Here is a 57671-nt window from a genome sequence, read left to right as displayed (position 1 = left end):
TCTGAGTTTCGCCGTTACGCACATAGGTCAGATGAGAATCAATCCGGCTTTCCAGCGGGTCATATTCATTGTCAACCAGAAACAGAATATCGTCTCCAACAGGTCGCCAGTTGCGCATCTGATAATCAGGCAAAATTGACTCGGCCAACATCTCCGAATGCACTAAAAACCGCCCACCCGGCTTCAACAACGTAGCGATACGGGCCAGAAAAGCCTGCATATCGGCTCGCGGAAAGAAACTGAAACTATTGCCCAGGCAATAGGCGGCATCGAACGTACCACCTGCTCCCAGATCACCTGTCGGCATAGTCAGAAAATCATCGGCGATGGCTGTAATCGGTAACCTGGCGGCTTGGGCAGTTGACTGAAGTTCGGCAATGTATTCAGCCGAAATGTCGACGCCTGTCAGTCGGGCACCCATGCGGGCAAGCGGCAGCGCATGCCGACCGTATCCGCAGAACACATCCAGCAGGTGATCATCGGGACCAAAATCCAGCGTTTCGACCAGCAATTCAAGATCCAATTGCGTTTGTTCTTCGGTTTGCGCGGCTTTCCACGCATCCTGCGGCAAGCCATGAAAAAAGTTATGATACCAGGCCATTTTTTGAATGAGTGAAAGAGCGAATGAGTGCAAGAGTGTTTGCGTCTGATATTTCACACTTGCACTCATTCGCTCTTTCACCATTAATTAAGTGAAGCAAGTGTTTCCTGTACGGCCGTAAAATTTGGCACATCGCCAGCACTTTCGAGCACCTCGGCGTATTGAACAAGACCCTTTTGATCAATGACAAAAGCCGAACGTTTGCTGACACCTTTCAGATTGAGTACAAACGTCTCGTAATACGTATCATACGCCTGCGACACTTCTTTGTTGAAATCGGATAGCAAATTGAAGGGCAGTTGTTGCTCTTCCTTGAATTTTGCCAGTGTAAAGGGTGAATCAACGGAGATGCCTACGATGTCAGCATTTAAGCCAGCATACGTACTGATGTTGTCGCGCATCTCGCAAAGTTCGGCGGTGCAGGTACTGGTGAAAGCCATGGGAAAAAACAGGATAACTACGTTTTTTCCCTGAAAATCGGTTAACGAGACTTCCTGTCTATCGGTGTTATACAGCGTAAAATCGGGGGCTTTTTGACCGGGCGTAAGCATAATAGATTTTTGATTTTAAATTTATGAGTGTTGATTTGATGGCAAATCCGTTCTGGTGGCGAAATTCCGAAAAAGCAAAGGGAAAACAAGCTCTTTTCACTATTATGCCGTTTGTTGGTACATGGGTCCGTATGTTTTTTCGCCCATCTTCGTTAGGAATTAAGCGAGGTAAACGAGTATAAATGGTCAGCTGATTACTATAATCGTAATACGGACACTTATAGGCCTTTGGCTCAGAGCCGTGCCACGGTTCCATTAAACATTATCAGAAACCGTGGCACGGCTCTGAGCCAAAGGCCTAAGCTATTAGAATCATAGATTATTTCCTTACATGCAAAACTACTGGGGTATTGACCTGGGAGGCACTAAAATCGAAGGCGTTATCTTATCCGCTCCCTCACCCGACGCCGTCATTATTCGCAAACGTATCGACACCGAAGCGCATAAAGGCTACGACCATATTCTGAGCCAACAGGTTCGGTTGATCGATATGCTTAAAGCAGAAACCGGCTTACTGCCCGAACGTATTGGTTTTAGTACGCCAGGCACTTTCGATCCGGCCCGGCAAACCATGAAAAACTGCAATACGACGTCATTAAACGGCAAACCGATGAAAGATGATCTGGCTCGCCTGCTGGGTGTTCCCATCGAACTTGCCAATGATGCCAACTGTTTTGCGCTGGCCGAAGCCACGCTGGGTATTGTACCCGACGTAGCGCCTGACTATCAGAGTGTTTTCGGCGTCATCATGGGTACTGGCGTGGGTGGCGGGATCGTTATCCGTGGGAAAGACGGTCGGCCTTTTGTCCTGAATGGGTTGCAGGGCATCGGGGGCGAATGGGGCCACAATATCCTGGAAGAAAACGGGCATCCCTGCTACTGCGGCAAGCGAGGCTGCAATGAACAGGTTATTTCGGGACCGGCGCTTCAACGTTATTACCACCAGGTTAGTGGCGAAGAACGTACTATGAAAGAAATCATGGAGCGGTATTATGAAGGAAATGATTTGTTCGCCAGCCAGACCGTTAATCGGATGCTGGAGTATTTTGGCCGGGCCATTTCAGTTATTGTCAATATACTCGACCCCGACGTCATTGTGCTGGGGGGTGGCGTGGGTAATGTCGATTTACTTTATACCGAAGGGGTCGAGCGGGCGAAGAAGTACGTCTTCAATAGTGGTGAGCTAAGCACAAAATTCCTCAAACCTAAGTTAGGGGACAGCGCTGGTGTTTTCGGCGCTGCGATGTTATAGCATGGGGGCAAAGGGCGCGGGGCCGGGGTAAAAAAAGAGAACAGTAAATCAGTCTGTCATCTCTTTTTTTGCCCCCGGCCCCGCGTCCTTTGCCCCATGCCACTTACCTTGGCCGCCGTGCGCCACCTGCGGCTGGCGCGGCTTGCTGCTGTGGTTGATCTCCACCGCCTTCGCCATTTTTAACATCGTCGTTTTCGACGGAGCGGCCTTTCTTACGCTGCGGCTGATCGAAGCTCAGCTTACCAATTTTATAACTGAAGTTTACCCGAACACCCGCATTATATAAACTCGTCAGGCTGTTCTGGTTGAAGATGGTCGAACTCGACTCGGAACGAATCGTGAAGGGGTGACTGAGAAAGTTCTCAGCCGCAATGCCAAAGCTTCCCCGCTTGTCTTTCAGGTCTTTTTTCAGACCAACGCTATAGAAGGCAAATCCACCCTGATAGCCCTGCAACTGAATCTGTTTGCCGCGGATAAAACCGAAACCCTGCACGCCCCAGCCATTTTTAAGCGTCAGGTTTGTGAAGAAGCGCCCCGTTACAACCCAACCCGAATTGGTAGCGGTATAAGCCGCCAATGCGTTGTTGTTTGTCAGGTATGAATAATACAGATCGAACCCGCCCCCAACTTGCCACTTCGAGAAGAAAGTTGCATTTCCGAATACGTTCGTTCCATAGGCCGACTCTTTACCGATGTTGAGGTATGTTGTCTGAATGGCCTGCGCTAAAGTTGGGTTCGTCACTTGTCCCGCACCGGTCGTTACCGTGTCGCGAACGCTGGTGATGGAATTATTCGTTTGCCGGGCAAATAATGATACGTTCAGATAAACGCTTTTGATATAGGCACTGGTCGCCAGCTCAAAATTATCGGTCAACTCCGGCGACAGAAGCGGGTTCCCTTTGGTAATGTTGGTTGGGTTAGACGTGTTCACGTTTGGGTTCAGGAATTGAATACCCGGACGCTGCAACCGGCGGTTATAGGCCAGTTTAATCGTTTTTCCGCCTTTGAGCGCTTTCGAGATGTTGATGCTCGGCACTAGGTTACTATAGCTGGGAATGCCTAAATCCTGTCCGGCAGCGCCCCCCTGTTCACCCGGCTGATTCTGACTGTAGTTCGCATTGATGGTCGTATGCTCGTAGCGCGTACCAGCCTTAATGGTATATTTATTTTTGGTCGTGATCGTATAGGATACATAGCCAGCGCCAATGCTCTGGTCATAATTGAGGGTGTTCGCCGAGCGTGTTGGATCAGTGCCAAGTGGACCTGTGCCCACGCCAACATTGTAGCTAAACGCACTTTCTACCTGCCGGAAAATGCCTTTCCCCCCAAACTCAAGCAGTTGGTTTTTGCCAATTGGCGTCTGATAATCGCCCTGAATGGTCGACTCCTGGTTAAAGCTGTTGTTCAGGTTCTGCTGGCGCGACGCAATCGTCTGGAAGTCGGTATTGCTCAAAATATCGGCCGTAAAATCGTTGTTACGATTATTACGACTGAACTGCGCCGATACGCTTAGTTCCTGTTGGGGCTTGGCAAACGTGCGGGTATAATCAACGTTCGCATCAACCGTGCCCGACAAATCTTTGGTCAGTACGTTCCGATCGGTTACGATTGGGAAATAAGCCACTGGCGAAATAGTCCTCGTCAGGAAATTATCCTGATTCTGGTAGTTGTTCCGGGCACCGTAGCGCAGACTGGCCGTAATGGAACTGGTTTTGCTGATGTCGTAATCCCAGCCGAGGGTGTATTGACCAAAAATTCCGTGGTTTCTTGTATCGGCGGTCTGGTCGGTGGTGGTCGTACCGCGGCTGCCAAATGTCTGCTGCGTATTGGCAAATCGACCAATCACGTTGTAGTTAGCCCGGCCAAAACCGCTCAGGCTAAAGCCCATTTTACCCGTCCGCAGGTTGCCGTTTAAGCCAAGATTGCTTCCCCGGTTGCCCACGCCTGAGTCAATATTCAGCGTGAAGCCCTGCAAGGTTGTTTTCTTGGTCACGATGTTGATGATCCCCGCTGATCCTTCTGCATCGTATTTGGCCGAAGGCGACGTAATAACCTCCACCGTTTTGATCATGTCGGCCGGAATCTGTTTCAGGGCGTCCGCAACGCTGCTGGCGACAATCGTCGATGGTTTGTTGTTGATCAACACGCGAACGTTGCTGCTACCCCGCAGACTGACGTTACCATCCAGATCGACCGACAAAAGCGGCACTTTACGCATCACATCCGTTGCATCGCCCCCTTTTGCCGTAATGTCTTTGTCGGCGTTGTACACCAGTCGATCCACTTTTTCTTCAACCAGTGACGCCTGCCCCACCACTTCAACTTCCTTGAGCGTCCGAACGTCGTTACCCAGTTTAATGGTGCCCAGCGCTACGTCGCCTTTGCGGTCGAGTTTGACACTGGAAATCGTTTTGTTGCGATACCCAACAAACGAGATCATTACCTGAAAGTCGCCCTGGGGTAGTTTGTTAAGCGTAAACTTTCCTTTGTCGTCCGCAACGGTTCCGTCGATGGGCTTCTTGGTTTTGGAGTCAATAAGAGCGATACTGGCAAATTCAACTGGCTTGCCGCTCGTCGAGTCGACAACGACACCTGTTAGTTTGGCATTCCCCCGTGGCGAGTCATCGCTGGACGTACCGGGAATGGCTACTGGCTTCTGCCCTCCCCCACCCGGCATAGCTGGAAACTGAGCCCTGGCTACGTCTGGTGTGGTTAAAAAAGCAATGCCAATGATAAGAGAGAGTACTGTTTTTTTCATAGTCAGGTGATTCAACAATAAGCGTTGTTGATAGCAATCAATTGTTAGGCTAATAGTTTCAAAAAAGACAACTTAGTTGACCAAAATTCGTGACAAAACCATCTACGAACGTGGAATATACACAAACGGCCCGCAACGGGGACGAGCGGGCCGCATTACTTAAGCGAACAATTGAGGGTTTTTGCTTAGTTCCGGGTAATCGGTGGGTTTTAAAACGTCGGGAACGTCACTTGGTTCGCTTCTCGACGTGATACGTTTACTAATGCTATAGCTATGCATGTGATTGGCTGGATACTGTTTGTCCAGCAATTTCAGCGCATCGGCTTCGCTCAAATCGTCATGTAGCCAGGCATGTTCCGCGTCGGGCGTCAGCACGCAGGGCATCCGTTTTTTCGTATTGTGAATGGCTGCGAGTAACGGATTGGCATCCGTTGTCAGTAGCGTATATGTCGTGATCAGTTCGCCCGTTTCCGGATCAGGCCATTCGTCCCACAATCCGGCAATAGACGCAATTTTCTGGTCGCTCATGCTGATATAAAATGGAAACTTTTTGCTCCCTTTCGTAAACCATTCATAGAAACCCGTAACCGGAATCAGGCATCGCTTCCCACCCTGCGCCGACGACCGAAAAGACGGTTTTTCGTAGATGGTTTCTGAGCGGGCATTTAGCGTTTTTGCCCGAATCTCATCAGCGCTTTCCCGGCTTCTTGTCCAGTGTGGAACCAGCCCCCAATGCATCATCTGAAAACGATTCGGGTCCTGTAGGGTCACAATTGGCCAGGCCGGAAATTGATAGGCATTAGCGTGGTAAACAGGTTGAAAACTGGCGGCATCAGGCAGTTTTGCCTCATAACGATCTTCCAGTTCAGAGGCCTTGACGTTGAGTGATTTATGATAACACATAATGCTGATTAACAGGCTGTTTAACTAGTAATGGGTACGGTAATATAACCCATAAAATGGCCTTTGGGTTATATTTTTCAGCGTCTAAATCAGTGTTTTTTTCACCTTCATCGTCCAGCTCGTTAACCTGTTTATGCAACTCGCCGGGGTAACGATCGGCAATAAATCAATAATTTTTTATGAGTCAATTGCGCTACTGCAATCGTCGTCTTTGCTTTTATTTGACCGGTTAGCCGCAGGGTCGACGGAAAGCTTAGCGGTATAAACAAAAAAACTCCACCGCCCGTTAAAATGCCTTGACCAATTGTTTTTATGTCCATTCAAAAAGAATCCAGTTCGTTGTCGTCCGATGCGCCTGATCACTCAGATTCATTAACCGAACTCGAACAAACAAATTGGCAGCAGCTCGTGCGGGCTACTGAACGTAGTGAATCTCAGTCTGATAGTAAGGGATTTAAGACGATGACGGTTGCTACCTCTACGCCCAGAGGAGCTGACGCGCGCATGGTGATACTACGTCGGGTTGATGCTGACCGAAAATATGTTTGGTTTTACACCGATGTGCGAGCCGAGAAGGTAATCCAGATGGAAGCCTTCCCCAATGCTACGCTACTATTCTGGGACGATAAACAACAGGTTCAACTTCGATTAACGGTCGAAACCCAGTTGCACACCGACGATTATATTGCCGATGAGCACTGGCAGGCATTATGGGTTGGCGGTCGTAAAGCCTATCTTTCCGAGCAGATACCCGGCAGCGAGCAACCCGGCCCTTACCCTGGTTTCCCGGAACAGATGGGCGACAAGTTACCAACCACCGAAGAGAGTGAAGCCGGTCGCAAAAACTTCGCCGTAATCGAATGTCGGGTACTGGCGATGGAGTATTTACGGTTGAGTCCCGGCGGACAGACCAGGGCTCACTTTCAGTACGAACCCGAATCCCGACTGGTCTGGCTGGCTCCGTAAACGTAGCCCTCACGAAATATCCAGTACGGCAAATTGCTCGAATACTACGTCGAAACCTCGCCCGTCGGGAGCGGCTGCCATCATACCAATTTGCAGGGGTACATCGGGTGGAAAGTAGGCCAGTCTCAGCATCTGATACGTAAAATCATCGAACGAATAATCAATACGTACCGAATCGTTTTGACGCGTTAAGCGTAGGTAAATAGAGGGTGGATTATGATCCTGCGGGCAAACTGACCAATCCGAGAATTCGCGCGTCACGACGGCACTGACATTTTGCCGTTCGTCAACATATTCGATTCCCGTCTTGATCCAGTTCTGTTCGTCGAGTCGGATCATTAGCCCTGCCTGATCATACAAGTCGGTATATTGGCCGATGACCTTCACGCTGGCCACAAAATCGCCAGCCTGTTCGCGGTAATAAAAATGACCATTATCCCGCACAAAATCGTAATGCGTTACGCGCCAGAAGTCCGTATCGCCCGCTACGCGTACAAAAACGGTATCCTTCTCTTCCGACCAGATTGCCGGTTTATTATACCAAATCATAGAACTACATTTTGAGCGAAAGTATGAAAATTTCAAGCGACCATAAGCATCTAATTGGAACGCCTGTTTTGTACACAGCCAGTTCTCGATCTTTAGCTACGTTGGAAGTGCTGGTTCATAGCCCCTTGTCCTACGTACCGGACTATTACCAAATGCTCACCATCCGAGTACCCGAAGATTCGCTCTTAAGTGTGCCGCTGGAGCAATTACCTGACGGATGGAATGGTCTAACTCCTCCCGGTACGATTAAAGATATGACTGAAAAATGGGTGACAGATCGTAACTTCCTGTTGCTAAAAGTACCGTCGGCTGTGGTTGAGGGCGAATACAACTATCTCATCAATCCAATGCACCCGCGCGCTTCGGAGGTTGTGATTACCAGTAAACAACCTACCACTTCGACCCGCGCCTGCTACGTTAATAACCATTTGGCTAGCCTCTTTTGTTATAGGTAACACTAACAAACGAAGGATAACCCATGCCAACCAACGACCGTGCTTTCAACTACGACCTCGATTACCGGAATCTGAATCTTCGCGAACAGCCTGAGCTTTACCGCGTTGGTAAGGGCGAAATGGGAGTGTTGCTGGTACAACCCTACAAAGCTGAAATTCTCCCCTACTGGCGATTTAAAACACCAGAAATCGCTCGAGAGTCATCTGAAAAAATTTACCAGTTATTCCTGGACTATAAGGAGAAAGGCGATTTCATTGGCATGGACATGGCCAGGAAGTTTTTGCAAATGGGCTATACCAGAGCCAGGCGTTACGCCAATCACAAAACCGGCCAAAAATACGACGGGCCCGTTCCTAACGATCAGAAAGGTCGTTCGGGGGCGCACGGACGGGATCAGCTTCCCCGTGAAGAAGACCCGGTAAAAGCCGAGTCAGCCCGGATTTTCTATGGTAAGTACCTGGAAGCACGGGAGGACGAAGTGTATAAAAAATTGAAAAAGGAGTGGCAGCAGACATACGGGTAGTTTCCTAATCTTTACGACCTTTGCGGCCGATTGTTAGTCGCTGGTAAATTAACAGGAACACCTGCTAACCGCTGATGACTACCCACTGATGACTAATCACTAACATATGCAACTCCTTGACGGTAAGTTTCTTTCAGCACAAATCAAACAGGAAATTGCGGCCGAAGTCGCAGCGATTCGCGAACAGGGCGGCAAGATCCCGCATCTCGTCGCGATTCTGGTAGGCAGCAATGGCGCATCGGAAACCTACGTAGCGTCTAAAATGAAAAACTGCGAAGAAGTCGGTATGAAGTCCACGCTGATTCGCTTCGACCCCTCGGTTTCAGAAGCTGAACTACTGAATAAAGTGCGCGAGGTGAACGACAATGCCGACATGGATGGTCTGATCGTTCAGCTTCCTCTCCCCGACCACATTTCCGCCGATAAGGTCATGGAAACCATCAATCCAGCCAAAGATGTAGACGGTTTTCACCCAATCAACATCGGCCGCATGGCCAAAGGATTACCGGCCTATATTTCAGCAACCCCGCAGGGTGTTCTGGAAATGATAAAACGCTACGATATCAAAACAGCGGGTAAGCACTGTGTGGTTGTAGGCAGGAGTCAAATCGTAGGGCTGCCCATGTCCATCCTGATGCAGCGCAACACGTATCCAGGCAATTGTACGGTTACGATCACGCATAGCCGCACGCAAAACCTCGCCGAAATTTGTCGCTCGGCCGATATTCTGGTGGCGGCTCTTGGCAAATCTGAGTTTATCACCGGCGATATGGTAAAAGAAGGCGCCGTTGTAATCGACGTGGGTCTGGAGCGTGTACCAGATGCCAGCAAGAAAAGCGGCTTCTCCCTGAAAGGCGATGTAAAATTTGATGAAGTAGCCCCGAAAGCAAGTTTCATTACACCCGTTCCTGGTGGCGTTGGCCTGATGACGATCTGCTCACTGATGCAGAATACGCTGAAAGCTGCGCGGAGAGAAATTTATTGAGCCGCCTGATCACCAAGGGCTTCTGAAGGCAGATCAGCGAAAAACTCACGAAGAAGTACCGTGTGTTCCCCGGCGATACGTACCATTTCGTCGGGGTTTTCATAAATCGTTTCGGTCCAGGTATTTATCGTTTCGGTTCTGCGAAAAACGGTGACCGATATGTCAAAGCGATCGACAAATATTACTTCCTGTAAACTACTAATAGCCTGATATTTACGCAGCTTGTGATTAAAATCGTAAGCCGCCGTTGATTCAGATAGCACTTCAACGACGAAATAAGGATTTGTGATAATGGCGGTAGAATCTTTCTGAAAGTCAGGTTTACCTTTCACTACAGTAATATCAGGATTATAATATCCTTTGCCTTCCTCTTTTAAAACGCCGACATTACTGCCAGCGACAAAATAGCCCATTCCTCGTAGAAGTCGGCGAAGAATATCACCCACTGCCATAATCAGAACCTCGTGATAAAATGCGGCTAAGCCCATAATAATAATTCGTCCATTGTGATACTCAGCCCGATAGCGTGTTTCGTGCAGAAACTCCATAAAATCATCCCACGAAGCCGGAATAGCCACTACGCCACCTGCTTCTAGTTTGGCTACCTGTTTATTGTTCAACTGGACTTTACTAGCCGCTTCCATACCTGTCTCGTCTTGTGTAAATCTACAGAATTATGCTTAGCAATTCCGACAGATGATACGACAGCTACTACATTATCCTAACGGCTTAACAAACTTTAACAACTCGCTTAGGCCTTAACGGGCTTGTTTTTTGCGTATTTTTGGCCGCTACTTACACAAAAGCAGTTCGTTAATCTCCATTTGTATGCAGTCATTCAAACGCCTTAACACCCTTACGGGCTGGCTCGTTTTCGCCGTCGCACTCGTTACCTATGCGATGACCGTTGAACGTACCGCCAGTTTCTGGGACTGTGGCGAATTCATTGCGTGTTCATTTAAACTTCAAGTGCCCCACCCTCCCGGCGCACCGTTTTTCCTGTTGTTGGGACGGCTCTTCTCCATGATGTCGTTCGGTAACCTGACCAGTGTGGCCTATTGGGTCAACATGGCGTCGGTACTAGCCAGCGCCTTCACCATCGCGTTTTTGTTCTGGACCATCACCATGCTGGCTCAGAAACTCCTGGCCAAACCCGAGAGCGAGTACACCACCGCCGATACGTTGCTGGTTATCGGCACGGCGGCTGTTGGGGCCGTTGCGTACACGTTTTCTGATACGTTCTGGTTCTCGGCCGTGGAAGCTGAGGTGTATGGAATGTCCTCATTCTTTACGGCTATCGTTGTATGGGCTGCCTTCAAATGGGAACGTATTGAAGACGAAGCAGCCGCTAATCGCTGGCTCATTTTCATTGCCTATCTAACCGGTTTGTCCATCGGCGTTCACTTACTGAACCTGGTTACGTTGCCTGCGCTGGCACTTATTTATTATTTCAAAAAATACCCCAAACCAACCTTCTGGGGAGGTGCTACGGCTGCCGGTATTGGCCTGCTTATTCTGGCTATTATCAACGCCGGGATTATTCCAGGATTACCGGGCATGGCTTTCGCCGTTGAACGGTTCTTCGTGAATACCTTAGGCTTGCCGTTTAACTCAGGTGCCATGTTCTTTACCGTTGCTTTTATCGGGACAATAGTCTACGGCATTGTCTGGTCAGCACGGAAGAAGCGCGTTATCCTGAACACGTCACTACTGGCACTGGCGTTTGTCCTGATTGGTTATGCCTCCTATTTGCAGGTGTTGGTACGGGCTGATTTTAATCCGCCTATCAACGAAAATGACCCAAGCGACGAACTCAATTTCCTGTCGTATCTGCGTCGGGAACAATACGGTAGCCGCTCGCTGCTGTATGGGCCCGTCTTCACCGCCCGTCCAATTGACCAGAAACCAGGGGCTGCGATGTGGAAAAAAGAAGGCAATAAGTACGTTGTGTTCGATCATCAGCCAGAATACGTTTATGCACCGGGTGATGAGATGCTGTTTCCACGGGTGTATAGTAGTCAGCAGAATCACCCGCAACTTTACCGGCAAATGCTTGGTCTGGCCGAAGGCCAAAAGCCAACCATGGGCGACAACATAAAGTATTTGTTTAGTTATCAGTTGGGGCATATGTGGTGGCGCTATCTGATGTGGAATTTCGCCGGTCGTGAGAGCGACGAAGAAGGCGCAGGCTACCTGCTGCCCTGGTCGTCGGATCAGAACGCACCTGATTTACTGAAGACGAACAAAGCCCGTGACAACTTCTACATGCTGCCGTTCGCGCTTGCTCTGTTTGGCATTACGTTCCAGTATTTCCGTCGTCGGCGTGATTTCCTGATTGTTGGCCTGCTGTTTGTGTTCACCGGTATTGCGCTGCAGGTTTTCCTGAACTCACCCCCTTCCGAACCGCGTGAACGGGACTATATCTACGTCGGATCGTTCTATTTCTTTGCCATCTGGCTCGGCTTAGGCGTGATGGCGATTGCCGAAGGATTGCGAACGTACTTCAAATCGGACATTGCCCGGAATGGTTTGGTCGCTGGCGTTTGCCTCTTGGTCCCGCTGATGATGGGGGCCAAAAGCTGGGACAACCACAACCGCGACAACCGGTATCAGTCAGTCGATTTTGCCAAAAACCTGCTCAACTCCTGTGCACCAAACGCGGTGCTCTTCACCGGTGGTGATAATGATACGTTCCCTCTTTGGTATGTGCAGGAAGTGGAAGGTTTCCGCACGGATGTGCGCGTGTGCAACCTGAGTTTACTGGGTACTGAGTGGTATATTCAGCAAATGAAACGCAAGACGTATAAGTCTGACGCGTTGCCGATTTCACTGGAATTCGACAATTTCAATAAGGGTAAAAACGACATCGTGCCGTTTTATGAGGTGCCGGGCGTGAAAAATGGCATTGACTTAAAGCAGTACATTAGCCTGATCAAGACCAGCAATCCGGCGGTACAGGTGCCGCTCACCAATGGCGACATGACCAGTATTTTGCCCTCATCGGTCTTATTCTTACCTATCGACAAAGCCGCTGTAGACCAGGCGAATTTTGTACCCGCGTCGCTACGGCCGATGATGAAAGACACCTTGCAATGGACGATTGGCAAGAAGGATCTTTATAAGCCCGATCTCATCATGCTCGATATGATTGCGACCAACAACTGGAAGCGTCCCATTTATTTTTCCAGTACGTTAGCCAGCGATAATTACCTGAGTCTGAAGCCCTACATGCAACTCGAAGGATACGCCTATCGTCTGATGCCGGTAGCTGTGCCGGGTGCATCGGATGGGTACGTCAACGCGGACATCATGTATAACAACATGACCAAGAAGACATTCTGGCGGGAGTTCGATAACCCGAATGTGTATTATGACGAAACCTACAAAGGACCGCCCGTCATTTCGGCCCGGATTGCGTTCTTCCGTCTGGCTGATCAGCTTATCCGCGAAGGCAACAAGCCAAAAGCGCTGGAGGTGCTTAACTATTCGCTGAAAGTTATTCCGGACAAGAGCATTCCATACGACCAGATTTCGTCGAACTACGTCCGATTCCTGTTTGAAGTAGGTGACAGCAAAAAGGCGCTTGAAATTGCCGATACGATGGCGAACCGCGCAGACCAGAATTTAACGTACGATAAGAGTGGTAACGGAAACCGCTTTGGTAGTCCGGATTCAGATCTTTACATTCTGCAAACGATTGTTGAAGCCTGCAAGGAAGCCAAACAAACGGCCGCCGTTGCCAAATACGAAGCGATTTTCCAGAAGCACATCAACGCGTTTGGCTGATCGAAATAAGCGGTAAAAAAGCCCGAACTGCCTTGTGCAGTTCGGGCTTTTTTATGATTACCTACATGCCACCAGCGACGCGCTCAGCGAATTGGGTGATTAACCTTTTCCTCCTCCAAATCCATCCGGGCTTCTTCTTTTCGAATTACCTCATCGTCGAACTCCTGCACGCTCCGTAGTCGGTGCAGTTCTTCGCGTTTAACGTTGATGATATCGGTAATAATCTCATTGTAACGCGTTACATTGTCGCCGTCGCTCTCCAGGGAGTCCAGATGTCGTTTCGTCTGATGCAGATCGCTTTCCATCCGATTCTTCAGATTTTCCACTAATTCGTTCGTGCTCGATTCTTCGGCGTAGTTCTCATGAAGATGTTTCAAGGCCACTTTTAGGAGCTTCAACTGAATCCTTGTTTCCTGCTCATCTTCAGGTATGCGCACGTCAAGATCTTCAGGATTAATCCATCGAATAAGGAGAGGCAGGGTCAGTCCCTGAAAAACAAGCGTCACCAGAATGACCACAAACGTAATGAACAGAATCAGGTTCCGGTGCGGAAATGGCGTCCCGTTTTGCAGAGCGAGTGGAACCGACAACGCCGATGCCAGCGACACAACGCCACGCATACCGGCCCAGCCAATGATAACCGGGCCGCGCCAGCCGGGCCTCCGCTGTGCTACAGTGATGTATTTTCCGATAAACTGAGTGAAGTAGGAAGACGATACCGTAAATACCATACGTGTAACAATCACCACAGCCGTGATCAGCAGCGCAAATAAAACAGCCTCCGTTTTCGAATAGCCTTCCAGCCCGTTGATAATAACCGGTAATTCGAGCCCGATCAGAATAAAGACCAGGCCATTTAACGCGAAAACAACCGTAGCCCACATACCCGTCCCTTGAATGCGCGAACTGTGGTTGAGAATTACGTGACTCTGATTTGACAGAAACAGCCCTCCACTCACCACAGCCATGACGCCCGAAACCTCAAACTCTTCGGCCGTCATGTACATAATGTAGGGCGCGATGAACGTTAGCAGGATGCTGATTCGGGTTGTCGTTGGCATCCAGCGGTGGATTGCGTAAAACACCCCACCTACAGCCAGCCCGACGACTATTCCCATGATTGTTACCAGCAAAAAATCGACGGAAGCTTCCTGCCACGCAAACGATCCCGATAATACAGCGGCCAGGGCAAAGCGGAATACCACCAAACTTGCCGCATCGTTCACTAAACTCTCTCCCTCCAGAATGCTGATGGCCGCTTTCGAGATGTTAACTTCCTTCAGAACCGACGTAGCAGCCACGGCATCGGGTGGTGAAATGATGCCGCCCAGTAGAAATCCCAGCGCCAGTGTAAACCCGGGAATTACAGCACTCGACACATACGCAACAGCAAACGAGGTGAATAGTACCAGCCCAAAAGCCAGCACAACGATGATACGTCGCCAGCGCCAGAATTCCTTCCAGGACATAAACCAGGCGGCTTCGTAAAGTAAGGGGGGTAAGAATATCAGAAAGATTAGTTCGGGGTCAACTTCAATGGGAGGAATACCCGGAACCAGGCTAACGGCTAAACCACTCAACACGAGAAAGATGGGAACCGGAATCCGTAAACGCTGTCCGACCATGACCAGTAACGTAACGGCAAGCATTAACGCCAGACAAAGTAGCAATGTTTGGTGCATAGATTTATAAAATAGTGGGGAGAAGCGAAGATACTAAAACTCAGCCTCATTATTTAGATTGGCTAAACGTCTCTGTATAAACGTTGGATGTCGCTTTCCTTAAAAGCACACCGTTTCGTTCGATTAGCTATCAGGTCTTTTGACTATATTTCTTGTTTTTCTTCGATCCTCTACAAAGAATCCTGAAACTATGCATACCGCCCATTCACGTCTATCGGCGAAAATGGGGTATCTGTCGGTGTTCACCCTCCTGCGGTCGATTGTATTTTTATGCTTGAAGGAATTGCCGTTATTTTGATCACAACTTTTAGATTAAGAATTAGGAAAGCAGGCTCACTATGTCAGTCTGCTTTTTTGTTTACATCGACGATAAAGCAACTACTCGATTAGCCGGAATGTCCATCTCGGGTCGCTGACGGCTGTTATCATTATCGAGTAGCGTTCATCGTAAACGATTCTATCATCGTTGTGAACAATTCTATTACTGGCGTGACCTTTTACGATCTTGCCAGTCAATGATACAGAAATAAACTTCTGCTGGCCTCAACTTCCTGGTTGGGGCTTTTGTGTTTCTGGCTCACAACGTTCAACAATACGCCGTCTGTGGCTTTTCTGTGGCTTTCATTGTCACTCATTACAGCTGACGCCTGGCTCTGTCAGCCAATTTCCCTGTCAGATTGCCGCGCCAACTAATGGTAGACAATACATAAAATAACAGGGATTTGTAATGTTTCTTCTTCTCAATCGTCTTCGTACCAGTTACCAGCCACGTTGACCGAATCAGTTAACTTATTCCCCTGAAAAGTACAGATAATCAGTTGATTTAAGCATCTCCATCAGCGATGGAGGCATGTTTGATACAGGGTAAGGAGATGGCGGATTAACCTTTTTTAACTTATGATGCAACGTATTACAACATCCATCCATCCTTAACGCAACAAACGGGCAAGCATGAAACCGGGCCATTCTTTCCGTTCACGATCAACCTCTCAACTCCAACCCCACTAGCGACTCACCCCTACTAGGTCCGACGCCTACCCACTTTCATGAAACATCTTTTCACGCTGCTCCTGCTTGGCGTTGGGCTTTCCAGTGCCCTCTCTCAAGCCCTTCATCCAGGTAAACTAACCGGCTCCCTCACCGACTCAACGACGACAAAAGCCGTTCCTTTCGCCACAGTAGCCCTTATGGAGGGCGCTAAACTCGTTACCGGTACCACCACCGATGGCGCCGGTATGTTCGTCTTGCCGAATATTCCAATAGGTACGTATACACTCCTGCTGTCGTTTGTCGGTTACCGGACCAAATCCCTGCTCGTGACGTTGACAGCGGAGAAATTCACCCGCGAACTGGGAACGATCCTGATGAACACGGAAGGAAAAACGCTGGGCGAGGTAACTGTAGCGGGCCAAAAAGCGATGGTCGAAGATAAAGGGGATCGCTTGGTGTATAACGCCGAAAAAGACATTTCCAACGCGGGCGGCACGGCGGCTGACGTACTACGTAAAGTGCCCACGCTGAGCGTTGACCTGGATGGCAATGTTCAGATGCGGGGCAACGGTAATATCAAAGTACTCATCAACGGGAAGCCATCGGCTATGATGGCACGGAATCTGTCGGATGCGCTGCGACAAATGCCCGCCAATGTCATCAAATCCATCGAAGTGATCACAAGTCCCGGTGCGAAATACGATGCAGAAGGCTCGGCCGGGGTGATCAACATCATCACCAAAAAAGCACTTCAGGGATTCAACGGAACTGCTACGGTGACGGCTGGCACGATGAACCGGGGAGTCGGGACGAGCCTGAATCTGAAGAAAAAGAAATTTGGCCTTTCGCTCTCCGCCAACGGCTATCAGTTTCGTAACCAGCGAGAGAATCAATCGACGCGTACGGCACTGATGCCCAGTAGCGATGGGCCGAGTCAGCCACTTAGTATCCTGACACAGCAAAGTAGTGCTGATAATACCGGCACGGGTGGCTATGGAGAAATGAGTGTTGATTATGATCCCGACTCGACAAATCACGTCAATTTTGCCGCCAATGTCTGGGGTGGTTATTATCCCAACAACAGCAACGTAGTGAATCGGCTGACGAACCCCGCTGGGGAGGAATTGCAAGCCTTTCGGAATGACATCAGGTTTAGTAATCCTTATGGCAACGGCCAGCTCGATCTGGGCTACACCAAAACGTTTAAAAAACCAGGTCAGGAATTTTCAGTCCTGACTCAGTTTAGCCGCATGCCCGACAACTACGTTTACGATACAGACCGGTATTCAATGGCTGAACAATTGATCTATCGCCAGCATAGCAGCAACTACAGCAGCAATAAGGAATATACCTTTCAAACAGATTACACCCACCCCTTCACCATCAATGGCCGAAAAGACACCACCAATCTGAAACTTGAAATTGGGGTGAAAGGGATCTTGCGTGACATTGGCAGTGAATACCGGGTATCGCAGTCGCTCGATGGCCAGGGGGCTCTGGTGACTGATTCCACCCAGTCGAACGATTTCAATTATATCCAGAAGGTTTATTCGGCTTACACCGCCCTGCGAATTGACACGAAACGAAAATGGAATCTGAACGCCGGAGCCCGTATCGAACATACGGACATTCAGGGCGATTTCACGACAACCCAAACGAAACTGGCCAGTCAATATACTAACCTGATTCCCAGCGTTACGTTAGCCAAAACCCTTAAAACCCATACAGTCAAGGTTAGTTATACGCAACGCATTCAGCGGCCAATGGTCTGGTATCTGAATCCCTGGCTGAATCAGAGTGATCCAAAAAATATTCAGACGGGTAACCCCTACCTGAATCCTGAGCTAAGTCATGCTACCGAACTAGCCTACAGTGTCAGCACCAAAAATGGTTTATCGGTCAATACCGCTCTATACTGGCGGCTCACCAACAATGCCATTGACTATGTCTCGACCGTCGACGCAGCCGGGGTCTCGATTAACAAACCGCAGAATATTGCCCAGCGGAAAGCCTACGGACTGAACTTAAATTTAAGCAGTCAGCCGGTTAAAAACTGGAATCTCAACGGGGGCGGTGACATTCGCTACGTAGACCTGTTCAGTCCGGCACTCAATCAGGGAAATAATGGGCTGGTGTGGAACGTCAATCTAAACACCAGCTACAAACTACCCAATAATTTCACGCTACAGGCCAATGGCAATTTCAATTCAGGCTGGGTCAGTTTGCAAGGGACAAACACTGGCTTTTACTGGCATAGCATTTCGGCCAAACGGGAGTTTATGAACAAGCAGGCGAGTCTGACCTTAGGGCTGAACAACCCGTTCAATCGAGGAGTCGTGCAAACAAGCCAGCAATCGGCTCCAACCTTCGAATCGGAAGCCCGAAACTACTACATCCGCCGTTCTATAAGACTCTCGTTCGAATGGCGATTTGGGCAAATGAGCGCAGGTGGCGGTAAAAAAGGCAAGAAGATCAGCAATGACGACAAGGATGGTCGATAACTGATCGGTCTGATGTTGATTGAATCCATCGTGCGTCATATGTCGTATGTATGGGCTCAACGTCAACAACCCTGAATGAGCAAATTAAAGCTAACCCACAACAAAATAACCCCTCACAACCAGGCCGCCATTGTTCGCATATCTGGCCACAGCAACTACTCATATCTGCACATGAATGACGGAAAAGTCCATATATTCCCTTCCTCACTCGCTCAGTATGCCAGTCGATTACCTGATTTTATACGCATTCACAAACAGCATTTGGTCAACCCTAAATGCATCCAGACAGTGATCAAAATAGATTCCAGACAAGCCTACGTCACGTTGCTCTCGGGGGAGATATTGCCCATTGCCAAGCGAAGGATCAATCAGGTTCTGGATCAAATGATTCAGGAACTTGCCTACCGTAAAAATAATAGTACAGCTTGACGCAGCCAATTTGCTACCACGCTCGTATAGTGAGTATTAAGCACAGTTGGAGGTCAAAACGCCGGTTCTATGGACCGGCTGTTTTTTGTTACGACGGTAGAAAGAGGTGGTGAAAAATCAACCGTTTCACAAATGGTTGTAGCTTACCCGTAGCAAACACGTATCGTAATCACTTGACACCAAAAAAGCCCCGAAACGGGGCTTTTTTGATGGTTACTTTATATGGGCTACGTACACATTCAGAGCGTTTGCTCATCCATGAAAGAAATCTTTCATTTTATCGAAAAATCCTTTTTCGTTCTTATTGGGCTTAGGCTGGAAGTTGGGGGAGTTGCGTAACTTCTCCAGGATTGCCCGCTCTTCAGCCGACAATGCCTTGGGTGTCCAGACGTTCACGTGAACGAGTTCATCGCCCCGACCATAGCCATTTAGTTCTTTAATGCCTTTGCCTTTCAGGCGAAGAATTTTACCACTTTGCGTACCGGGATCGAGCGTGATACGTGCCTTGCCATCAATCGTAGGCACTTCGACACTGGTGCCAACGGCCGCATCGACAAAGTTGACATACAGATCAAACACTACGTTGTTGCCGTCACGTTTGAGGTCGGCATCTTCTTCTTCCTCGATCACAATCAGCAGATCACCCGCTACGCCCCCGCGCGGAGGTACGTTTCCTTTACTGCCAACCGACAATTGAATACCCTCGGCAACGCCAGCCGGAATTTTGATCGGAATAACATCTTCCTGCAAAACGCGCCCTTCGCCGAAACAGGCATCGCAACGATCGGTCACGATTTTACCTTCGCCATTACAGGTTGGGCAAGTGCTGGTCGACACCATCTGACCGAGCATCGTATTGACCACTTTGCGGGTTTGGCCAGTTCCCTGACACGTCGAGCAGGTCTGCACGGCGGTTCCATTTTTAGACCCATTGCCACCGCACGTATTACAGGTCACATGACGTTTAACCTTGATTTTCTTTTCAACGCCATTGGCCACTTCCTGCAAATTCAGTTTCAGTTTGATACGCAGATCGGAGCCACGACGAACGCGCTGCCGTCCACCGCCACCACCACCCTGACCCCGGAAGAAACTGCCAAATGGCGAATCGTCGCCAAAGACGTCGCCAAACTGACTGAAAATATCTTCCATCGACGGACCACCGGCCCCGTAGCCACCGCCTGCCGCACCAGCCATACCCGCATGACCGAACTGATCGTAGCGGGCCTTTTTCTGCGGGTCGTTCAGTACGTCATAAGCCTCGGCGGCTTCCTTAAATTTCTCTTCGGCGGTAGGATCGTCGGGGTTCTTATCCGGATGGTGTTTGATAGCCATCTTCCGATACGCCTTCTTTAAATCCTCCGCTGAGACGTTCTTGTCAACGCCCAGAATTTCGTAATAATCGCGCTTCGTTGCCATGTATAATGGTGTAGGATGTAGGGTATAGGATGTATGATTGGTGGTTACGTATCATACATCCTATACCCTACATCCTACATTTTTTTAGCTTCCTACAATCACTTTTGCGAACCGAATGACTTTGTCATTCAGATAATAACCTTTCTCAATTTCGTCGATGACCTTACCTTTCAGGTCATCGCTGGGGGCCGGAAACTGCGTAACAGATTCGTGCAGGTCAGCGTTAAACGGCTCGCCTTTCGACACCATTGGCTTAAGTCCTTTACCCTCCAGTGTTTTATATAACTTACTGTAGATCAATGAAACACCCTCTTTCAGAGCGACTACGTCGTCGGTTTGTTCGATGGACTGCATAGCCCGCTCGAAATCGTCGACAACCGGAATCAGCGCTTTCAACAAGCCTTCATTCGCATTGCTGATCAGATCAAGTTTTTCTTTGGCTGTACGCCGACGAAAATTGTCAAAATCAGCGTATAAACGGAGATATTTGTCTTTCAGTTCGGCCAGTTCGCTACCGATTTTTTCGGTTTCTGCCACAAAATCGTCGGCTTGAGGCACTTCTTCGGTTTCTTCAGCGGCTTCGCCACCATTTACCGTTACGGCCTCTTCGGTTGTCAGGTTGTCAGATTGTTGGGTATTCTCGGACGGCATTTCGTCTATGATGTCTTTATTTTCCATTGCTGAGCTTCTATTTCGCTTCCAGAAATTCATAGACAAAGATCGGCAAAAGACCGGCCAAAACCAGATTTCCTGACAAGTTGACACAATACCTGAACCCCGCTTGCCCTGGAGTTGGCAGTGTTTACCCGATTTACAGGATTTATATGCTGGAAAAATCTGTTATGTTCCTGTCATTCCGGCTTCCTATACCAACGTAAACATCACCTTTCGCATGCATGCCCCCGCCCGGCACTATACGCAACTCATTAAAGCCAAAGCTATTGAATTAGGCTTCGATTTTTGCGGTGTAGCCAAAGCCGATTTTCTGGAAGACGAAGCTCCTCGGTTGGAAACCTGGCTTAAAAACGGGATGCACGGCCAAATGAATTACATGGCCAACCATTTCGATAAACGTCTCGATCCGCGCTTATTGGTCGATGATGCCAAGTCGGTGATAACGGTTCTGCTGAATTATTACCCTGAACAAAAACTACCCGAAGGCGATGCCGATTACAAGCTATCGAAATACGCTTATGGTACAGATTATCACTTTGTTATCAAAGATAAACTGACCGATTTGCTGGCCTATATTCACGAAGAAATCGGCGAAGTTGGTGGACGGGCGTTTGTCGATTCCGCTCCTGTTATGGATAAAGCCTGGGCCAAACGGGCGGGTTTGGGCTGGGTTGGCAAGCATACGAACCTGATTAACCGCGAGATTGGCTCCTTCTTTTTTATTGGGGAGTTAATTCTTGATCTCGAACTGGAACCCGACGGTCCCATCACCGACTACTGCGGCACCTGTACGCGTTGCATCGATGCCTGCCCTACCGATGCCATTGTCGGACCCTACGTCGTGGATGGCAGCAAATGCATCTCTTACTTCACCATTGAACTGAAAGAGGCCATTCCCACGGAGGTTCAGGGAAAGTTTGACAACTGGATTTTCGGCTGCGACATCTGTCAGGATGTTTGTCCCTGGAATCGGTTTGCCCGCCCGCACCAAACGCCCGCCTTTGATCCACATCCTGAACTCACTACGTTAACGAACACGGATTGGGAAGAAATTACGGAAGATGTTTTCCGGGAAATCTTTCGGCGGTCGGCCGTGAAACGGACAAAGCTGGATGGTCTGAAACGGAACGTAGCGTTTGTAAAACCCAACGATTAGCTGTTGGCACTAAAAAACTTCCGTAATGCTTCACCGACTTGCCAAACGTCCTCAAAGGTATTGTATAAGGGCGTGGGAGCCAGCCGAATGCAGTCAGGCTCGCGCCAGTCACCAATAATTCCTTGCTCTGTCAGATAGGTAAATAAAGCCTTACCCTTTTTTCGTACTAGCAACGACAACTGGCAACCGCGTTGATTCGGATCGTCCGGCGTTAGCAGCTGAATCTCGTCAAAGGGCGTCAATACGTATTCCAGAAAGCCGGTTAGCTGTTCGCTTTTTTGCCGTAATGCCACAAGACCCGCTTCGACGGTTATAGAAATAGCCGCCCGGTGTAGCGCCAGGGCCAGAATGTTTGGTGTACTGACCTGCCAGCCATCAGCACCGGGAGCCGGTAAGAAACCGGGCGTCATGTCGAAACGTCGGTCTTCCCGATAGCCCCACCAGCCTGCCAGCCGGGGCAGGTTCTGATCGTGATGTTTCTGGTGCACAAACACCCCGGAAACTGCCCCAGGACCACCGTTCAGGTATTTATACGAACACCAGGTGGCAAAATCGACGTCCCAGTCATGAAGCCGTAGCGGTACATTGCCGATAGCATGGGCCAAGTCCAGACCAATGGGAATGCAATGCCGCTTAGCGGTTTCAGCGATGGCCGCCATGTTATAAACCTGTCCGGTGTAGTAATTCAGGCCGCTCATCCAGATCACGGCCAGCGAGTCAGCATGTTCAACGATAGCCTTCTGAATATCCGTTGTATGAATTAGCCCATCTTCCTGGGGAGCAATTTCAATAATTGTCGTTGCTACGTCCAGTCCATGCTGTTTAACCTGTGTTTCCAGCGCGTACTGATCCGATGGAAAATCGCCTTTGATGGTCAGAATCCTGAATTTTTTTTCGGTTGGTTTGTAGAAAGACGCTAACAGCAAATGAAGATTAACCGTCAGCGCATTCATCGGGCAAACCTCCGAGGGTTCTGATCCCACGATCTCAGCCAGGGCGTCTTTGCAGGTAGCGTGGTAGCTCAGCCAGGGTTGTTCTGCGGCTTCTGGCTGATCAAACCAGCCTTCTACGCCCAGATTCTGCCACGTATTGAGTTCCCGATTGATGGCATCCCGGGCTGTTTTGGGCTGCAATCCAAGGGAGTTCCCACATAGATAGATCAATGGTTGCCCATCCCGCTCAGGGATATGAAATCGGTCACGAAAATGACGTAGTGAATCTGTCTGGTCGAGTTGCTGAGCGAAGGCAAGGGAATTTTCGTAAATCATCGGAGGATGGGTCGTAATCGATAAATAGACTACGTTTTTGAGGTTGTTTTGTTTAAGACGTCGTAAGTCCTACTGTAAAGAAAAGGACTAATGATGGTGTATCATTAGTCCTTTAGAAGCTTTCGTTTGACCTCAACTTAACTATCTTTCAACGTAGCGAGGAAGCTGACTACGTCCCGAATTTCGCGTTTCGTCAACAGGTACCGCATTTCAGGCATACCCGATGGCGAATTGGTCCGTTTGGCAATCTGCGCTTTCGGAATAGCAATATCCGGCTTATCGCCCGCTTTGACTTTAACGTCGGTGGCCGTCTCGCCCTGCAAAATACCACTCACCGTTTTGCCATTTTTGAGCTTCAGCGTGACCGTGCCATATCCTGGTGCCAGTCGGGCACTTGGGTTAATCAAAGCCTCCAGCAGTTGTTCGCGGGTGAGTCGGCTAGCCACACCATTCAGTCGGGGACCGGCATCGCCACCCAGATCATCGTAGGAATGACACCGAATGCACTGTGCCGTCTGGTGACGGAAGAAAATGCGTCGGCCCAGGTCAGGTTCGCCCCCAATCAGACTCCCTTTAAATGAAGCCGCGACAGCATCGGGTGATAGTTTGGCCACCATCGCTTTGTAGCGACCGATCAATTGCGGAGAACGCGTACTATCAATGGCTTCTTCCAACTCCAGTTGAATTTCCGGGGCCAGACTGCCCGCCGACATTTTCGTCAGCAACTGATCGAAAACGGGCTGCGAATTTTTAACCGGCAATTTTCCCAGCGTAACCAGAGCCGCCTGCTTCTCTTCGGTAGTTCGTTTGGCGATTACATCCGACAGCAGCGACACCATCAGGTCTTTAGACATGTTCGTTTTGGCAACCAGATCAAGACCCGCTACGCGCACGCTTTTTTCGGAATCAGCCAGCGCCTTTTCAATCGCTTTGCTGATTTGCGGGTCGTTCATGGCAGCCAGGGAACGTAGTGCGGCTATTCGCACCGCTGGTTCTTTGTCCTCCGTCAAACGCGTAAACAGCGTCGCCGAACCCTCCGTCAGATTAAGTTTGCTGATGGCTTTAACGGCGCTCAATCGCAAAGGCAATTCGGAGCTTGACGCCATCTTTATATATAGATCGGCTGCTTTATTTTTCACCAGCATTGGATCGCGTTCAATGACGCCCCGATAGCGGCCATCCACCCGGTCCAGCACCGACGGTTTCGACCAGGTGCTGAGCGCTTCCAGTGCTTCGGCCCGCATCGCTACGGGGCTGCCCTCTTTCAGCGTGTAGTCGATCAGGTTTTGCATAGCTTCCGGCGTGCCAACCCGCAGATTGGCGTTGATGGCCCGACGAAGCAGGGGTTCGTTCGTAAACTTGGTCGTCTTCAATACGTTACCCAGCGCAGGCAACGCTTCGGGAATTGACAGGTCGTCGTTGATGCCACGAGCCGCTTCGGTGACGATAAATTCATCCTGATCGGCCAGAAATTTGGCGATGCCGGGGTTACTCATCCGCCGAAGGGCCACCACTGCCGCAATCCGAACCGCCCGCGACGGACTGGTCGACAAGGCTACGATTGGCTCTGCTTTTCCAATCCGCGCCAGGGCCAAACTTCCGGCGTGCCGCAGATACGCATCCGCATCTTTTTCGGCGTCCAGCATCTGGATAATCGGCTGAATGGCGGGTTCATAGGCAATACGTCCCAGGGCTTCGGCCGCAAAGAAACGAGTGCGGCTATTGGCATCTTTCAGCAATGGAATCAAAGCTGGACCAGCCTCTTTGTACCGTACGTCACCAATCCATTTGGCCGCCTGCGCCCGAATTTCCGGATCAGCGTCCTGCAACAGCGGCATCAGAAGCTGTGCGTGTTTCATATCCTGGCGAGCCAGTTGGCTGATGCCCCAGATACCATGCACCCGCGCTAACTGATTGTCGGTTTGTTTGATCGCTGCGGTAAATATGGGCATACTCGCTTCGCCCCGTTTCGCCAGTTCGAACTGCGCTTTCTGGCGAACGCGCATGTCCGGATTTTTCAATAACTCGCCCAAATCAGTTGGCTGGCGGCTACTGAAATTTTCGGCTAGCAGCGTTTTAGTACGTTGGCGATCCGCCCAGGCAGCGCCTTCTTTATCATCCAGTTTCCAGATGCGGCCATAATCTTTAGCGTCCCACCCGTTGATCCAGTCGGCAATGTACATGGACCCATCCGGGCCAAAATCAATGCCGGTAGCCAGTACGTTACCCAGAATCTTTTTCTGTTCGCCCAGCTCAAAAGACGCTCCTTTAGGTTTCAGCTTGAACGAATGAATGCCGGAGCGGGCGGGATTCCCCACAAACTCGGCAATGAAAAAAGTGTTTTTGTATTTAGGACTTAAGGCTGTGCCGGGGTTGTAGAGCATACCGGCGGGACCACTTACGAAGTTGGAAATGGTTGGTGTAATGTAGGCCGCCTGCCCGTCAAAGCGGGGCTTATACATCTGCTCGTCCATCCAGACTTTATATGTATTGTTGTTCGGATCGCGGTATTTCCCATACTGCCAGTTGCTGCGCCAGCCCGTATCCGAGCCATTCACAATGTATACCAGCCGCTCTTTCTCGCCCGGATGGTCGCCGTCGTTATCTTCGCTGATGAGGTTTCCGTACTCATCGAATACAAATTCGTGCGTGTTTCTGACACCCGAGGCAAACACTTCAAAATCACTGCCATCGGGATTGGATCGTACCACAACCCCACAGTTCGGGTATTCCCATTTCTTGCCATCGGGGCCTTTTCCATTGAATCCAATGTCGCCAATTTGCCAGTAGATTTTGCCGTCGGGGCCCATTTCTACGCCCGACATACCGTGCCCACCAAAGCCAACGTGAATACCGTAGCCGTGTGAGATCGACGTTTTTTCTTCGGCAATGCCATCGCCGTCCTTATCACGCATCCGCCACAGATCCGGGGCCACTGCTACGTACAGATCGTTACCGTTGATTAAAACACCGCCCGCTACGTCGGTCACTTCGTCATGAAAATCATCGACCACCAGCTGCGACAAATCAGCGACACCATCGCCGGAGGTATCTTCAATCCGGTAGATGTTTTCTTTCTCGACGGTCATATCTTTCCAATCGTGCGAGCCATCCCCATTGAGGTCTTTCAGCCACTCGTTTTTCTTGCTGTTTTCCGGCGAGAGCACATGGTGCAAAAAGGCCCGCTTGTCCTCAATGGTTTGTAGGCGATTCGATTCGATTTCCCAATCCTGATGACTGCGAATATCAAATTCAGAGTTTTTCTGCCGATTCGTGCGGGTGTAGTAGATACGTCCGTTGTCGTCGATATCGATGGCGATTGGATCAGCTACGAGGGAGTCTACGCCCCACAATTTAAGGGTAAGGCCTTCGGCTAGTTCCGGCGTTACGGTCGCTTCGATGGATTTCGCCAGAGCCGCGGCTTTTTCGGGAGCCATCCGTTTGATTCGCCGGTCGATGGGGTCTTTATCCGGCTGGTAAGCCACCAGGCACAGCATAGGAGCCAGCCCGCAGAGCCAGACGATCTTTTTGTTTATGGGCAATGATACACGCACTTTTTTCATGCAAAACGGCGATTAGGGCGTCAGTTTACTGAGTTACTACTTGATTGAGATGCCGACAAATAAGTCGTTAACGTAGCACATCGGCGTTGATACGTTAGTGGTAATGTAAGTAAGTTGGTAAGGCAATCCTACCTGCTTTTGTACAATATATTTTACAAAAATAGTCGATTGTGTCTTATGGACATATTCAATAACCACTAGATAAAAACATAGATGTATCTCTCAGCTAACGAATTGCATAACCTATTGATTAAAAGATATTTACCTACATTTATTATCATCCCAACAGCTACCAGCTATTTCGAGGCTACAAGCGGGTACTTGTTAATGTAAAATCAGTGGCTAAAAGGCATTTAACACGACGATGAAGACCTTTACAGTGATTCTATTGTTAGGAAGCTTACTGGCCAGTTGTCAGACCTTGGACGAGCTGACGACTAAGCCCATAGCTGCCTTTACGGTTTCTAACGATGGCTGCACAGCCGCCTGTACAATTTCCTTCATTAACAAGTCAACGGATGCGATCGCCTATCTGTGGGAGTTTAGCGACAATACGACATCTACCCTGGAAAATCCGACGAAGCAATTTACAGCGGCTGGTACATACACCGTTAAACTTACCGCCATCGGCAAAAATGCCAGCAACAGCACGCAACAGAAAATACTCATCAAAGCGACCCTCTCCTTTCCGGAACCAGAAACCGTTGCCGTGCCGGGAGGAACGTTTCAAATGGGCAGTATGAATGGGGATGACACCAAGCCGGTACAAAGCCAGCAGGTGACTGGTTTTCGAATCGGCAAGTACGAGATTACTGTTAAACAATTCCGGGACTTCTGCACGAATACAGGTCGAACTTTTCCGGCAACGCCACCTTCCTGGGATTGGGTCGATGACGCTCCCATCGTAAATGTAACCTGGTCTGACGCCAGCGCCTATTGTGAATGGTTGAGTCAAAAAACGGGAAAACAGTATCGACTGCCGACCGAAGTGGAATGGGAGTATGCGGCTCGGGGCGGTCAGGATTTTAAGTATTCTGGCAGTAATAATGCGGATGAAGTCGCCTGGAATTCGAATGGGTATTCGAGCAGTATGGCCACGGCACAGGTTGGCAAAAAGAAGCCGAACGCATACGGAGCCTACGATATGAGTGGCAATGTGGAGGAATGGTGTAGCAGTTATTATGGGGCTTATCCATTTAACGCACCGAATGGCCCGGCAACCGGGAGTACGCGTGTGTTACGTGGGGGATGGGGCATCTCCCTTGTTTCCTTTTGTGCCGTAATCAGCAGGCGCAATCTTCCCGAGACGAACAAATATTGGTGGACAGGTTTCCGGGTGGCTCAGAGTAACTAACAGGTTGTGTTCGATTATGGCTAATTCAATCACTGTTTTTTCCAGTTCACCAGGTTATCGCTGGTCAACGGATAGGCGACCCACTACTTTAGCAGTGTCCTTATCGGTAGCAATACCCCTCTTTAACCCAAACAACACATACTAATGAACACTAAACGTATTCTGTTCGCGACTATGCCCATGGATGGCCACCTCAACCCGCTAACGGGTCTGGCGGTTCATTTGAAAAATCAGGGACACGATGTTCGGTGGTATACCGGCCCGAGCTATGCCGACAAAATCCAGAAACTTGGCATTCCGTATTATCCGTATCAACAGGCGCAGGAAATCAATCAGTTGAATCTCGATACGGCCCTGCCCGAACGCCAGCACATTAAAGGCACCCTTGCCCGGCTACGGTTCGATATCAACAACCTATTTTTGCTACGTGCTCCAGAATTTACTGCCGATCTAACGGCCATCTACAAGGAGTGGTCGTACGATCTACTGGTTTGTGACCTGCTGTTTGTGGGTGGCCCTTTCATCAAGCAGTTGCTGAACGTACCGGTGGCGACTGTGGGCGTGGTGCCGTTAACCGAGACCTCCAAAGGATTGCCGCCGACCGGCTTAGGGCTGGTTCCCTCGAACAACATTTTCGGGCGGATGAAGCACAGCTTTTTGCGTTATCTAACCACTAACCACCTGTTCAAGTCCTGCACGGATTTGTATAATAAGCTCCTGGCCGATCACGGTTTACCACCAAGTCCCGATTCTGTATTCGATGCGTTCGTTCGCCAGCCCGACGTATTTCTACAAAGTGGCACACCCGGTTTTGAGTATAATCGCCCTAACAAAAGTGCCAATATTCGCTTCGTAGGGCCGATGTTGCCCTATAGCCAAAGCGTTCGAAATCCATTCAGGCAGGCAGTTTTAGCCAAGCAGTATAAACGGGTGGTACTCGTGACGCAGGGCACCGTTGAGCGCGATCCGGCCAAGATTATTCTGCCAACGCTGGAGGCCTTCAAAGACGACGAAAAAACGCTGGTGATTGCTACCACGGGCGGTTCACAGACGAAAGAACTACAGGCTCGCTATCCGCAGGCGAACATCATCATTGACGATTTTATTGACTTCAATTCGGTGATGCCTTATGCTGATGTCTACGTCACGAATGCGGGCTACGGCGGGGTTACGATGGCCATTCAAAACGGCCTGCCCATGGTAGCAGCGGGGGTTCATGAAGGCAAAAATGAGATTGCGGCCCGCGTCGGTTACTTTACCCTCGGCGTCAATCTGAAGACGGAAACCCCAACGGCAATTCAAATCCGGCAGGGTGTCGAACGGGTACTAACCGATCTACAATACAAGCGAAATGTGCAGAAGCTGGCAGATGAATTCCGTCAATATGACGCCAATACGTTGTGTGAGCAATACATTACGCCTTTACTGGAGAAATCAGAAGTGAATTTACAGCTAGCTTAGTAAAGACGCAAATATGCTTCTCCCTTCCCGGATGGTTATCTTTATTCGGAAATCAATACAAATTCCATTGTTTAGAATTTCACTTTAAACAATGGAATTTGCTATTTAGGGCAAGAGAAACGTAAGGCCAACAGCATGCTACTTGAATCCAAAGGAATAAAAATCAATAGATTCTATGTCCCGCCATTCACGCTGTCAGAAGGAGAATTGGTTGTCCTATTTCTGCCTAGTGGTGACCACTATTTTGATCTTCTAAAAAATCTTGCCTCTATTTTCAGTGGTCAAATAAAGCACAACAACGTAGTACTACACCAGCCCTTATCATTCGTGAAACACTATGAAGAAAGTGCGCTAAGGCGACTATTTTATCCTGTAACTGTTGGTGAGTATATAAAAAAGAACGCCAAACCTATCAACACTATCGCCAACCGTATATATGAGTTAGATTATATTACTCCTAAAACAAAAATCATTTCTTTAGCTGGGACACCTCGCAAACTCCTTTCGCTCTATTCAACTTTATCTTTTACCGACAATATTACATTTGATCTCCTTGGGATAGATCCCACAGGCGCAACCAAAGTCTATGAAGTGGTAAAGAATACTGTCCGAAAAAATGGAGCCGCAATCTTGCTTGATAACTTCGACGACATGAAAGATGACTGCACAAAGTTCATCACTCTTGAAGTTGAAGAAAACGACACCTATTCCAGCTCCGACATTCTCTAATCATGAGGTACGTAGTACAACAAATCCCCGCTCAGCGCTGAGCGGGGATTTGTTTTTATCAAAGCGACCGAATAGGCGATCTCTTGTATCGCTTTGGCCAATACGTTCTATCTTACAGCTCGGCACCTTCGAGCGTGTTACCTTTCAACCCATTACAATGCTGGCACATAGGCTGGTAATTCGTTAGGGAACTGGCTCCCCCTCTGGATTTTGGGATAATATGGTCAATCGTCATGAGGACGAAATTGGCTGTATACAGATCGACATGATACCCATCTCCCCGGTCGACGGACTTTAGCAGGTAAACACCGTCGACACCACAGCGCACGCAGGCCGTTCCTTTTTTGGCAAATACCTGTAAGCGCCGGTGATTGTTATACTTGGTATATAAAAGGTCGAAATCCAGTTTCTTTAGAATCCGGTTTCCATTTAATGTATGTGGTAAGTTCATAGAATGCGTTGGCTTAATAGCGCCAGCTTTTCAAATCAGCACCCTGAGGGGCCGACTCTTCGATGCGTTTCATGATTTTGTCTACGTACATGGTGTTGTAACGCAGGCGACTGATATAATTTGGTTGCGTAGGATCTCCGTTCCAGCAGTGTTCGGCACGGTCGCCGTAAGCTACTTCGCTATTGGCTGTTGGATTCTGCACGCTCTTCAGAAAATCCTCCATCAGATAAACCGCGTTGTTGAGATAATAGTTGTCCATATCACCGCAGTAAATATGAATCTTACCCGCCACTTTCGGACCAAGCGTTTTCCAGTCACGCCGAAGAATATGCATGAGATCGTAATGCTCACGCCAATAGTTCGCCACAGTGGTATCAATCTCGCCGGTGAGTTTATTCCAGATCCGTTTCGGATAGCCATCCGCCCCAACGGGTGAATATACAGCCTCCCAGATATCGAATTGATCCCCCGATCGGCTGTGTGTACCAAGGGCGAGTTCGCGGTGATTAGATTCCTCAACGGTACATTTCACCTGACCAAGGTAATTTCGCTGTCCAGGCCTTGGTGTCCGGCGGAATGGCCCTTCGGCGTAGTAGGCATTCCTGTCTTTATAGAGATTGAAATTCGTGTAGGCATCAAACGTAATAGGGTCGGGACAGGCGGCAAAACAGCCGTTGAACTCGTCGGGATACAACACCTGAACCGCCAGCGCTTCCCAGCCGCCCGTTGAACCACCATACGTAAAACGCGCCCAGCCCTGGCCAATCCCCCGGAACTGGTTTTCGATTTCGGGCAGGAGTTCATACATAATGGCGTCGCCATACGGACCGAGATTTTCGGAGTTGACGGCGTAGGAATCATCGTAATAGGGATTCGCGTGTTGAATTTCAACGATCAGCATGCGGGGAAAATCCTTGCTGGTCCATTTCTTGTAGAAATCATAGGCTTCCTGCGCCACAATCTTCTTGTAGCCGTGGAGTTTGAACCGCTCTATGTAGTCGGTCGTATCCATGTTGGCAGGTGGTGGTGTTTCGCTGAATCCACCGAAATCATCAGGAAAATGTCCGTGATAAATGCAGAGCGGAAAATGCGCGTCGGGGTGCTCATCAAACCCGGCAGGTAGCAGTACGTGTGCCCCAATGAACATCGGTCGCCCCCAGAATTCGGTCAGGCGTTTGCTCTGAATTCTGATGTGCTTGACAAACTTCGTGTCTTTCGGTATCGGAAGAACAGGATTTTCCTGATCCATCACGACCGCAAAGGATTGACCTCCGCCCGCTTTGATAGTGATTTTCTGTGGTTTGCTGAACAGATTACCCGGAGCCGTTCGCCAGTTCTGGCCTTCACCCCGATCCATTGGCAACTTAACCGTGTGCCCATCGCTCCGTTTAAAGGTTTCGTATTTGTGCAACACCGCCTGCACGTAGTAGTCGCCGGGAGCGATGTTTTTCAGGCTACGTTTTGGATAGCCAAAGGCATTGGCATCGACGGTTGCCGGCTGACCGGGCCTGAGTTCATTCACATCGACGCCAAACAGCTGGGCCGTTTCAACGGCATCGCTCACCTGCGAGCGTGGTTCCGGCCTATTGGTTTTTGCCAGAATCAGCAGCACGCGCCCATCAAGTGGTTTGACCGATTTAGCCGATGGGAACGTAACGGAGAAAGTAGGCGACTGCGAGTGGGCAGCCGTGGATAGCAACCCCAGCAAAATGAGTAGTTGGTATTTCATAGAGGAAGTCAGGTTGTTGAACAGCAGGTAATATACTGATTTTGACGATTCTCAACGCTTATCTGACCGATAAATAAGTAACCTGTCCATTGCCACAATTAAAGCCCAAACCAAGATTTTTTTTGAATAGGTATGTACTGATTTAGCAAAATAATCATCACTAATTTATTGATAATCAATCTATATCTAAAAAAGTATGATCATGAAAATCCGCTATCCTGTACGCATCCGGCAGGCCTGTCTGATGCTGGTTCTCTTCGCCATGCAGAGTTGTTATCATTACCGCATTACAACGTCGAAATTCGATCCATCGACAGGCTACCAAAGGAAAACAGCCCACTCGTTTTTTTGGGGCCTTGTTCAGCAGAATGTCGTCGCCACCAATTGCGATTCGCTCAATCTGAAAAGTATAGATGAAGTTCGGATAACGACCAATCTCGGCTATTCTGTACTCACCGTTGCTACGCTGGGCATCTGGAGCCCCGTGCAGGTTGAATGGAAATGTCCCAAACCATGTCCCCGCGAAGGCGAATTATAACAACACCCCGTTCCTCCCCCGACTATGATTATTCACCCTACCAATCAAAAAAAATGGTCGCCCCGGCATGAAACCTTCGTGCAGGACATTCACAATCTTTTCGATCTGGCCAACGACGAAACTGATAATATCGTCGACGATTATAACGCTACTACCGCTGGTGTTCAAAAACTTCTTCAGGAGGCTATCCAGAAAAATCTGCGCCTGCGGGTTGTTGGTGGCGAGTGGTCATTTACGGAAATTACAGCTACCGATGGCATTATTCTCAACACGAAACCGCTCAATATCACCCTGAAAATTACGGATGGCAACGTCCATTCAGCCTACGCTAAAACAGCCGATGATCTTTATTTTTCGCAGTGTGGTGTGTCTGTTCAGGAACTGACGGACAGGCTCCGGAAACGGAAGCGGTCACTCATGACATCGGGGGCCAGCAATGGGCAAACCATCGCCGGAGCTTTGTCGACCGGTACGCATGGATCGGCCTATAAGATCGGGGCCATTCCGGAGTTTGTCGTGGGGTTGCATCTTATAGTAAGTCCCACCCGACACGTATGGCTCGAACGAAAATCGTACCCCGTCGTTTCCAATTCGTTTCTCCAGAAAATAGGCGCTGAACCTGTCCGTGACGATGATTTGTTTAAAGCCGCTCTGGTGAGTTTTGGCAGTTTCGGTTTTATCCACGGCGTTATGATCGAAACGGTGCCGCTTTTTCTTTATGAAACGTACCGGCGACGGATGCCCATTGATGCCGTTCTTGAGGAGAGCATGAAAACGCTTGATTTCACCCATTTGCCGTTACCGTATACGGATGAAGATCCTTACCATTTTCAGGTGGTTATCAACCCATACGACCTCAGTGAAGGAGCTTATGTGACAACCATGTATAAGCGCGACTACACCAATGACTACCCACGCTCATCCATTAGCCCACCGGGTGTGGCACCCGGCGACGATGCGCCAAGCTTTATCGGGGGACTAACCCAGGTCATTCCGGCGGTTGTTCCGGTGGTTGTCAATGCGCTTACCAAACAACAATATCCCGTTTATGAAAAGGTTTTCGGCACGCATGGAGAAATCTTTTCGAGCACCAGTTTTCATGGTAAGTTACTCAGTGCTGCCGTTAGTATTCCATCGGATAAGGTGTCGGATGTGATCAGTTTATTACTGGCACATAACGACACAAATGGGCCATTTACCGGAGTTTTTGCATTTCGATACGTCAAAGGAACCGATGCAACTCTGGGTTTCACTAAATTTCCGAAGACCTGTGTGCTCGAATTAGACGGCATTTTTTCGGACAAAACGACTACCTTCTGCACTACGTTCTGGGACAAATTAGAAGCCGCCGGGATTCCGTTTGCATTTCATTGGGGCAAGATGCTTAGCTTAACTAAAGCCCGGTTATGGACTATGTATTCCTCTGCCAGCGTAGAGGCCTGGATAAGAGCCCGAAACACACTGATGAAGGATAAAAATTGCCTTGATCTGTTCACGAACGACGTCATGAAACAGTGGGGACTGGACACTATTTTGCCCACTACGTAACGCCGTTCGCATTTATTGATACACCCGCACGTAATCAACTTCCATGCGTTGCGGCCAGATGGTTTCGTCGACGCCTTTTTGTCCGCCCCAGTTTCCACCAACGGCTACGTTCAGGATCAGGTAAAACGGATGATCGAACGGCCACTCGGCTTCGGTGCTGCCCAGCGCTGACTTCTGAACGCTATAATATTTCTGATCGTCCACGAAGAAGTCGATCTGGTCAGCAGTCCACTCGATGGCGTAGAGATGGAAGGCCGTCGTTACGTCCTTAACAGTAACAGCCTTCCCCTTTTCGGTTTTCTTGCTGTGGTTGTAGGCTTCGGTATGAACGGTGCCATGAACAACGCCCTCATCAAAACCGACGTGCTCCATGATGTCGATTTCGCCAGCTTTAGGCCAGCCTGCCGTTGGTATGTTCTTGCCCAGCATCCAGACGGCTGGCCAGGTACCCACGCCTTTCGGCAGTTTGGCCATGGCTTCGATGCGCCCGTAGGTCCAGTCGTTTTTACCTTTCGTCAACAGGCGAGCCGAGGTATAGTTTTTGCCCTGATACGCTTCCTTTCGCGCTTCAATAATGAGTTTGCCATTTTCGACACGGGCGTTTTCACTACGTCGGGAGGTGTAGAATTGCAGCTCATTATTTCCCCAGCCATTTCCACCAACTTCATACCCCCACTTTGTTGAATCGGGCAGGCCAGCCTTATCAAACTCATCGGCCCAAACAAGTTTGCGAGGTGGTGGAACTATACTACGCTGATTTTGTAACGATACGTCAACATCGTTGCCAGCAAGGATGGCCAGAAGAGTCAGCAATTTTATGACAACAAAGCTTTTCATACGTTCAGAATATACTCGTCAACAGGTGGCGCAGAGCTGGTTTCAACGGCATTGATGCTCGTCTAAAAAACGATTCCGTTTACATTTAACCCCAATCGTTGTTTGTATCAGTTGTGGTCCTTCTTACAGGCTGGGAATAAAGATATCAAAATTGTTTTGATACATTAAGAAGTAGACTCTGTAGATCCTGAACGATGAGTCGAACTTCCGATTGGAGTTGATTAAGCATTTCAGCGCGCGTAAAGAGATTATCAGCTCTATAATCGCCTTCGGCCGCGAAATACAGCTGTACTTCCTGAGCTGATGTACCGTCTAAAGTATAGTCCACCCAGCGTTGACGGGTATTAAAACTGATCGAGTGCTGACCCCCATAGCTGAATGACTTTTCAGTAAGCATGTACCACACGAAAGGAGGATAAACCGTTGACCGTTGGTGCTGATTCCAAATGTCAGTCAATAAATTGCGCTGGTCCACCAGGTGAATGGTGCGCTTCGATGCAAACGCAGCTTTACCCGCCATGAAGGCACTTATAGCCCCTCCTCCAATACTTACTGTTTTACTGGGCGTATCCGATTGGATGAAAGCGGTGGCCACTGTCGTTAGGGCTCCGACAACCACAGAAAATACCGTTTGCTGCTGGATGCGTTTGCTATCCATTTGCTGTAAATAGGTGGCCAGACGGCTAGCCCGCTCGGCCTCACAATCAAGTTCAGCGGCTATGCTTGACATCTGCATGGAGGCTAACACAATTCGATTATTAATTTGTTGCCGTTTAGCCGAGAACTCTAGATCATTGCTTTCACGGTTTACCGTTTTAAGTATAATGAATTCATGCAGTGTAGGCAGAATACCGGCAGCATTAGCGACGAGCAAATCATGGCTCGAAAACCGATTCGTTAGACTTGTATCCTTTTGGATAACATCCTGAAAATCAGGAATAGGCAGATAAGTTGAATCGTAATCAAGCCTGAACGCTGGTTCGCAATATCTTTTTTGCTGGCTTATGGCCTTCAGGTTTGATTTGAGTGACTGGCATGATGTCAACAGCAGGCTGGCCAGTAAGAGTATGGTAGCCGTCGAACGCATGATGTATTCAGCGAATTAGGTGAATTTACGTATGGTTGCTGATACAAATCTATATTGGGTAAGGGGTTTATTGTGGTATAAATCAACGGTCTTCCAGTAAAAAGAGCGGGTTGCCTATCGCCATCATGATCACGAAAAAGCTTATTATCGTATCGACCAGTTAACTTAAACGTATTAAAAACGCTTTACTGATTTTATCCTGAAACAGCGTCATTTACCAAACGCCCAGGTCAGGAAATCGGGCATGATCTGGCTCCAGGTTTCCTGATTGTGCTTGCCGCCTTTGATTTCTACGTACCGGATGTTGTGCTGCTGACCGTTTTCGTCGCGCTGGTAGCCTTTCTTGACGAGTTCGCTAATCAGGTCGAGGGTATCGTCAATGGAATCGATGATGCCGTTGTTATTGCGGTCGCTGGTTTCGTCGTCGGTGCCCGTTTCAAACCAGAATTTGAGGTGTTTATGATACGTTCCTTTACGAACCTGATCGTGCATGATCCGGTCCGTTTCATCCTGGTAGCCAGCTTCCGTGCTTTTACTGCGCCACCAGAACGATCCCGAAAATACACCTGCCCGACTGAAGCGTTCGGGATGGTGAAATACGATATCGAAGGCCGACAGTCCGCCCAGTGAAAAACCGGCAAAAATCGATTGAGCTGGATCGGAACTGACGCGGTAATGCTTTTTGATGTATGGCAGGAGTTCGGTTAGCACAAAATCGGTGTACAGACCGGCCTTGCTGCCCCGGTTCATATAGTCGGCCTGGGCAGCCGTTCCGTACTCCTGAATCCGGTCGCCCGCGTGGATAGCCACCAGCACAAACGGCTTTACTGCCTTATTTTCGTACAAGGAATCCAGAACGGCGGTCATGTGTAAGCGACCCAAATCCTGGCCGTCATTCAGGTACAGAACGGGCAGGGTTCCCTGCGGATGAGTAGCACCCGACTTCTCATAACCGGGCGGTAGTATAATGTCTAAATGAACCGTTCGATTGAGTGGCACGGAGACTAATGAATCATCATGCCGAACCGTTACGGTGGGTGGGTCGGCGCTGGTAAGGGCCGGTAAATAGTCAGCCATAAGCGCAAAAGATAGAAAAAGTAGACAACGCATAAAGGTGCAAAATAGGCTTTTTTTTCGGGTTGGAACCGTCTCCGTTTTGTCGATACCAGCTATTTCTTCTATTTTCATCCAAAATTTACATCGTTCGCAGGGCTTTTGCAGTACGTAGTGTTATGGGTTCCAGGGTCGTTAATTCGATCGCAGCACGACTCGATAACAAAGCCCTGGCGCACTAAAACAAATACAACCTTGCAGGAAGACTATCGTAAATGGTATTCGCACCACCTTGGTCGCGACATCGAGATGCTGGTTTACGGCAACTGGGGTTATCCAGTTCTGCTGTTTCCCACCTCCATGGGACATTATTATGAATACAAAGACTTTGGTCTGACCGAAACGGCGCGCTGGTTCGTTGAGACGGGTAAAGTCAAACTGTATTGCATCGACAGCATTGACCGCGATAGCTGGTATGCCAAGCATCTTCACCCTGGCACGCGCATCTGGAACCATGTGCTTTACGACCGCTTTTTGCACGAGGAATTAGTACCCGGTATTCAGCGCGAGTGCAGTGTCCAGAAAATTGGCGTATCGGGCGCTTCCTTCGGTGGGTATCATGCGTTGAACTTCGCCTTCCGGCATCCCGAACAGGTTGGCCATCTGCTCACGATGGGCGCAGCCTTTAACATTCGGTCGTTTCTGGGTGATTACTACGACGATAATGTGTACTATAATAACCCGCCCGATTTCCTCCCGAATGCGCAGAACGACGAATTCTACCGGATGAATATCGTGCTGGGTACATCGCAGTATGATTTCTGCAAAGATGCTAACTATCAGATGTCCGGCATTTTGAGTCGCAAAGGCATCCCGCATAAACTCGACGTTACGCCCTGGGGTAATCATGACTGGCCCGTCTGGAAAGATCAGTTCCCACGGTATCTGAGTATGATTTAAGTAGAGCGGCCGGAAGGCCGCTTTTCATTCACTCTAGAATCGGCTTTCCAGCCGCTCTGTTTATGCAATCTACCAGTTCAGTTAGCGACGTTCTTACGCGTCTCCGCGCCCACATTGAGCAAGTTCCTGTCCGTCTAAGGGCACTCTCGGAAGCGGAGTTGACGCAGCAGGCTCCCGACAAGTGGTCACGTAAAGAAATAGTAGGGCATTTGATTGATTCGGCGATCAATAATTTGAAGCGCTTTACCGATGCGCAGTTTGCCAATGGCACGTACCAGCTACAGCCCTACAATCAGAATCAACTGGTTCGCGTGAATCACTATCAGGCTTTGCCCATGGACCATTTGTTGTCGCTCTGGACAAGCCTGAACACTCAGATCCTATACGTAGCAGAAGCCATTCCGGCTGATACGTTGACCCACCTGATTCAACTCGGCCAGCCTGCTTCTGAAACCAGAACGTTGGCCTGGCTCATTGAAGACTACGTTGTTCACCTGGAACATCATATAAAAACAGTAGTCTAACGGCCGGTTAATGCTGAACGTACTGGATCTGGTCGGCATCAGTATTGTTGCCGATATTGACCTCTCCCCCGCCCACAAGAATCGAACGTATCGTTAAAGTACCTTTTGTCGGACCGGGCGTTAATACGCCAATCAATCCGAAGGGAATTAGTTCTCCAGCGCTAAGGCCTGGAGTTGTCAGGCGATGAACAACTCATGAATCACTCCGCACTTAACTAGTTTGCCCTGCCGAATAGCCCAATCGAAACCCGTGCTTCACCAGTTCATTCAGTAGTTTTGCCTGTTGAAGACTCACTTAGTACAGTTGGGGCATAACACCATTCCCTCAGGCTGATTTACCCACCAATTTTGTCTCACTAAACCGGCAAAGACCGGGTAAACAACATCCTCTTTTTAAAACAACACATACTAACGACCATGAAATTGCTCAAAAAATTAGGCTTGTGGCTTTAGCTGCCATCCCCCTGTCAGGATCGTTGAGCAGTTGCGCTTCTGACGTCGCAGAAAGTACCGCAACCATCAGTATAAGAGCTGGTTACCTATAAATAAGTTTACGTGAATTCGAGTGGAATCTCCGGCGCAATTTTGTACCGGAGATTTTTGTTTTATCGATACGTCTTTTTGCAGCGCCCGTCTTCCAATACAACAAACTTGTCTTGGATATACCGTAAAGGTTCTTTATTTTGCTACTACGCAATACCTGGTAATTGCCGATCCGATGACTCTCTCCCGCGACGTTAAATTACGCCTGTTTGGACCGTTTGCCTTATTTGTTTTTGGCCGGATTTTTTTCCGGCTCAAAGTCTTTGTAGGCGTCCCCTTCCTCCAACAGCTACAAGCGTCTACCGTAGCGCTCGTGTGTGGTTACATCGGCTGGGAATTAGGGCGTGTGGCTGTTCAGGCGATTCAACGACACTATCCCGGCATTCCCCGAACGCGCCAGCGGCTTTACAGGCTGGTACTCGTTATTGTAGGGCTCGCCAATGTCAACAGCCTGTTACGTTCAGTCATCAACTACGTGCTGGACATTGGCGTATATAAGCTTAGTCTTATCGACCACATTGAAACAACGGGGATTCAGATTGTTTATGCGTGTGTGTATGTTGGTGTGTACGAAGGCATGTATCTGATTCAGCAGTGGCGGCAGATTTATCAGGAAAAGGAAGAGCTGATGAAAACGGAATGGCAGGCCCGGCTCGATTCACTCAAGAATCAGGTTAATCCGCATTTTCTGTTTAATGCGCTGAATGCGCTGTCGGCGCTGATTGATGAATCGCCTGCCCAGGCCAGCAAATTTGTGGACGAACTCTCGAAAGTATACCGGTATATGCTCCAGTCCAATGATCGCGAACTCACTACGTTAGAGGCCGAGTTAGGGTTCATTCGGGCGTATGCTCATTTGCTACAGACCCGGTATGGAACGGGTATCCTGGTTCAGATAAACGTACCCGATCAATACCTGACGTATTCAATTCCATCGCTCAGTTTGCAGTTGCTGGTCGAAAATGCGGTGAAGCACAATATAGTCGCATCGGGCAAGCCGCTCACGATCGAAATAACCACTACCTGCCTACCGGAAGCAATAGACCAATCCACGCGGTTACTCGTCCGGAATAACCTTCAGCGCAAGAATGGGCAAGTGATCAGCAACCGGGTCGGTCTCTCAAATATTTCGGCCAAATACCATATGCTGGCTAAAACAGATATTATGGTGCAGGACCAGAACGGTCATTTTTCGGTCGTCCTGCCATTACTTAGTCCGGGCAGTTTACCCACAACCCCCTGAAGGGGGCTTAAGTTGAGAATAGTCGAGCAAAGCCCCCTTCAGGGGGTTGGGGGTAAAGTAGTATAAGTGTCGGGCATCAATACGTATCATTCACTCCCCGGATTCATGAGCGGTATGATCACCGTAAAGTGGGTGTCATCCGACAGAACGGTTGGTTCTTCCTGAACCAGCAGCCGATATTTAGCCGCAATGTTCGACAACCCAACCTGGTTTGACATAACCCGACCACCTGTTTTCGGCTGACGATTATTCCGCACGAGCAATTGCCCGTAGTTGATCGTTTCGATTTCAATCAGCAAGGGCTTACCCGCGTGAATAACGTTGTGTTTAATGGCATTCTCGACCAGCATCTGCAGCGTCAGCGGGGGCAGTTGATACGTTCGACAACCGGGCGGCACCACTACGTCGAGATGAATGCCCGCGCCATAGCGCGTTTTCAGCAGGTGATAATAGGAGTCAATAAACGTCAGTTCTGTTTCTAACGTAGTGAGGGAGCCTTCGTTGGTTTGCAGTAAATAGCGATAGACCTTCGCCATCTCGTCCACGAATTTCCCGGCTTTTTCGGCATCATCGTCGATTAATGATGAGAGTGAATTCAGGCTGTTGAACAGAAAGTGCGGATTGACCTGATTTTTCAGGCTTTCGAGTTGGCTCTGTATATTGATCTTCTTTAACTGCTCTTTTTCCAGCGTATTCTCGCGCCATTTCTTGAGCGAATACGTACTTTCATCAATGCCTACCGAGAGTAAATTGGCCACTATATTGATCAGGGCAATTCGTCCAAAAGAGAACGGAGACTCCTCGTAGTTGTACCCAAACAGATGGAAATGGCTGTAGAGGTAGATGCCCGAAAAAACAAAAAAGGGCGTCACCGTCATAAATACCAGCAACAACCGCCATACTCGCTGCCAGGTCTGCCCTAGATTCGGGTACCGGCTAACCACCAGTTGCGTAAGCTGGTCCAGCGTTATCAGGCAGCAACCTCCAATGGTTAGGTTCAGCAACGTAGCCGACACAAACGTCCAGGCATCCGACCAGTAGCGGGGGCCAATCACCCAATATGTCAACAGGGGAATAAACCACGGAAACAATAGCAAAAAGTGCCATTGGGTCTGCGGCCGAACGGGGGGCAGTCGCCGAAAAAACTCAGGAACAAACCGCTTCATTATACAATCATCAACGCTTCTTTTTATAAATCGAAGGCAAATTGCGCATTGTATCCATCAGGCGCACCACAATATGTCTCGAAGTGCCTTTCTTGGCTGGTTTTTTGCCTAAAAACGTGCGGGAATTGTGTGGGTCAATTAGTAATACCTAATACGACCGGTAATCAAACGGCAAACCGATCGGGCTAGGACCTGATAATCTGGGGGCCAATAAGTAAGGGCAACCGTACACTAAAATGCGTTTCCGTTTCCTCAATATAGATGTCTGCGTTACCCAGCAACTGGTATTTGGACGTCAGTGTCGCCAGCTTTGCCTGCGACGTCTCAACCTTAATGACTTTACGCTGTAAGTTATTTTTCACTACGACAGCGCCGTCGGACGTAGTAGCAATGCTGATCAGCAGGGGTTTCCCGGCTAACATGGCATTGTGTTTCATGGCGCTGTCAATTAGTATCTGCAAACTTAAAGGCGGCAAACTGTAGTCCAGATAAACCGGGTCTACCGTGTGGGTTATGTGCAACGTAGCGCCGTAGCGGGTTTGCAATAAATTACTGTAGCTGTCAATGAAATTCAGCTCGGTTTGCAGGCTGACCAACTCACGCGAATTGGCCTGCAACATGTAGCGATACACTTTTGAAAGTTCGTCAACGAACCAGCCCGCCTGTTGCTTGTTTTCGCCAATCAGGGTCGACAGGGACGTTAAGCTATTGAACAGGAAATGCGGGTTGATCTGCATTTTCAGCGCATCGAGTTGATGCTGGTACGTTGCCTGCCGAAGTTGTTCATTCTCGGTCTGATCTTTATACCACTGGCGATAGGCGTAAAACAGGCTGAGTACGGTACAAAAGGCGAAATCAAAAAATAAGGTTGCCAGCAGGATTGGCCGAATAACGGGCCAGGTAAACGATGTTCCAAATTGCGGAATCAGACTATAGATAAAGGTATCGAACACAACGGCACCTGCCGATAGAACACTCAATACAACCAGCACAGCCAGCGTGCGATACGTAGACTGGTGAACACCCGGATACCGGCGAATAACCCAGCGAACCGCTACGGTTATCAAGCTTCCAACCACTACGTATAAACTCACAAGAAGCACAGTGGCCGAAAGAAATATCCGCCAGTCTGAAAAATAGGCAGGTCCAATAACGTAGCGATTACCAACCGGAATCAAAACCGGCATCAGGATAGCATGATACCAAAGCTCCCATTTAGAGAGGTACCTTCTCAGTGGTCGATAAGCAGTCTGGAGCATGGACAAACAGTGCCGAACGCAGGCATCCGGCGATTTAAGACCCCAAATTAACCGTTTTTGAAGATAATTCAGGCTATGTCACCCAGTTTTCGTCAGGTAACTAGATCAGCCGCACAGCAACGTATTGTGTGGCTATTTACAGTTCATACACTGTTTTTCTCAATTCATACAATCTATTTTCCAGTTAATGCAAGTCTGACCTAAAGAACACCCTGGCGTCGGCGAATTTTGACAATTCGATTCATGATCCCATTAAGCAACAACTGGTCTCCCCTACTCGCCGTAGATACCTATCGGCCTCGTCTCTTTTTCAAATACGAGTGGCGATGGCATGTCCTGATCATGCCGATACTTTTTCCGGTTGCTAACTATTACTTCATTGGTTCACCCTACTTCCATAATCTGCTACCGTTTGGCGTCGGGACGCTGGTCGCGCTGGGGCTTTACGGGCTCTCGGTTGTGGCGTTCAGGCTAACCGTACGGTGGACAATTCGGCATTATCCGGGCATGCAGCAAACGATTCTGCGCACCCTGGTGATGCTCATCACGGTAGGCACGATGACGGTGGGGCTGTGTATTTTTTACGTATGGGTATACAGCCTATTCCCGGCAACGGGCGTTCAGTTCAGTTGGAAGATCGTCTGGCCGGTTTGGGTAATAGGCTTGCTGTTCGACGCATTTTTATGCATCATTCTGGGCATGGTCTATACGTATGCGCAATGGAAGCAGGAATTAAAGGAAGATGAACAATTGCATCGGCAAGCGCTTCAAAATCAATATGATACGCTGAAAGGTCAATTGAATCCCCATTTTTTATTCAACGCGCTCAATTCGCTCTCGGTATTGATTGGTGAGGAGCCAAAGCAAGCCGAAGAGTTTGTCGATAAAATGTCGCGGGTATACCGGTATATGCTTACCCGCAACAGTTGTAATGCTACGTGTACCGATCAGACAAAGGGTGAATTGGTGTCGCTCCAAACCGAACTTGAGTTTGTGGATCTCTACGCCGATCTGCTACAGATCCGGTATAACAATAGCCTGAGCATAGTTCGGCCAACCACTGTTCGTCCGGATTATGTAACCCGTTGCATACTCCCCTTGAGTTTACTCACCCTAATTGACAATGCCGTTAAGCACAATGTTATGACGCCTGCAAAACCACTAGTTATTGCAATAGAAATTACTGAAGACGGCTGGCTTCGGGTGACCAACAACCGACAACAGAAAGCCATCCGGCTGGAAACCATTCGGGCCGGATTAACAAGTTTGATGGGCAGATACCAGTTACTGAACGAAGAACCCGTTTTAGTGGAAGCAACCGATACGTATTTTCGGGTGGCGCTCCCCTTGCTGGTCCAATAATTCGCTGGCTGAAACGCGTCGTTACCCCCTAACAAATCAGGTATATTTTCACCCAGTTCGCCAGCCCGTTTTTGCACTTGACTCAACCCAAACGCCTGTTTTTACACCATTCCCGCTATCTTTATCACGCGTAATTAACCGGCATTAAGAACCAACAATTACTCATGACCAGAATCGTATTTGATCATATCCGCCATTGGCTGCGCTTAACAACGCGCGGTGGCTGGTCGTACGTTCTGTTGATGCCCTGGTTTGTGCCGATGATCAGTTATCTGCTCATTGGGGAGCACTACGTGCAGGAATGGCATACTTTTCTGGGAGCAACGGCCTTCATTCTGCTGTTATCGACCCTTGCCTTCGTAACCCACGACTGGGCTGCCGACGCCATTGCCCGACGGTATCCCGAACTACGCCAAACGGTGCTCCGCGCTGGTCTGACGACACTAGCGTTCATTGGATTATCAGCGTCATTTTTAACGGTTTATACCTGGTTTATCATTCGCTATAAACCGTTCAGTTCGCGGCTCACCTACGACACGGTACCTGCCGTGTTCGGCTTTGATCTGATTGCCATACTGCTCCTAGTGGGTATTTATGAAACGTCTTATTCGCTGAGCCGGTGGCAGCAGCATCAGGTGAATAAGGAGAAGCTCAAGAAGGAAAATCTGAAAGGGAAACTACAGGGGCTGAAAAGTCAGGTGAACCCCCATTTTCTGTTTAACAGCCTCAATTCCCTTTCTTCGTTAATTGCCGATGAACCCCAACGGGCCGAACAGTTTGTAGATCAGATGGCGCGCGTCTATCGCTATATGCTCCAGTCCAACCGGCCTGCTGGTGACGAACCGACAACCGATGATGGCGATGAATTAACAACCCTCGACGCAGAGTTGAATTTTATTGACTCTTACTATCACCTGTTGAAAACCCGGCACGGTGCCGGGCTCCATCTCGATGTGCAGGTTCCCGAACCATGTCGACAGTATCGGCTGCCACCTCTGACCTTGCAATTGTTAGTCGAAAATGCGGTAAAGCATAACGTCATTCTTTCCAGCCGCCCTCTCTACATTAACATTCTGATCACGGCGGATGGGCATCTTCAGGTGAGTAATAATCTTCAAAAGAAAACGACCCGTCATGAGCTCAACCGGGTTGAGTCGACACAGGTTGGCCTGGCTAACATCCGGGCTAAGTATCAGCTGTTAGCACAAACGGAGCCAGTTATTGAACCTGGCCCCGACTATTTTAAAGTTACCTTACCTCTACTCCAAAAAAACCTTATTAACGCATGAACGCCCTAATCGTCGAAGATGAAGAATTAGCTGTACGTAAACTCCAGAAATTACTGCACGATGTCAGTCCTACACTTTCCGTTGTGGGCGTAACGGCCAGCATTGAAGATACAGTAAACTGGTTAGAGAGCCATCGGTCAACGGGCAAGCCCGATCCTGATCTGATTTTTCTGGACATCGAGCTGGCGGATGGACAGAGTTTCGAGATTTTCGAGCGGACGCCGGTACGTAGCACCGTTATTTTCACTACGTCCTACGATGAGTATGCTCTACAGGCGTTTAAAGTCAACAGCATCGACTATCTGCTAAAACCCGTACAACGGGAGGACTTGCAACGCAGTTTACAAAAGTATGAGGATCTGCGCGGACAATCCGTCGAACAGCCAGCGTTCAAAATTGAGAAATTGCTACAGCAGCTTCAGGGCAATACGCCCCGCACGTATCGGCAGCGCTTTCTGGTACGTCAGGGCCAGCGAATGCTATCCGTCGAAGTGGGTGACATTGCTTATTTCTTTACTGATGAGCGCTATAGTTTTTTCACGATGCACTCAGGCCAGAAGTTTCTGGTCGACTACACCCTCGATGAGCTCGCCGATGCCCTTGACCCAAGCCGTTTTTTTCGCATCAATCGGGGTGTGCTGGTTACTCACCAGGCAGTAGAACAGATGCAGCCCTACTTCGGTAATCGGTTGGCCCTGAGCCTGCGACCCGTTTTTGAAAAAGAAGCCCTGGTCAGCCGCGAGAAGGTAAGTGATTTTAAACAGTGGATGGGTAAGTAGTCTTTTTTTGAAAATACCCGCCGTCGGTGTACTTTTGCCTTATTATTGATTCCAGCGCCATTATTTTTCGCTGGCAAAAGGTACACAGTCGATCGTTTAAGTATTTCTTTTCACGACTAACTGCTTACCTATCTGGTCCCGTAGCTCAGCTGGATAGAGCATCTTCCTTCTAAGAAGGCGGTCATTGGTTCGAATCCAATCGGGATCACATTGAAAATCAGCTAGTTAACTATTTTCTTGGCTAGCTGATTTACTTTCAGTTACAACGGTAGGCACAACATTAAACATTGACCTTAAGCAGTATGTAACTATAAATCAGGCTAAAAATTAGATGTAAAGAAACCACGTATGTACAAGGAATAAAAAATACAAACTCGATTGAAAAAGTCGTAAATAACTATTATTATACTGATTAAGTAATAATAACCCTACTAATAGATACATGTAGTTTTATAAACATAAGATATGGAGAAAACGAGTATTTATCCATTTTGGAAAAATATATAAATTCAAAAAGGTCAGCTTATATGCTCATGAAATAATAATTGAAGAGTGGAATAAAAATAAGTATAAACAGAAAAGAAAACGAGAGGCTAAGCTGCTACATGACAGCAAACAAAATATAGAGAATAATATATTCCCAATGAGCTCCCGGCAAAAGACCTCGCTGGTCGCCGGTATACTTTACCTGCTTACGTTTGTCTCCATCCCAACCATCACTTTGTACGGCTCGATCCATGAACCGAACTACGTCGTAGGCCCTGGACCGGACACGGCTATCATCATCGGCGGTATCCTCGAAATAATTGTGGCCCTGGCTAGCATTGGCACGGCTGTAACATTGTATCCAGTACTCCGGAAGCAGAACGAAGGGTTCGCATTAGGGCTGGTTGCTGCGCGAATTCTGGAATCGGGCACCATCTTCGTGGGTGTGGCGTTCCTGCTGTCAATTGTGACGTTGCGGCAGGCCGGAGCGGGAGCCGATGCGTTAACCACTAGCCATGCCCTTGTTGCCCTTTATGACCGCATCTTCCTGCTCGGACAAAGCTTCATGTCGGCCGTATGCGACATGCTGCTGGGATTCCTGCTGTATAAATCACGCTTGGCGCCCCGAACCCTCTCACTGATCGGACTTGTGGGGGCACCCCTGCTAATCGCAGGTTACATGGCGGTGCTTTTCGGTGTCATTAGACGACATGCTCCACTGGCGGCACTGTCTGCCGTTCCTGTTGCCCTATTTGAGTTCTCGTTAGGTATCTACCTCATTGTTAAAGGATTCAGACCATCCTTCTAGTAAGCACTTATTTATGAAACTATCCAACCTGTTTACCTTCCTGGTATTGTCGGCCTGTGCCATTCCCTATTTCTGTACCGGGCAACCTGCACTGCGTCCGGCAATAAATATCCCTCAACTGATTGATTCGATCACGCTCAGTTTGAACCGACACTATATATTTCCGCAGGAAGCTCACCGCATGAGCGTATACTTACAAGCCCGATTACAGAAGAAGGCATACGCTACGCTGGCCAATTCCCCCAACGAGTTGGTAAAGCAATTACAGGTGGATCTGTCCGCCATTCATCATGATCCGCATCTGTTCATAGACTACAATCCAGCGTTTACCACCGCTACGCCGGGGAGTACTTCATCCGTTGAGGAAGAAATGAGGCAAGCCAAAAAGTACTGGCGAGCCAACAACTATCTTTTCCGGAAAGTCGAAGTGCTGCCCGGTAATATTGGCTACTTCCCGTTCACCGGATTTGTACCGGACCTGGCTGGCGCTCAACCGACTATTACGGCCTGGCTACAATTTGTCGCCAATACAAATGCGCTGATCATTGATTTGAGAGAAAACATGGGCGGCAGCCCGGAAATGGTCAGTCTATTGGAGAGTTATTTCTTCAAGACAAAAACCCATATGAATGACCTGATCAACCGGTCAACCAATGACACAACGGTTTTTTTGCCGATCCTGAGAAGGCCCGGCAGCTAGTGCTGTCCATGCCCATTTATATTTTGACCTATCACTGTACGTTTTCCGGTGCCGAAGATTTTGCCTATGGGATGCAAGTGGCTAAACGAGCGATCATAGTCGGTGAAAGGACGGGTGGGGGCGCTCATCCAACGAAGCCCGTTTCGATAGGGTAGGGCATTGTCATTTCGATCCCATTTGCCCGTTCACTAAATCCGGTTACACACACGGATTGGGAAGGAACTGGGGTCATTCCGACAGTGCCAATTGAGGCCAGCCAAGCCTTAGTTAAAGCGCAGGAGTTGGCATTGGTCGAGCAGTTACATATCGGTAACGACTGAACAGGAAAAACGCCAGGTAGCGTTTTTGCTTGACGAGCTGCCTGCCGTTGCGCAGGCAGCACCTTTGCCACTAGACGTACTCCGGGCGTATATGGGCACATACGGTCCACTAACCATCTACCTGAATAAAAATAAACTCTTCTGTAAGCATACGGAGGCTGGCGGTTTGCAAACGGAGCTAAAATACATTGCCAACAGGCGGTTTGTGCTGGACGATAATACGCACATTGAACTTGTTAAAGCAAGCAAGGGGAACTTTACTGGTATCAAACTATATGTCAGTGATGGGAATATAGTTGAGGAACGGCGAAAAGCCCACCTTAACGTACTACCCTGTGCCTATCTGGCGATGCTAAAGCACCACTACCATGAAAAAAATTCCCATTCGGCAAATTAGGGCTGCATATCCCGACGTACAAACGGCCGAACGATTTACGATTCGTCGGCTTCAGGATCTGGTGGGTGAAACTGATTTAATTCATGATCTACACCGGCATGATTTCTTTTTTATTCTTGCTCTAAAAAATGGTGAGGGAATTCACGAAATAGATTTCACATCCTATCAAGTGCTAAATAATTCTATTTTCTTTTTGCGCCCAGGACAGGTACATCGACTTGACTTAAAAGCAGGTTGCAGCGGATTCCTGGTAGAATACAATGCCGAATTTTACAACCCCAATACGAAGTTATCCATCCAGCGATTACGAAAAGCCAGCCGCAAAAACTATTGTAAACTGGAGATCAGCCGGTTTGACAAAATATTGGCTACGTTAAACGCCATGTATCTGGAATACACGGATAAAGAAGAAGGCTATAAGGATATGATTAAAGCCCATCTGGCTATATTCTTTATCGAATTTCTCCGGCAAAGCCCGAATCCGAATGGTCCGCCAGTAGCAATTAATCAATATACGCAGGAGCGTTTAGAGGAGTTTTTAGACTTGATGGAAATGCACATTACTACGCATAAGCTAGCCTCTCAATACGCAGGCTTTATGAACCTATCACTCTATCAGCTGAACGAGATTACGAAAACTTCCCTGGGCAAAATTACCTCTGAATTAATCAATGAACGGATTGTTCTGGAGGCAAAACGGTACCTGCTGGCTAGGCCTGATCAAATAAAAGAGATAGCCGACCATTTGGGCTACGAGGACGTTTCCTATTTCATCCGATTCTTCAAAAAACACGCGGGCTATACACCTGAAGCGTTCCGGCAAAACTTTGGGTAAGTACTATAAAACTCCATGTTTGTCCTATAAGCTAACCTACTGGTTACCATACCTTTGTGTAAATACTGACAACAAATTTACACAAATGAAAATCATCATCGTCGGTGCAACAGGCACCATGGGAAAGTACTTAAGTCGTGCATTTGAAGGAGAACATGAAGTAATTAAAGCAGCCTCCAAAGGGACTGATATTCAGGTAGATATTACATCAACGGAATCCATTGATGCTATGTACGGGCAAATCGGTGCGTTTGATGCGCTCATTTGTACCGCTGGCCCAACCTATGTTGGTCCCTGGAAAAAAATGACCGATAAAGAGTTCCGGCGAGGTATTGAAGGTAAACTAATGGGGCAAATTAACCTGGTGCTTATTGGCCAGCACTATATTAACCCTAAAGGCTCCTTCTCGCTGATCACTGGCGCGTTGACGCATGAACCGCAAGTAAACTTCGCCAATGCTTCAGCCGCCAATGGGGCCGTTGAAGCGTTTGTGCGAGCAGCCGCGATTGAACTGGAAAATGGTATTCGTATTAATGCCGTAAGCCCAACAGTTATTGAAGATTCGCCCCAGTATTTCCCCTTTTTCCCCGGAGATATTCCTGTAACCATGCAGCAACTGGAATATGGCTTTCGCAAAGCTGTATTGGGTGCGAACACGGGCCAAATTATAAAACCGTATTAACGTATAAAACGATAGTACCCACTTTTGCCATAAGCCAATGCAATACATTCAAATTCCGCACTTGAGTATGCTCAATGTTATGAATTACCTTTTTACTACTGCGTTTTGCACTTTTTCGACTTTATGCACAAGAGCCTAATCCGGACCAGATTTTAGCTTAGGTTATGCCGACGGTATACAGTCAACTGTACTTCAGGAGTAGCGACCATTGTTGATTTACACGCCTTAAGCTGGTAAAAAGACAAGGGTGACCACAAAAGAGACATATCCGGTGCTCTATGTGTTAGATGGCGAAACTAATTTTCGTTCTGTTGCTCTACTGGTTGAGCGGTTAGTGAGTATGGGGGGTGTCCCCCGTTGATTGTGGTTGGCATACCCAATACCAATCGAAGTAGAGACCTCACTCCTACAGCGGCAATGAATACGGATGGGATAAGGGAGTCGGGCGGGGGAGGAAAATTTCTCTCGTTTCTGGAAAAGGAGTTATTTCCGTATATCGACTCAACCTATCCAACCGCACTCTACAAACTACTGATGGGGCATTCCCTCGGCGGGCTACTGATGATACATACGTTAGTTCATCATAACGACTTATTTAATGCCTATGTAGCGATTGATGCCTCCCTTTGGTGGGATAGCCACAAGCTACTCACCGAGAGCAAACCAGTTCTTGAAACCAATACGTATGAAAACAAAACTCTTTTTATGGCCATCGCTAACCACATGGAGAAAGGGGTCAATACAACGGCTGTTCAAGCCGTTACCTCAGCCGCCGTCAGAACCGATGCGCCACTGTTAAAGCCAAAAAACTAGATCTGGTCATAGTCGGACAACGTAATCTGATCCAGCCGCTTCGAGCGGAATTCTGCCGTGGCCGAAGGGTCATTGACCCGACTGGCCTTGGTAACCTGGAAGCGGACCCAATAAAATGGATCATATTGTAACGTGCTGATTACATGGTCCAGTCCCCCGAACGGTCCACCAGAAAATGCATTGCTAAAATCAGCGTATATAAGAATTCGAACCGTAACTGGCAGGTAATATAATGGATGAAATCGGTGATCAATGACACCCCAGCGTAGACTCAGATCGGAAAGATTTCGATTTTTGATCATGATACAATTGGTTAAACGGTGAAGAACGTGGCAGTTTACAGGCTTAGTCGAGTAGGGGGATAAAACAGGAAACAAGCGGCAGACATACTGACCACATTGCACCCGTTGCGAACGGGTTGTGGCAGGGTGCAGTTCGGTAGAATATGAGCGGTGGTAAACGCCAGGTACGTGTAGAGCTAACGTTCAGGACGGCCCAGGGTGAAGGGGTTTGCCTCAGCTTAGTTCAGCCCTTGCTCTGGATTCCATACGAAATCCCTGGACAGGTAGAAAGCCCGGCCGTAAAACAGCCGGGCTTTTATAAACACCTGAAAATATAAGCTGATACTTATAAATTTTTGCGCTTCGCCGATCGGAAAAAATACCGGGCAAACATCATCACCAGCATGATACAGGCACCAATAAATTGAAGATCTTTTTCCCCTGTCTCCTTACCGATATACCGCAGCAGCACAAAGCCGCCCAGTATCAACAGCAGAATTATACTGAAATCAAACTCTTCAGTCTGACGCCCCAGGTACGCGTCGGCGACTTCAGTAGCGGCTTCCAGATTCACGAACGGTTCTCTACGTAGCCGATCGCACAATTCCCGAATCTTGCGCGGGTTGCCATCCGATGTTTCATAAATCTTCGTCATTACGGCGTAGAGGTCTGTCACCTGCACATCACTGATCAACCGATAAATCATTTTCAGGCTGTCAGGCCGACCTAGCGGTTTCAGTTCCACCTTTTCAAATGACCAGGCGAAACTAGCCGCTTCCATCTTGATGCTACGGGCCGTGGTGATGATACAAAAGTGATTTTTCAACTCCTCCAGTATTTTCACCACTTTGGGTGTAATTCCGTCGAGGTTGCCAATTTTCAAAAGATACTCGCCGGGTTTCGTTACGTCCTTCAGCGTCTGGACCAGATTAGGCAGACTCGCTGTCGATAGTTTCACCTCAACCGACTTTACATCGCTGGTCTGGAACAGCATGGCTGCGGCTGTTTCCTTGTCTCCGCAAACATGTAAGATGGCGGCTTTAATACTCATCTTGAAATCGCTGGTATCGTCGATAACCAGTGTCCGTTTCTCGAAATTCAGGCTTTGCAGCAGATGCGTCTTGCCAATGCCGATTGGCCCCGTGATTAACACGCTGATTCCCCGGCTGACGAGTCCCTGAATCTGTTTCTGTTCCCTGTCCCGGCCTACCAGAAAATCAGTATCGGGTGTTAACAGATTGATGATGCTACGTTTAGGAGGAAACAACTGCGCTTTCCATTTCTGTAAAAATGTCGGTTTGGGGGCTGATGCATCGATCTGGGCCCGTAGCCGGTTCGGATCAGCATGGGCGTAGATCAGCGTTGTTTGGGCATTCTCATGGCCTAATAAATCCCGAATGTCGCCCAGCTCAGTACCCGTTGCGCGAAGATTGGTCGCAAATGTATGTCGAAGCTTATGAGGTTTGGTCTTACCAATGGCCGGGTTTTTCTCCCCGGTTCGCTTCAGCATCATGTAAACCGCTGATCGCGACAAATGCCCCTCATCATCGCCGGGAAAGATGAAACCTTTCGGTGATACACCTTCTTTCAACAGCGTATCAAACGCATCGTATAATCGCTGTGACATGGGGATGATACGATGCTGATTCTTTGATATCTTACGCTTTTTCAAGCTGTCAATTTTCAACGTCCGGGCGCGAAAATCACAATCCTCCCATTTCCGCGTTCTGGCTTCAGTCGGTCTACAGCCGGCATCGAGCATCAACAGAATAAGGACTTTATGGTGAGGGTTCTTGGTGACTGCCAACATTAATTCCTGTTCATCGCGGGTGTGAAATTCGGGGGCTTGTGTGTCCATCAGCTCTATTGATACGTACCGGCTTGTCTGCTGTAACTCGCTCCACGTGGCGATGCCGGAGTCGGCTAATACAGAATTTTGTTGGGTAATTTGTCCCTATATTAGGGCCAGTTCTACTTGTCGAAGATAGTATAATTTGGAAACATTGTTGTCCAAACGGTGACAAAACGGTAGCTGGTTAACATAACGGCACTTATACAACAGATTTTTTAAGGATAATGACAACAACTCTATTCCGGCCTGTTAGCAAAATAGATCTAATTGAACAATCAAACTGGACTAAGTTTCCACCCCGGTTACCTGAACAGCCAATTTTCTATCCTGTAACTAACATTGAGTACGCTCGACAGATTACAGTGGAATGGAATGTACCTGCCTATGGAAATGGATACGTAACTCAATTTGAAGTCAATAGCGATTATTTAAAGAAGTATAATATTGAAAATGTAGGTGGCCCCATTCATAACGAATTGTGGGTGCTAGCCGAAGAATTAGAAGAGTTCAATAGTAACATTGTAGGGGTTATTCAGGTAATCGAGTCTTATGAGAAATAATTGAATCTTTCCCATATTGACATACTGGAGTAGCAGAGAGCTATTCTAACTAAAGTCGAATAACATAATCATAGTTATACAACGACTCTTATAAAAGTACAATACACTGCTACTTTAATTAATAGCTGGATATTGTACTTTTTCATTTTTATGTCCTTTTCCTTCTCCAACCATTTTAGATTTTAGAACTTATTGATCTGTGAGTAGGCTTCTAAAGATTTGTATTTGGTACAAATGGCAACATATAAACCATCTGACTACGAACTATTACGTCGACGCTGTGCTCAATTGAAAGATGCAGGCTGGAAACAAACCCAAATTGCTACAGCCTTGGGTCTGACGGAGGGCTGGGTAAGCCGAACTCTCAAAAAATACCAGCAGGATGGGCAAGCTGGTTTAGCTTGGCGCAAGCCTAAGGGACCCGATTGTCGGTTGACGGATGAGCAATTGACTCAATTAATTGAGGAGTTGAACAAAGGGGCCGAATGGCATGGCTTTCCTGGCCATATCTGGACCAGGCCCCGCGTCAATGAGGTTATCAAACGAGTGTTTGGAGTCAGTTATGATCCCTCTCAAGTAGGGCGTTTACTGAAGAAAGTAGGCTGGACCCGCCAAAAACCACAGACCAAAGCGCGTCAGCAGAATTTTCACCGAGTGCAACAATGGCGAGCCGAACGCTTACCCGAACTCAAAAAAAGCACAAACTGAACAACGGGTCATCTTATATGTCGATGAGTCGGCCGCAACGGCGGACCGTCTGTTATTTGTTGCCCATGCTGGGTTTAACTTGGGCACCACGCGGTCAAACGCCTGTGTTAGTAGAGCAAGCAGGACGGGATCATCTAAGTTTGATCGCGGCTATTGCACCCAATGGCCGCATTTATGTAGCCGGTCAGGACCACTCCTTCAGTGGAGAAGATATCGTCTGGTTTTTAGAAAAATTGTGTAGTCGTTACCGCAAGCGCGATTTGCTTATCATCTGGGATGGCGCTTCGATTCACCGTGGAGAAGCCGTTAAAGCGTTTTTAAAAGAGCGCCCTGGTCGAGTTCATTTAGAACGTTTACCAGCTTATAGTCCAGAGCTAAACCCGACTGAGTTAGTGTGGAACCAGATCAAACAGCGCCTGAAAACCAAGTCTATCTTTCCTTGGACGATCTTACGATAGCGGTTTTAGAACAGATTCGTTTATTAGAGACGAATCGAAAACTGATTCAGGTTTTCTTCCACAAGAAGGAAGTCGCCTTCTTTACGGATTAATTCACGGGTCAATAAGAATTGTGCTTTGTTAGTCAGTTATCGTCCAAACAAACCACTACCTCGTCAAAAACTGTGAACTACTAAACTGAACAGGTTTATTGTACTAAAAAAGGGCCGTTTCCAGCCCCTTCCCTCCTACCCGACTACCGTTCACGAAAACCTCCGATTCTTACTCAAAAATCAATTTATTGTATCGTCCGGGAAAAAGTTGACCGTTGTCTGATCCTGAAAATAAGTTGTCAGTTTTTCGGTCAGCAATTTTTGGTCAATAGTAATCCTGGTATAGCGTTGTCAAAATAGATGAAACAGATGGACTTACCCAAATTGGCCCTGGTCTCGGACAACCTTTGACCGTTTATATACCTTCGGTTTCCAGTGCTTTTTAAGCGGATGCTCACTCTGATGAGCCATCACCGGAGTCAGGTAACCACAGCTCATGTGCGGGCGCAGGTGATTATAATTGTATATACTTTTTTCAACCGCCTTCTCAGCCTCCTCAAAAGTAACGAACACTCGGTTCAGCCGGAAATCCGTCTTTAATATGCCATTCACCCGTTCAGCGATGGCGTTTTCATAAGGGTCGCCTTGCTGCGTCATGCTAATCAAAATGTTCGCTCCATTTAACTTGCGAACGTAGTCAAAACTACAATATTGGCTGCCTCGATCAGAATGATGAATCAGTTCTTCTTCCCTTTCCAAATGGGTAGCTAAAGCCATATCCAGGGCCTTTAAAATACCTTCTGCTGTTAAGAATGGATGCAGGCAGTACCCAACAATCAGTTTTGAATAAGCGTCCGTTATTAACGATAGATAGCCAAATCCTAACCCAATATACAAATAATTTATATCACTCACCCAAACCTGTCTGGGAGCATCTATAACCCTATCAATAAGCAGATTAGGATATCTCTGTAAGCGATGATTAGAATCAGTTGTCTGGGGTACCTGTCGACCCTGACGGATAACCATAGCATGATTGTATAAGATCTTGTGCAACTTGTCACGACCTAATTTGATGCCACTTTTGGCTAATGGTTCGGCCAACAAAAGATGTAATTTCTGAGTGCCCAGGCCAGGCACATCTCGTCTGAGGGCCGTCACCAGGTCCAGTACTAACATCGCATGGCTCACCGATCGCTGAGCACGTTGTTTTCTTGCATGAAATGCTTGTCGGCTCACACCAAACAGTCGGCAAAGGCTTCCGACGCTCACCTTTGCTATCTCGTTCTCACGAAGGTTAAAGACCGTTTGGTGCCAGACTTTTTTCTGATCGGCACATTTAGTTCTTTTTCAGCGGTCTCAATCATCGTGTTAAGTGCCAGGATTAACAGATTGGCCTGCTGCAGAGTCTGTTCCAGCTCCTCGTTGCGCTGTTTGAGAGCTGCCATGTCGCGTTTTTGTGCTTGCTTCATGGCGGGTAAAGTTAACAGGCCCGTCTTCATCTTCTGACGATAGAGTTGCACCCAGCTACGAATCGTGTAGCCACTATGAATGCCTAAATCTTCCATCACTTGGCTAACTTCTTCTCCGCCGAAGAGAATACGAAACACGGCCGTCTCCCGGAGTTGTTCGCTGTACTGAAAGCGACTCAGCAGGTCGCGAATGTGGTCTTCCATGGTTGTCAATTTTTGGTGAAAATTGACAACCTATATTAGGGTCTGTGGACAATCAAAGTAGTAAAATCATAGTTGAGGCTAAGTAGACAAAGCCAGCAAAGCTGATCGCCGTCTTTTCATAACGAGTCGCCACCCGGC

At 48.4% G+C, this 57671-nt stretch carries 52 protein-coding genes and 1 tRNA gene (1 of these 53 running past the window's edge); 31 read left to right on the top strand and 22 right to left on the bottom strand.

Features of this window, described 5'->3' with window-relative positions; all coding sequences use genetic code 11:
- Both ACYVEA_RS31385 and ACYVEA_RS31380 read right to left on the bottom strand, forming a co-directional pair.
- Positions 1-601, bottom strand: partial view of an SAM-dependent methyltransferase gene (locus ACYVEA_RS31385; RefSeq protein WP_461117324.1) — the 5' portion only. The gene continues 161 nt to the left of window position 1, outside the view; 601 of the gene's 762 nt are visible here — the first part of the coding sequence; the start codon lies at positions 599-601; its stop codon lies beyond the left edge, outside the window.
- An 83-nt stretch (positions 602-684) separates the two neighbouring features.
- Complete coding sequence (locus ACYVEA_RS31380; protein WP_461117323.1) at positions 685-1152, bottom strand: redoxin domain-containing protein; 468 nt, start codon at positions 1150-1152, stop codon at positions 685-687.
- Between the two features lie 331 nt (positions 1153-1483).
- Here ACYVEA_RS31380 and ACYVEA_RS31375 point away from each other — a divergent pair, with 331 nt between their 5' ends.
- Positions 1484-2404: an ROK family protein gene (locus ACYVEA_RS31375; RefSeq protein ID WP_461117322.1), complete on the top strand. Its 921-nt coding sequence runs from the start codon at positions 1484-1486 to the stop codon at positions 2402-2404.
- A gap of 103 nt (positions 2405-2507) precedes the next feature.
- On the opposite strand, the gene ACYVEA_RS31370 is transcribed toward ACYVEA_RS31375, so the two are convergent.
- Together ACYVEA_RS31370 and ACYVEA_RS31365 are read right to left on the bottom strand one after the other, a co-directional pair.
- Positions 2508-5162: a TonB-dependent receptor gene (locus ACYVEA_RS31370; RefSeq protein ID WP_461117321.1), complete on the bottom strand. Its 2655-nt coding sequence runs from the start codon at positions 5160-5162 to the stop codon at positions 2508-2510.
- Positions 5163-5321: 159 nt separating this feature from the next.
- Positions 5322-6065 carry an SOS response-associated peptidase gene (locus ACYVEA_RS31365; RefSeq protein WP_461117320.1) on the bottom strand — a complete coding sequence of 248 codons (744 nt, stop codon included), beginning with the start codon at positions 6063-6065 and terminating at the stop codon, positions 5322-5324.
- 312 nt (positions 6066-6377) lie between these two features.
- On the opposite strand from ACYVEA_RS31365, the gene ACYVEA_RS31360 reads away from it, so the two are divergent.
- Positions 6378-7031 carry a pyridoxamine 5'-phosphate oxidase family protein gene (locus tag ACYVEA_RS31360; protein WP_461117319.1) on the top strand — a complete coding sequence of 218 codons (654 nt, stop codon included), beginning with the start codon at positions 6378-6380 and terminating at the stop codon, positions 7029-7031.
- 9 nt (positions 7032-7040) lie between these two features.
- On the opposite strand, the gene ACYVEA_RS31355 is transcribed toward ACYVEA_RS31360, so the two are convergent.
- Entirely contained in the window at positions 7041-7580 is a 540-nt protein-coding gene (locus ACYVEA_RS31355; protein ID WP_461117318.1) for a DUF1349 domain-containing protein, read from the bottom strand.
- A gap of 23 nt (positions 7581-7603) precedes the next feature.
- Between ACYVEA_RS31355 and ACYVEA_RS31350 the strand changes: the two genes are divergently transcribed.
- From ACYVEA_RS31350 to ACYVEA_RS31340, 3 genes are all read left to right on the top strand, one after another.
- On the top strand, positions 7604-8035 hold the full coding sequence (locus ACYVEA_RS31350) for an RES family NAD+ phosphorylase (RefSeq protein WP_461117317.1): 432 nt from the start codon (positions 7604-7606) through the stop codon (positions 8033-8035).
- 23 nt (positions 8036-8058) lie between these two features.
- Positions 8059-8559, top strand: coding sequence for a DUF4385 domain-containing protein (locus tag ACYVEA_RS31345; RefSeq protein WP_461117316.1), 501 nt, complete (start codon positions 8059-8061; stop codon positions 8557-8559).
- A 106-nt stretch (positions 8560-8665) separates the two neighbouring features.
- Complete coding sequence (locus ACYVEA_RS31340; RefSeq protein ID WP_461117315.1) at positions 8666-9544, top strand: bifunctional 5,10-methylenetetrahydrofolate dehydrogenase/5,10-methenyltetrahydrofolate cyclohydrolase; 879 nt, start codon at positions 8666-8668, stop codon at positions 9542-9544.
- Here ACYVEA_RS31340 and ACYVEA_RS31335 read toward each other — a convergent pair.
- On the bottom strand, positions 9538-10188 hold the full coding sequence (locus ACYVEA_RS31335; protein WP_461117314.1) for a Uma2 family endonuclease: 651 nt from the start codon (positions 10186-10188) through the stop codon (positions 9538-9540). The genes ACYVEA_RS31340 and ACYVEA_RS31335 overlap by 7 nt on opposite strands.
- A 184-nt stretch (positions 10189-10372) precedes the next feature.
- On the opposite strand from ACYVEA_RS31335, the gene ACYVEA_RS31330 reads away from it, so the two are divergent.
- Positions 10373-13330, top strand: coding sequence for a glycosyltransferase family 117 protein (locus ACYVEA_RS31330; protein WP_461117313.1), 2958 nt, complete (start codon positions 10373-10375; stop codon positions 13328-13330).
- An 83-nt stretch (positions 13331-13413) separates the two neighbouring features.
- On the opposite strand, the gene ACYVEA_RS31325 is transcribed toward ACYVEA_RS31330, so the two are convergent.
- Positions 13414-15012 carry a Na+/H+ antiporter gene (locus tag ACYVEA_RS31325; protein ID WP_461117312.1) on the bottom strand — a complete coding sequence of 533 codons (1599 nt, stop codon included), beginning with the start codon at positions 15010-15012 and terminating at the stop codon, positions 13414-13416.
- Positions 15013-16058: 1046 nt separating this feature from the next.
- Here ACYVEA_RS31325 and ACYVEA_RS31320 point away from each other — a divergent pair.
- A complete protein-coding gene (locus tag ACYVEA_RS31320; protein WP_461117311.1) occupies positions 16059-18503 on the top strand; it encodes a TonB-dependent receptor in 2445 nt (814 codons plus the stop codon).
- Between the two features lie 75 nt (positions 18504-18578).
- Entirely contained in the window at positions 18579-18932 is a 354-nt protein-coding gene (locus tag ACYVEA_RS31315) for a LytR/AlgR family response regulator transcription factor (protein ID WP_461117310.1), read from the top strand.
- A gap of 252 nt (positions 18933-19184) precedes the next feature.
- Here the strand turns inward: ACYVEA_RS31315 and dnaJ are convergent, their stop codons facing one another.
- Positions 19185-20351 (bottom strand): molecular chaperone DnaJ, encoded by a 1167-nt coding sequence (dnaJ, locus tag ACYVEA_RS31310; RefSeq protein ID WP_461117309.1) that lies wholly within the window; start codon positions 20349-20351, stop codon positions 19185-19187.
- An 84-nt stretch (positions 20352-20435) separates the two neighbouring features.
- Positions 20436-21029: a nucleotide exchange factor GrpE gene (locus ACYVEA_RS31305; protein ID WP_461117308.1), complete on the bottom strand. Its 594-nt coding sequence runs from the start codon at positions 21027-21029 to the stop codon at positions 20436-20438.
- A 214-nt stretch (positions 21030-21243) separates the two neighbouring features.
- Here ACYVEA_RS31305 and queG point away from each other — a divergent pair, with 214 nt between their 5' ends.
- Positions 21244-22182, top strand: a complete 939-nt coding sequence (gene queG, locus ACYVEA_RS31300; RefSeq protein ID WP_461117397.1) for a tRNA epoxyqueuosine(34) reductase QueG — start codon at positions 21244-21246, stop codon at positions 22180-22182.
- On the opposite strand, the gene kynU is transcribed toward queG, so the two are convergent.
- Entirely contained in the window at positions 22179-23450 is a 1272-nt protein-coding gene (kynU, locus tag ACYVEA_RS31295; RefSeq protein ID WP_461117307.1) for a kynureninase, read from the bottom strand. The genes queG and kynU overlap by 4 nt on opposite strands.
- A gap of 137 nt (positions 23451-23587) precedes the next feature.
- A complete protein-coding gene (locus tag ACYVEA_RS31290; RefSeq protein ID WP_461117306.1) occupies positions 23588-27013 on the bottom strand; it encodes a HEAT repeat domain-containing protein in 3426 nt (1141 codons plus the stop codon).
- 364 nt (positions 27014-27377) lie between these two features.
- On the opposite strand from ACYVEA_RS31290, the gene ACYVEA_RS31285 reads away from it, so the two are divergent.
- The 3 genes from ACYVEA_RS31285 (at position 27378) to ACYVEA_RS31275 (ending at position 30557) form a co-directional block, all read left to right on the top strand.
- Positions 27378-28367, top strand: coding sequence for an SUMF1/EgtB/PvdO family nonheme iron enzyme (locus ACYVEA_RS31285; RefSeq protein ID WP_461117305.1), 990 nt, complete (start codon positions 27378-27380; stop codon positions 28365-28367).
- A 144-nt stretch (positions 28368-28511) separates the two neighbouring features.
- On the top strand, positions 28512-29828 hold the full coding sequence (locus ACYVEA_RS31280; protein WP_461117304.1) for a glycosyltransferase: 1317 nt from the start codon (positions 28512-28514) through the stop codon (positions 29826-29828).
- 135 nt (positions 29829-29963) lie between these two features.
- Entirely contained in the window at positions 29964-30557 is a 594-nt protein-coding gene (locus ACYVEA_RS31275) for a hypothetical protein (RefSeq protein WP_461117303.1), read from the top strand.
- A 112-nt stretch (positions 30558-30669) separates the two neighbouring features.
- Here the strand turns inward: ACYVEA_RS31275 and ACYVEA_RS31270 are convergent, their stop codons facing one another.
- Together ACYVEA_RS31270 and ACYVEA_RS31265 are read right to left on the bottom strand one after the other, a co-directional pair.
- A complete protein-coding gene (locus tag ACYVEA_RS31270; RefSeq protein ID WP_461117302.1) occupies positions 30670-31008 on the bottom strand; it encodes an HNH endonuclease in 339 nt (112 codons plus the stop codon).
- Positions 31009-31021: 13 nt separating this feature from the next.
- Entirely contained in the window at positions 31022-32737 is a 1716-nt protein-coding gene (locus ACYVEA_RS31265) for an alpha/beta hydrolase (RefSeq protein ID WP_461117301.1), read from the bottom strand.
- Positions 32738-32939: 202 nt separating this feature from the next.
- Between ACYVEA_RS31265 and ACYVEA_RS31260 the strand changes: the two genes are divergently transcribed.
- Together ACYVEA_RS31260 and ACYVEA_RS31255 are read left to right on the top strand one after the other, a co-directional pair.
- Positions 32940-33275 (top strand): Bor/Iss family lipoprotein, encoded by a 336-nt coding sequence (locus ACYVEA_RS31260; RefSeq protein ID WP_461117300.1) that lies wholly within the window; start codon positions 32940-32942, stop codon positions 33273-33275.
- A 24-nt stretch (positions 33276-33299) separates the two neighbouring features.
- Positions 33300-34823 carry an FAD-binding protein gene (locus ACYVEA_RS31255; protein WP_461117299.1) on the top strand — a complete coding sequence of 508 codons (1524 nt, stop codon included), beginning with the start codon at positions 33300-33302 and terminating at the stop codon, positions 34821-34823.
- Between the two features lie 12 nt (positions 34824-34835).
- On the opposite strand, the gene ACYVEA_RS31250 is transcribed toward ACYVEA_RS31255, so the two are convergent.
- The 3 genes from ACYVEA_RS31250 to ACYVEA_RS31240 form a co-directional block, all read right to left on the bottom strand.
- Positions 34836-35660, bottom strand: coding sequence for a glycoside hydrolase family 16 protein (locus ACYVEA_RS31250; protein WP_461117298.1), 825 nt, complete (start codon positions 35658-35660; stop codon positions 34836-34838).
- A gap of 145 nt (positions 35661-35805) precedes the next feature.
- A complete protein-coding gene (locus ACYVEA_RS31245) occupies positions 35806-36747 on the bottom strand; it encodes a hypothetical protein (RefSeq protein ID WP_461117297.1) in 942 nt (313 codons plus the stop codon).
- Between the two features lie 210 nt (positions 36748-36957).
- Positions 36958-37824 carry an alpha/beta hydrolase gene (locus ACYVEA_RS31240; RefSeq protein ID WP_461117296.1) on the bottom strand — a complete coding sequence of 289 codons (867 nt, stop codon included), beginning with the start codon at positions 37822-37824 and terminating at the stop codon, positions 36958-36960.
- Positions 37825-38055: 231 nt separating this feature from the next.
- Here ACYVEA_RS31240 and ACYVEA_RS31235 point away from each other — a divergent pair, with 231 nt between their 5' ends.
- The 3 genes from ACYVEA_RS31235 to ACYVEA_RS31225 all read left to right on the top strand — a co-directional run bounded on the left by ACYVEA_RS31235 (position 38056) and on the right by ACYVEA_RS31225 (position 41070).
- Positions 38056-38760, top strand: a complete 705-nt coding sequence (locus ACYVEA_RS31235) for an esterase family protein (RefSeq protein WP_461117295.1) — start codon at positions 38056-38058, stop codon at positions 38758-38760.
- A 62-nt stretch (positions 38761-38822) separates the two neighbouring features.
- On the top strand, positions 38823-39284 hold the full coding sequence (locus ACYVEA_RS31230) for a DinB family protein (protein WP_461117294.1): 462 nt from the start codon (positions 38823-38825) through the stop codon (positions 39282-39284).
- A 718-nt stretch (positions 39285-40002) separates the two neighbouring features.
- Positions 40003-41070, top strand: coding sequence for a sensor histidine kinase (locus ACYVEA_RS31225; RefSeq protein WP_461117293.1), 1068 nt, complete (start codon positions 40003-40005; stop codon positions 41068-41070).
- Between the two features lie 86 nt (positions 41071-41156).
- Here ACYVEA_RS31225 and ACYVEA_RS31220 read toward each other — a convergent pair whose 3' ends face one another.
- Together ACYVEA_RS31220 and ACYVEA_RS31215 are read right to left on the bottom strand one after the other, a co-directional pair.
- Positions 41157-42236 carry a sensor histidine kinase gene (locus ACYVEA_RS31220; protein ID WP_461117292.1) on the bottom strand — a complete coding sequence of 360 codons (1080 nt, stop codon included), beginning with the start codon at positions 42234-42236 and terminating at the stop codon, positions 41157-41159.
- A 185-nt stretch (positions 42237-42421) separates the two neighbouring features.
- Positions 42422-43495 carry a sensor histidine kinase gene (locus ACYVEA_RS31215; RefSeq protein WP_461117291.1) on the bottom strand — a complete coding sequence of 358 codons (1074 nt, stop codon included), beginning with the start codon at positions 43493-43495 and terminating at the stop codon, positions 42422-42424.
- A gap of 243 nt (positions 43496-43738) precedes the next feature.
- Here ACYVEA_RS31215 and ACYVEA_RS31210 point away from each other — a divergent pair, with 243 nt between their 5' ends.
- From ACYVEA_RS31210 to ACYVEA_RS31160, 11 genes are all read left to right on the top strand, one after another.
- Entirely contained in the window at positions 43739-44857 is a 1119-nt protein-coding gene (locus tag ACYVEA_RS31210) for a sensor histidine kinase (protein ID WP_461117290.1), read from the top strand.
- Positions 44858-45021: 164 nt separating this feature from the next.
- Complete coding sequence (locus tag ACYVEA_RS31205; protein WP_461117289.1) at positions 45022-46146, top strand: sensor histidine kinase; 1125 nt, start codon at positions 45022-45024, stop codon at positions 46144-46146.
- Positions 46143-46925: a LytR/AlgR family response regulator transcription factor gene (locus ACYVEA_RS31200; RefSeq protein WP_461117288.1), complete on the top strand. Its 783-nt coding sequence runs from the start codon at positions 46143-46145 to the stop codon at positions 46923-46925. Before ACYVEA_RS31205 ends, ACYVEA_RS31200 begins: the two co-directional genes overlap by 4 nt.
- A gap of 134 nt (positions 46926-47059) precedes the next feature.
- Positions 47060-47133: transfer RNA gene (locus ACYVEA_RS31195), tRNA-Arg, on the top strand.
- Positions 47134-47568: 435 nt separating this feature from the next.
- Positions 47569-48219 carry a DUF4386 domain-containing protein gene (locus ACYVEA_RS31190; protein WP_461117287.1) on the top strand — a complete coding sequence of 217 codons (651 nt, stop codon included), beginning with the start codon at positions 47569-47571 and terminating at the stop codon, positions 48217-48219.
- Between the two features lie 13 nt (positions 48220-48232).
- Complete coding sequence (locus ACYVEA_RS31185; protein WP_461117286.1) at positions 48233-48919, top strand: S41 family peptidase; 687 nt, start codon at positions 48233-48235, stop codon at positions 48917-48919.
- Between the two features lie 8 nt (positions 48920-48927).
- Positions 48928-49074 (top strand): S41 family peptidase, encoded by a 147-nt coding sequence (locus tag ACYVEA_RS31180; RefSeq protein WP_461117285.1) that lies wholly within the window; start codon positions 48928-48930, stop codon positions 49072-49074.
- Positions 49075-49264: 190 nt separating this feature from the next.
- Positions 49265-49636: a hypothetical protein gene (locus ACYVEA_RS31175; protein WP_461117284.1), complete on the top strand. Its 372-nt coding sequence runs from the start codon at positions 49265-49267 to the stop codon at positions 49634-49636.
- On the top strand, positions 49608-50471 hold the full coding sequence (locus ACYVEA_RS31170; RefSeq protein ID WP_461117283.1) for a helix-turn-helix transcriptional regulator: 864 nt from the start codon (positions 49608-49610) through the stop codon (positions 50469-50471). The genes ACYVEA_RS31175 and ACYVEA_RS31170 overlap by 29 nt, the downstream gene beginning before the upstream one ends.
- Before the next feature lie 85 nt (positions 50472-50556).
- Positions 50557-51153 (top strand): short chain dehydrogenase, encoded by a 597-nt coding sequence (locus ACYVEA_RS31165; RefSeq protein ID WP_461117282.1) that lies wholly within the window; start codon positions 50557-50559, stop codon positions 51151-51153.
- A gap of 357 nt (positions 51154-51510) precedes the next feature.
- On the top strand, positions 51511-51966 hold the full coding sequence (locus ACYVEA_RS31160; RefSeq protein WP_461117281.1) for an alpha/beta hydrolase: 456 nt from the start codon (positions 51511-51513) through the stop codon (positions 51964-51966).
- Here ACYVEA_RS31160 and ACYVEA_RS31155 read toward each other — a convergent pair.
- Both ACYVEA_RS31155 and ACYVEA_RS31150 read right to left on the bottom strand, forming a co-directional pair.
- Positions 51963-52268 carry a hypothetical protein gene (locus ACYVEA_RS31155; protein ID WP_461117280.1) on the bottom strand — a complete coding sequence of 102 codons (306 nt, stop codon included), beginning with the start codon at positions 52266-52268 and terminating at the stop codon, positions 51963-51965. The genes ACYVEA_RS31160 and ACYVEA_RS31155 overlap by 4 nt on opposite strands.
- A gap of 325 nt (positions 52269-52593) precedes the next feature.
- Positions 52594-54105, bottom strand: coding sequence for a tyrosine-type recombinase/integrase (locus ACYVEA_RS31150; protein ID WP_461117279.1), 1512 nt, complete (start codon positions 54103-54105; stop codon positions 52594-52596).
- Between the two features lie 218 nt (positions 54106-54323).
- Here ACYVEA_RS31150 and ACYVEA_RS31145 point away from each other — a divergent pair, with 218 nt between their 5' ends.
- The 3 genes from ACYVEA_RS31145 (at position 54324) to ACYVEA_RS31135 (ending at position 55825) form a co-directional block, all read left to right on the top strand.
- Complete coding sequence (locus tag ACYVEA_RS31145; protein ID WP_461117278.1) at positions 54324-54659, top strand: hypothetical protein; 336 nt, start codon at positions 54324-54326, stop codon at positions 54657-54659.
- Between the two features lie 234 nt (positions 54660-54893).
- Complete coding sequence (locus ACYVEA_RS31140; protein ID WP_461117277.1) at positions 54894-55367, top strand: helix-turn-helix domain-containing protein; 474 nt, start codon at positions 54894-54896, stop codon at positions 55365-55367.
- 65 nt (positions 55368-55432) lie between these two features.
- The gene (locus ACYVEA_RS31135; RefSeq protein ID WP_461117276.1) at positions 55433-55825 is read left to right on the top strand and encodes an IS630 family transposase; all 393 of its coding nucleotides are present in this window, start codon (positions 55433-55435) and stop codon (positions 55823-55825) included.
- Between the two features lie 407 nt (positions 55826-56232).
- On the opposite strand, the gene ACYVEA_RS31130 is transcribed toward ACYVEA_RS31135, so the two are convergent.
- Both ACYVEA_RS31130 and ACYVEA_RS31125 read right to left on the bottom strand, forming a co-directional pair.
- Complete coding sequence (locus tag ACYVEA_RS31130; RefSeq protein ID WP_461117275.1) at positions 56233-57129, bottom strand: IS3 family transposase; 897 nt, start codon at positions 57127-57129, stop codon at positions 56233-56235.
- 5 nt (positions 57130-57134) lie between these two features.
- The gene (locus tag ACYVEA_RS31125; protein WP_461117274.1) at positions 57135-57533 is read right to left on the bottom strand and encodes a transposase; all 399 of its coding nucleotides are present in this window, start codon (positions 57531-57533) and stop codon (positions 57135-57137) included.
- Positions 57534-57671 lie beyond the last annotated feature (138 nt).

The organism is Spirosoma jeollabukense, from assembly GCF_054777855.1.
The sequence above is the reverse complement of the archived record's forward strand: the minus strand, read 5'-3'. Positions and strand labels throughout refer to the sequence as shown.

Excerpts from the sequence above, each read along its gene's own strand:
- ACYVEA_RS31205 (WP_461117289.1), top strand. The coding sequence starts at position 45,022 with ATGACCAGAATCGTATTTGATCATATCCGCCATTGGCTGCGCTTAACA.
- ACYVEA_RS31270 (WP_461117302.1), bottom strand. The coding sequence starts at position 31,008 with ATGAACTTACCACATACATTAAATGGAAACCGGATTCTAAAGAAACTG.
- ACYVEA_RS31215 (WP_461117291.1), bottom strand. The coding sequence starts at position 43,495 with ATGCTCCAGACTGCTTATCGACCACTGAGAAGGTACCTCTCTAAATGG.
- dnaJ (WP_461117309.1), bottom strand. The coding sequence starts at position 20,351 with ATGGCAACGAAGCGCGATTATTACGAAATTCTGGGCGTTGACAAGAAC.
- ACYVEA_RS31170 (WP_461117283.1), top strand. The coding sequence starts at position 49,608 with ATGAAAAAAATTCCCATTCGGCAAATTAGGGCTGCATATCCCGACGTA.
- ACYVEA_RS31305 (WP_461117308.1), bottom strand. The coding sequence starts at position 21,029 with ATGGAAAATAAAGACATCATAGACGAAATGCCGTCCGAGAATACCCAA.
- ACYVEA_RS31180 (WP_461117285.1), top strand. The coding sequence starts at position 48,928 with ATGCCCATTTATATTTTGACCTATCACTGTACGTTTTCCGGTGCCGAA.
- ACYVEA_RS31360 (WP_461117319.1), top strand. The coding sequence starts at position 6,378 with ATGTCCATTCAAAAAGAATCCAGTTCGTTGTCGTCCGATGCGCCTGAT.
- ACYVEA_RS31210 (WP_461117290.1), top strand. The coding sequence starts at position 43,739 with ATGATCCCATTAAGCAACAACTGGTCTCCCCTACTCGCCGTAGATACC.
- ACYVEA_RS31320 (WP_461117311.1), top strand. The coding sequence starts at position 16,059 with ATGAAACATCTTTTCACGCTGCTCCTGCTTGGCGTTGGGCTTTCCAGT.
- ACYVEA_RS31245 (WP_461117297.1), bottom strand. The coding sequence starts at position 36,747 with ATGCGTTCGACGGCTACCATACTCTTACTGGCCAGCCTGCTGTTGACA.
- queG (WP_461117397.1), top strand. The coding sequence starts at position 21,244 with ATGCATGCCCCCGCCCGGCACTATACGCAACTCATTAAAGCCAAAGCT.
- ACYVEA_RS31145 (WP_461117278.1), top strand. The coding sequence starts at position 54,324 with ATGACAACAACTCTATTCCGGCCTGTTAGCAAAATAGATCTAATTGAA.
- ACYVEA_RS31325 (WP_461117312.1), bottom strand. The coding sequence starts at position 15,012 with ATGCACCAAACATTGCTACTTTGTCTGGCGTTAATGCTTGCCGTTACG.
- ACYVEA_RS31260 (WP_461117300.1), top strand. The coding sequence starts at position 32,940 with ATGAAAATCCGCTATCCTGTACGCATCCGGCAGGCCTGTCTGATGCTG.
- ACYVEA_RS31135 (WP_461117276.1), top strand. The coding sequence starts at position 55,433 with ATGCTGGGTTTAACTTGGGCACCACGCGGTCAAACGCCTGTGTTAGTA.
- ACYVEA_RS31280 (WP_461117304.1), top strand. The coding sequence starts at position 28,512 with ATGAACACTAAACGTATTCTGTTCGCGACTATGCCCATGGATGGCCAC.
- ACYVEA_RS31165 (WP_461117282.1), top strand. The coding sequence starts at position 50,557 with ATGAAAATCATCATCGTCGGTGCAACAGGCACCATGGGAAAGTACTTA.
- ACYVEA_RS31340 (WP_461117315.1), top strand. The coding sequence starts at position 8,666 with ATGCAACTCCTTGACGGTAAGTTTCTTTCAGCACAAATCAAACAGGAA.
- ACYVEA_RS31200 (WP_461117288.1), top strand. The coding sequence starts at position 46,143 with ATGAACGCCCTAATCGTCGAAGATGAAGAATTAGCTGTACGTAAACTC.
- ACYVEA_RS31155 (WP_461117280.1), bottom strand. The coding sequence starts at position 52,268 with ATGATCAAAAATCGAAATCTTTCCGATCTGAGTCTACGCTGGGGTGTC.
- ACYVEA_RS31370 (WP_461117321.1), bottom strand. The coding sequence starts at position 5,162 with ATGAAAAAAACAGTACTCTCTCTTATCATTGGCATTGCTTTTTTAACC.
- ACYVEA_RS31330 (WP_461117313.1), top strand. The coding sequence starts at position 10,373 with ATGCAGTCATTCAAACGCCTTAACACCCTTACGGGCTGGCTCGTTTTC.
- ACYVEA_RS31290 (WP_461117306.1), bottom strand. The coding sequence starts at position 27,013 with ATGAAAAAAGTGCGTGTATCATTGCCCATAAACAAAAAGATCGTCTGG.
- ACYVEA_RS31230 (WP_461117294.1), top strand. The coding sequence starts at position 38,823 with ATGCAATCTACCAGTTCAGTTAGCGACGTTCTTACGCGTCTCCGCGCC.
- ACYVEA_RS31190 (WP_461117287.1), top strand. The coding sequence starts at position 47,569 with ATGAGCTCCCGGCAAAAGACCTCGCTGGTCGCCGGTATACTTTACCTG.
- ACYVEA_RS31345 (WP_461117316.1), top strand. The coding sequence starts at position 8,059 with ATGCCAACCAACGACCGTGCTTTCAACTACGACCTCGATTACCGGAAT.
- ACYVEA_RS31275 (WP_461117303.1), top strand. The coding sequence starts at position 29,964 with ATGCTACTTGAATCCAAAGGAATAAAAATCAATAGATTCTATGTCCCG.
- ACYVEA_RS31335 (WP_461117314.1), bottom strand. The coding sequence starts at position 10,188 with ATGGAAGCGGCTAGTAAAGTCCAGTTGAACAATAAACAGGTAGCCAAA.
- ACYVEA_RS31365 (WP_461117320.1), bottom strand. The coding sequence starts at position 6,065 with ATGTGTTATCATAAATCACTCAACGTCAAGGCCTCTGAACTGGAAGAT.
- ACYVEA_RS31375 (WP_461117322.1), top strand. The coding sequence starts at position 1,484 with ATGCAAAACTACTGGGGTATTGACCTGGGAGGCACTAAAATCGAAGGC.
- ACYVEA_RS31220 (WP_461117292.1), bottom strand. The coding sequence starts at position 42,236 with ATGAAGCGGTTTGTTCCTGAGTTTTTTCGGCGACTGCCCCCCGTTCGG.
- ACYVEA_RS31285 (WP_461117305.1), top strand. The coding sequence starts at position 27,378 with ATGAAGACCTTTACAGTGATTCTATTGTTAGGAAGCTTACTGGCCAGT.
- ACYVEA_RS31350 (WP_461117317.1), top strand. The coding sequence starts at position 7,604 with ATGAAAATTTCAAGCGACCATAAGCATCTAATTGGAACGCCTGTTTTG.
- ACYVEA_RS31185 (WP_461117286.1), top strand. The coding sequence starts at position 48,233 with ATGAAACTATCCAACCTGTTTACCTTCCTGGTATTGTCGGCCTGTGCC.
- ACYVEA_RS31380 (WP_461117323.1), bottom strand. The coding sequence starts at position 1,152 with ATGCTTACGCCCGGTCAAAAAGCCCCCGATTTTACGCTGTATAACACC.
- kynU (WP_461117307.1), bottom strand. The coding sequence starts at position 23,450 with ATGATTTACGAAAATTCCCTTGCCTTCGCTCAGCAACTCGACCAGACA.
- ACYVEA_RS31355 (WP_461117318.1), bottom strand. The coding sequence starts at position 7,580 with ATGATTTGGTATAATAAACCGGCAATCTGGTCGGAAGAGAAGGATACC.
- ACYVEA_RS31240 (WP_461117296.1), bottom strand. The coding sequence starts at position 37,824 with ATGGCTGACTATTTACCGGCCCTTACCAGCGCCGACCCACCCACCGTA.
- ACYVEA_RS31255 (WP_461117299.1), top strand. The coding sequence starts at position 33,300 with ATGATTATTCACCCTACCAATCAAAAAAAATGGTCGCCCCGGCATGAA.
- ACYVEA_RS31315 (WP_461117310.1), top strand. The coding sequence starts at position 18,579 with ATGAGCAAATTAAAGCTAACCCACAACAAAATAACCCCTCACAACCAG.
- ACYVEA_RS31225 (WP_461117293.1), top strand. The coding sequence starts at position 40,003 with ATGACTCTCTCCCGCGACGTTAAATTACGCCTGTTTGGACCGTTTGCC.
- ACYVEA_RS31125 (WP_461117274.1), bottom strand. The coding sequence starts at position 57,533 with ATGGAAGACCACATTCGCGACCTGCTGAGTCGCTTTCAGTACAGCGAA.
- ACYVEA_RS31265 (WP_461117301.1), bottom strand. The coding sequence starts at position 32,737 with ATGAAATACCAACTACTCATTTTGCTGGGGTTGCTATCCACGGCTGCC.
- ACYVEA_RS31150 (WP_461117279.1), bottom strand. The coding sequence starts at position 54,105 with ATGGACACACAAGCCCCCGAATTTCACACCCGCGATGAACAGGAATTA.
- ACYVEA_RS31250 (WP_461117298.1), bottom strand. The coding sequence starts at position 35,660 with ATGAAAAGCTTTGTTGTCATAAAATTGCTGACTCTTCTGGCCATCCTT.
- ACYVEA_RS31140 (WP_461117277.1), top strand. The coding sequence starts at position 54,894 with ATGGCAACATATAAACCATCTGACTACGAACTATTACGTCGACGCTGT.